This is a genomic window from uncultured Pseudokineococcus sp. (assembly GCF_947499845.1).
Lineage (GTDB): Bacteria > Actinomycetota > Actinomycetes > Actinomycetales > Quadrisphaeraceae > Pseudokineococcus.
In genome coordinates, this window is sequence record NZ_CANMPM010000004.1 from 173,015 (window position 1) to 230,685 (window position 57,671).

At 78.1% G+C, this 57,671-nt stretch carries 47 protein-coding genes (2 of these 47 running past the window's edge); 22 read left to right on the forward strand and 25 right to left on the reverse strand.

What is annotated here, in order from left to right; all coding sequences use genetic code 11:
- Together Q0789_RS05825 and Q0789_RS05830 are read left to right on the forward strand one after the other, a co-directional pair.
- Positions 1-699 carry the final stretch of a sigma 54-interacting transcriptional regulator gene (locus tag Q0789_RS05825; RefSeq protein ID WP_366917659.1) on the forward strand. It extends 756 nt beyond the left edge of the window, so 699 of the gene's 1,455 nt are visible here — the last part of the coding sequence; the start codon falls outside the window, past its left edge; the stop codon is at positions 697-699.
- A 95-nt stretch (positions 700-794) separates the two neighbouring features.
- Complete coding sequence (locus Q0789_RS05830; protein WP_298803056.1) at positions 795-2,816, forward strand: VWA domain-containing protein; 2,022 nt, start codon at positions 795-797, stop codon at positions 2,814-2,816.
- 194 nt (positions 2,817-3,010) lie between these two features.
- On the opposite strand, the gene Q0789_RS05835 is transcribed toward Q0789_RS05830, so the two are convergent.
- From Q0789_RS05835 to aspS, 4 genes are read right to left on the reverse strand one after another with little or no spacing between them, the layout of a single operon-like run.
- Complete coding sequence (locus tag Q0789_RS05835) at positions 3,011-3,820, reverse strand: LLM class F420-dependent oxidoreductase (protein WP_298803058.1); 810 nt, start codon at positions 3,818-3,820, stop codon at positions 3,011-3,013.
- 52 nt (positions 3,821-3,872) lie between these two features.
- Complete coding sequence (locus Q0789_RS05840) at positions 3,873-4,490, reverse strand: VTT domain-containing protein (protein WP_298803060.1); 618 nt, start codon at positions 4,488-4,490, stop codon at positions 3,873-3,875.
- 56 nt (positions 4,491-4,546) lie between these two features.
- Positions 4,547-5,071: a GNAT family N-acetyltransferase gene (locus Q0789_RS05845; protein WP_171202212.1), complete on the reverse strand. Its 525-nt coding sequence runs from the start codon at positions 5,069-5,071 to the stop codon at positions 4,547-4,549.
- Positions 5,068-6,927 (reverse strand): aspartate--tRNA ligase, encoded by a 1,860-nt coding sequence (gene aspS / locus Q0789_RS05850; RefSeq protein ID WP_298803066.1) that lies wholly within the window; start codon positions 6,925-6,927, stop codon positions 5,068-5,070. Before aspS ends, Q0789_RS05845 begins: the two co-directional genes overlap by 4 nt.
- A 203-nt stretch (positions 6,928-7,130) precedes the next feature.
- On the opposite strand from aspS, the gene Q0789_RS05855 reads away from it, so the two are divergent.
- Both Q0789_RS05855 and Q0789_RS05860 read left to right on the forward strand, forming a co-directional pair.
- Positions 7,131-7,691 carry a YbhB/YbcL family Raf kinase inhibitor-like protein gene (locus Q0789_RS05855; protein WP_298803067.1) on the forward strand — a complete coding sequence of 187 codons (561 nt, stop codon included), beginning with the start codon at positions 7,131-7,133 and terminating at the stop codon, positions 7,689-7,691.
- 78 nt (positions 7,692-7,769) lie between these two features.
- Positions 7,770-8,411: an alpha-ketoglutarate-dependent dioxygenase AlkB gene (locus Q0789_RS05860; RefSeq protein WP_298803069.1), complete on the forward strand. Its 642-nt coding sequence runs from the start codon at positions 7,770-7,772 to the stop codon at positions 8,409-8,411.
- 40 nt (positions 8,412-8,451) lie between these two features.
- On the opposite strand, the gene Q0789_RS05865 is transcribed toward Q0789_RS05860, so the two are convergent.
- The 3 genes from Q0789_RS05865 to Q0789_RS05875 form a co-directional block, all read right to left on the reverse strand.
- On the reverse strand, positions 8,452-9,540 hold the full coding sequence (locus tag Q0789_RS05865) for an Rv2578c family radical SAM protein (protein WP_298803071.1): 1,089 nt from the start codon (positions 9,538-9,540) through the stop codon (positions 8,452-8,454).
- A gap of 332 nt (positions 9,541-9,872) precedes the next feature.
- Positions 9,873-11,249, reverse strand: coding sequence for a histidine--tRNA ligase (gene hisS / locus Q0789_RS05870; RefSeq protein WP_298803073.1), 1,377 nt, complete (start codon positions 11,247-11,249; stop codon positions 9,873-9,875).
- Positions 11,249-12,016: an MBL fold metallo-hydrolase gene (locus Q0789_RS05875; protein WP_298803075.1), complete on the reverse strand. Its 768-nt coding sequence runs from the start codon at positions 12,014-12,016 to the stop codon at positions 11,249-11,251. The genes hisS and Q0789_RS05875 overlap by 1 nt, the downstream gene beginning before the upstream one ends.
- 133 nt (positions 12,017-12,149) lie before the next feature.
- Here Q0789_RS05875 and Q0789_RS05880 point away from each other — a divergent pair, with 133 nt between their 5' ends.
- The 3 genes from Q0789_RS05880 (at position 12,150) to Q0789_RS05890 (ending at position 15,724) form a co-directional block, all read left to right on the forward strand.
- Positions 12,150-12,965 carry a peptidylprolyl isomerase gene (locus Q0789_RS05880; RefSeq protein WP_298803077.1) on the forward strand — a complete coding sequence of 272 codons (816 nt, stop codon included), beginning with the start codon at positions 12,150-12,152 and terminating at the stop codon, positions 12,963-12,965.
- Positions 12,962-14,986: a DUF349 domain-containing protein gene (locus tag Q0789_RS05885; RefSeq protein ID WP_298803079.1), complete on the forward strand. Its 2,025-nt coding sequence runs from the start codon at positions 12,962-12,964 to the stop codon at positions 14,984-14,986. Before Q0789_RS05880 ends, Q0789_RS05885 begins: the two co-directional genes overlap by 4 nt.
- 96 nt (positions 14,987-15,082) lie before the next feature.
- Positions 15,083-15,724: a hypothetical protein gene (locus tag Q0789_RS05890; RefSeq protein WP_298803081.1), complete on the forward strand. Its 642-nt coding sequence runs from the start codon at positions 15,083-15,085 to the stop codon at positions 15,722-15,724.
- Here Q0789_RS05890 and Q0789_RS05895 read toward each other — a convergent pair.
- The 13 genes from Q0789_RS05895 to Q0789_RS05955 form a co-directional block, all read right to left on the reverse strand.
- A complete protein-coding gene (locus Q0789_RS05895; RefSeq protein ID WP_298803083.1) occupies positions 15,676-18,108 on the reverse strand; it encodes a bifunctional (p)ppGpp synthetase/guanosine-3',5'-bis(diphosphate) 3'-pyrophosphohydrolase in 2,433 nt (810 codons plus the stop codon). The two genes, Q0789_RS05890 and Q0789_RS05895, sit on opposite strands and share 49 nt — an antisense overlap.
- Before the next feature lie 134 nt (positions 18,109-18,242).
- On the reverse strand, positions 18,243-18,746 hold the full coding sequence (locus Q0789_RS05900; RefSeq protein WP_366917660.1) for an adenine phosphoribosyltransferase: 504 nt from the start codon (positions 18,744-18,746) through the stop codon (positions 18,243-18,245).
- Positions 18,747-18,792: 46 nt separating this feature from the next.
- Entirely contained in the window at positions 18,793-19,902 is a 1,110-nt protein-coding gene (gene secF / locus Q0789_RS05905) for a protein translocase subunit SecF (RefSeq protein ID WP_298803087.1), read from the reverse strand.
- Between the two features lie 3 nt (positions 19,903-19,905).
- Positions 19,906-22,092 carry a protein translocase subunit SecD gene (gene secD / locus Q0789_RS05910; protein ID WP_298803089.1) on the reverse strand — a complete coding sequence of 729 codons (2,187 nt, stop codon included), beginning with the start codon at positions 22,090-22,092 and terminating at the stop codon, positions 19,906-19,908.
- A gap of 69 nt (positions 22,093-22,161) precedes the next feature.
- A complete protein-coding gene (gene yajC / locus Q0789_RS05915; RefSeq protein WP_298803091.1) occupies positions 22,162-22,524 on the reverse strand; it encodes a preprotein translocase subunit YajC in 363 nt (120 codons plus the stop codon).
- Between the two features lie 160 nt (positions 22,525-22,684).
- Complete coding sequence (gene ruvB, locus Q0789_RS05920; RefSeq protein WP_298803093.1) at positions 22,685-23,902, reverse strand: Holliday junction branch migration DNA helicase RuvB; 1,218 nt, start codon at positions 23,900-23,902, stop codon at positions 22,685-22,687.
- The gene (gene ruvA, locus Q0789_RS05925; protein WP_298803095.1) at positions 23,899-24,528 is read right to left on the reverse strand and encodes a Holliday junction branch migration protein RuvA; all 630 of its coding nucleotides are present in this window, start codon (positions 24,526-24,528) and stop codon (positions 23,899-23,901) included. The genes ruvB and ruvA overlap by 4 nt, the downstream gene beginning before the upstream one ends.
- A gap of 69 nt (positions 24,529-24,597) precedes the next feature.
- Positions 24,598-25,281 (reverse strand): crossover junction endodeoxyribonuclease RuvC, encoded by a 684-nt coding sequence (locus Q0789_RS05930; protein ID WP_298803097.1) that lies wholly within the window; start codon positions 25,279-25,281, stop codon positions 24,598-24,600.
- Positions 25,282-25,355: 74 nt separating this feature from the next.
- Positions 25,356-26,105 (reverse strand): YebC/PmpR family DNA-binding transcriptional regulator, encoded by a 750-nt coding sequence (locus tag Q0789_RS05935; protein WP_171204229.1) that lies wholly within the window; start codon positions 26,103-26,105, stop codon positions 25,356-25,358.
- A gap of 81 nt (positions 26,106-26,186) precedes the next feature.
- Positions 26,187-26,837, reverse strand: coding sequence for a pyridoxal 5'-phosphate synthase glutaminase subunit PdxT (gene pdxT / locus Q0789_RS05940; RefSeq protein ID WP_298803100.1), 651 nt, complete (start codon positions 26,835-26,837; stop codon positions 26,187-26,189).
- 11 nt (positions 26,838-26,848) lie between these two features.
- On the reverse strand, positions 26,849-27,343 hold the full coding sequence (locus Q0789_RS05945; RefSeq protein ID WP_298803102.1) for a hypothetical protein: 495 nt from the start codon (positions 27,341-27,343) through the stop codon (positions 26,849-26,851).
- A 466-nt stretch (positions 27,344-27,809) separates the two neighbouring features.
- Positions 27,810-32,420 carry a glycoside hydrolase family 3 N-terminal domain-containing protein gene (locus Q0789_RS05950; protein WP_298803105.1) on the reverse strand — a complete coding sequence of 1,537 codons (4,611 nt, stop codon included), beginning with the start codon at positions 32,418-32,420 and terminating at the stop codon, positions 27,810-27,812.
- 239 nt (positions 32,421-32,659) lie between these two features.
- Positions 32,660-33,763: a hypothetical protein gene (locus Q0789_RS05955; protein WP_298803107.1), complete on the reverse strand. Its 1,104-nt coding sequence runs from the start codon at positions 33,761-33,763 to the stop codon at positions 32,660-32,662.
- 105 nt (positions 33,764-33,868) lie between these two features.
- Here Q0789_RS05955 and Q0789_RS05960 point away from each other — a divergent pair, with 105 nt between their 5' ends.
- From Q0789_RS05960 to Q0789_RS05975, 4 genes are read left to right on the forward strand one after another with little or no spacing between them, the layout of a single operon-like run.
- Positions 33,869-35,182, forward strand: a complete 1,314-nt coding sequence (locus tag Q0789_RS05960) for an aminotransferase class V-fold PLP-dependent enzyme (RefSeq protein ID WP_298803109.1) — start codon at positions 33,869-33,871, stop codon at positions 35,180-35,182.
- On the forward strand, positions 35,179-36,261 hold the full coding sequence (locus tag Q0789_RS05965; protein ID WP_298803111.1) for an SDR family NAD(P)-dependent oxidoreductase: 1,083 nt from the start codon (positions 35,179-35,181) through the stop codon (positions 36,259-36,261). The genes Q0789_RS05960 and Q0789_RS05965 overlap by 4 nt, the downstream gene beginning before the upstream one ends.
- A gap of 10 nt (positions 36,262-36,271) precedes the next feature.
- Entirely contained in the window at positions 36,272-37,366 is a 1,095-nt protein-coding gene (locus Q0789_RS05970) for a TIGR03557 family F420-dependent LLM class oxidoreductase (protein ID WP_298803114.1), read from the forward strand.
- Positions 37,363-37,944: a hypothetical protein gene (locus Q0789_RS05975; RefSeq protein WP_298803117.1), complete on the forward strand. Its 582-nt coding sequence runs from the start codon at positions 37,363-37,365 to the stop codon at positions 37,942-37,944. Before Q0789_RS05970 ends, Q0789_RS05975 begins: the two co-directional genes overlap by 4 nt.
- A gap of 42 nt (positions 37,945-37,986) precedes the next feature.
- Here the strand turns inward: Q0789_RS05975 and Q0789_RS05980 are convergent, their stop codons facing one another.
- The gene (locus tag Q0789_RS05980; RefSeq protein ID WP_298803119.1) at positions 37,987-39,429 is read right to left on the reverse strand and encodes a hypothetical protein; all 1,443 of its coding nucleotides are present in this window, start codon (positions 39,427-39,429) and stop codon (positions 37,987-37,989) included.
- 180 nt (positions 39,430-39,609) lie between these two features.
- The gene (locus Q0789_RS05985; RefSeq protein WP_298803120.1) at positions 39,610-39,798 is read right to left on the reverse strand and encodes a hypothetical protein; all 189 of its coding nucleotides are present in this window, start codon (positions 39,796-39,798) and stop codon (positions 39,610-39,612) included.
- A gap of 141 nt (positions 39,799-39,939) precedes the next feature.
- Between Q0789_RS05985 and map the strand changes: the two genes are divergently transcribed.
- Entirely contained in the window at positions 39,940-40,830 is an 891-nt protein-coding gene (gene map / locus Q0789_RS05990) for a type I methionyl aminopeptidase (protein WP_298803122.1), read from the forward strand.
- Entirely contained in the window at positions 40,827-41,636 is an 810-nt protein-coding gene (gene ppgK, locus Q0789_RS05995) for a polyphosphate--glucose phosphotransferase (protein ID WP_298803123.1), read from the forward strand. The genes map and ppgK overlap by 4 nt, the downstream gene beginning before the upstream one ends.
- Positions 41,637-41,750: 114 nt before the next feature.
- Here ppgK and Q0789_RS06000 read toward each other — a convergent pair whose 3' ends face one another.
- Positions 41,751-43,016, reverse strand: coding sequence for a hypothetical protein (locus tag Q0789_RS06000; protein ID WP_298803124.1), 1,266 nt, complete (start codon positions 43,014-43,016; stop codon positions 41,751-41,753).
- Positions 43,017-43,311: 295 nt separating this feature from the next.
- Positions 43,312-44,865 (reverse strand): aldehyde dehydrogenase family protein, encoded by a 1,554-nt coding sequence (locus tag Q0789_RS06005; protein ID WP_298803125.1) that lies wholly within the window; start codon positions 44,863-44,865, stop codon positions 43,312-43,314.
- Between the two features lie 146 nt (positions 44,866-45,011).
- Between Q0789_RS06005 and Q0789_RS06010 the strand changes: the two genes are divergently transcribed.
- The 9 genes from Q0789_RS06010 to Q0789_RS06050 all read left to right on the forward strand — a co-directional run bounded on the left by Q0789_RS06010 (position 45,012) and on the right by Q0789_RS06050 (position 57,144).
- On the forward strand, positions 45,012-46,655 hold the full coding sequence (locus Q0789_RS06010) for a carbamoyltransferase C-terminal domain-containing protein (protein ID WP_298803126.1): 1,644 nt from the start codon (positions 45,012-45,014) through the stop codon (positions 46,653-46,655).
- The gene (locus tag Q0789_RS06015) at positions 46,652-48,244 is read left to right on the forward strand and encodes an HAD-IIIA family hydrolase (RefSeq protein WP_298803127.1); all 1,593 of its coding nucleotides are present in this window, start codon (positions 46,652-46,654) and stop codon (positions 48,242-48,244) included. Before Q0789_RS06010 ends, Q0789_RS06015 begins: the two co-directional genes overlap by 4 nt.
- Entirely contained in the window at positions 48,241-49,551 is a 1,311-nt protein-coding gene (locus Q0789_RS06020) for a glycosyltransferase family 9 protein (RefSeq protein WP_298803128.1), read from the forward strand. Before Q0789_RS06015 ends, Q0789_RS06020 begins: the two co-directional genes overlap by 4 nt.
- Entirely contained in the window at positions 49,548-50,567 is a 1,020-nt protein-coding gene (locus Q0789_RS06025) for a glycosyltransferase (RefSeq protein WP_298803130.1), read from the forward strand. Before Q0789_RS06020 ends, Q0789_RS06025 begins: the two co-directional genes overlap by 4 nt.
- Complete coding sequence (locus Q0789_RS06030; RefSeq protein ID WP_298803132.1) at positions 50,564-51,787, forward strand: glycosyltransferase; 1,224 nt, start codon at positions 50,564-50,566, stop codon at positions 51,785-51,787. Before Q0789_RS06025 ends, Q0789_RS06030 begins: the two co-directional genes overlap by 4 nt.
- Positions 51,784-54,222 carry a PfkB family carbohydrate kinase gene (locus Q0789_RS06035; protein ID WP_298803134.1) on the forward strand — a complete coding sequence of 813 codons (2,439 nt, stop codon included), beginning with the start codon at positions 51,784-51,786 and terminating at the stop codon, positions 54,220-54,222. Before Q0789_RS06030 ends, Q0789_RS06035 begins: the two co-directional genes overlap by 4 nt.
- A gap of 107 nt (positions 54,223-54,329) precedes the next feature.
- Positions 54,330-55,025 carry an SDR family oxidoreductase gene (locus tag Q0789_RS06040; protein WP_366917661.1) on the forward strand — a complete coding sequence of 232 codons (696 nt, stop codon included), beginning with the start codon at positions 54,330-54,332 and terminating at the stop codon, positions 55,023-55,025.
- A gap of 155 nt (positions 55,026-55,180) precedes the next feature.
- Positions 55,181-56,212 carry a glycosyltransferase family 9 protein gene (locus tag Q0789_RS06045; RefSeq protein WP_298803138.1) on the forward strand — a complete coding sequence of 344 codons (1,032 nt, stop codon included), beginning with the start codon at positions 55,181-55,183 and terminating at the stop codon, positions 56,210-56,212.
- The gene (locus tag Q0789_RS06050) at positions 56,209-57,144 is read left to right on the forward strand and encodes a DNA-3-methyladenine glycosylase (protein WP_298803140.1); all 936 of its coding nucleotides are present in this window, start codon (positions 56,209-56,211) and stop codon (positions 57,142-57,144) included. Before Q0789_RS06045 ends, Q0789_RS06050 begins: the two co-directional genes overlap by 4 nt.
- Here Q0789_RS06050 and Q0789_RS06055 read toward each other — a convergent pair.
- Positions 57,119-57,671, reverse strand: the end of a protein-coding gene (locus Q0789_RS06055) for a cation:proton antiporter (protein WP_298803142.1). It continues 713 nt past the right edge of the window; the window shows 553 of its 1,266 coding nt (coding positions 714-1,266); its start codon lies off the right edge, out of view; it ends in the stop codon at positions 57,119-57,121. The genes Q0789_RS06050 and Q0789_RS06055 overlap by 26 nt on opposite strands.

A 57,671-nucleotide genomic window follows, 5' to 3' on the forward strand; every position in this document is an offset into this window, starting at 1 on the left:
ATCATCACGCCGCTGAAGGACCGCTTCGGGGCCGAGGTCCGCACCCACTACCCCCTCGACGTCGACGCCGAGGTCGCGCTGGTCCGGCAGGAGGCCGCGCTCGCGGCCGAGCTGCCCGACGTCCTGCTCGAGGTCCTCGTGCGCTTCACCCGGGCCGTGCGCGAGTCGCCGTCGGTGGACCAGCGCTCCGGCGTCTCGGCGCGCTTCGCCGTCGCCGCCGCCGAGACGACGGCCGCCGCCGCGCTGCGCCGCTCGGCCCTCGTCGGCGAGCAGCCCGCCGTGGCCCGCGTCGGCGACACCGCCTCGGTCGTGACGACGCTGCGCGGCAAGGTCGAGTTCGAGTCCGGCGAGGAGGGCCGCGAGCACGACGTCCTCGAGCACCTGCGGCGCACCGCCGTGGCCGAGGTGTTCCGGCGCCGCACGCGCGGGCTCGACCTGTCGGGCTTCACCTCCGTGGTCGCCGAAGGCGGGACCGTCGAGACGGGCGAGCTCGTGCCCGCCGCCGACGTCCTCGCCTCGCTCGGCGCGGTGCCGGGCCTCGCGCAGGTGCTCGACGCCTTCGGCTTCGGCGACGAGCCCAGCGCCCCGCAGGCCGCCTCGGCCGTCGAGCTCGTCCTCGAGGGGCTGCACCTGCTGCGGCGCCTCGGCAAGGAGGTCGTCGAGGCTCCCGGCGGGCCCCGCACGCTCTACGGCGGCTGACCGCCCCGCCCCGGCCCGCGCCCGGACAGGTCCGCCCAGGGCCGGTCCGGGCCGGCGCCCGTCCCGCACCGCACGCCCCTCCCCGGGAGGTCCTCATGGCCCGCTTCTCCTACGGCGCGTGGGCCGGCGGCCCCGACCCGCTGGCCGGCCCGCTCGACGTCCGCGCCGCCGTCGACGCCCTCGGGCGCGAGGTCATGGAGGGCCGCAGCGTGCGCGACGCGCTGCGCGACCTCCTCGAACGCGGCGAGGACGGGCGCCGCGGGCTGCGCGACCTCGCCGCCCGGGCGGCGCGGAGGCAGAAGGAGCTGCGACGCTCCGGCGACCTGGCGGGGCCGCTGCAGCGCGCCCGCGAGCAGCTCGCGCAGGCCCTCGACGCCGAGCGCGAGGCACTGGCCATGTCCGACGACGACGACGCTCGCGAGCGCGAGCAGCGCCTCGACGACCTCCCCCGCGACACGGCCGAGGCGGTGCGCGAGCTCGAGGACGACGAGTGGCGCAGCCCGGTGGCCGAGCAGCTCTACCGCCAGATCCGCGAGCAGCTGCGCGACGACGTCATGGGAGCCCAGTTCGCCGGGCTGCGCGACGCGCTGGCCGCGGCCCGGGAGGCCCGCCGGGCCGCCGAGGAGGGAGGCGACGCCGAGGGCGCCCGCGCCCAGCAGGCCGCCGCGATGGCGCAGATGAAGGACATGCTCGCCGACCTCAACGCCCTGCTGGCCGCTCACGCGCGCGGCGAGGACACGACCGAGCAGTTCGAGCAGTTCATGGAGCGCCACGGCGACGCCTTCGGCGACGACCGCCCGGAGAGCGTCGAGGAGCTCGTCGACGAGCTGGCGCGCCGGCAGGCGGCCATGGACCGGATGCTCTCGTCCCTGTCGCCCCAGCAGCGCGCCGAGCTCTCCGACCTCATGGCGGACGCCCTCGGCGACGCCGGCCTCGAGGCGGAGATGGCGGCGCTGGGCGACGCGCTGCGCGCCCTGCGGCCGGGCCTCGACCGGCGCTCGCGGGAGCGCTTCACCGGCTCCGACCCGATGGGCGTGGGCGAGGCGACCGACGCCCTCGCCGAGCTCTCCGACCTCGACTCCCTCTCGCAGGCCCTGGGGCAGGACTACCCGGGGGCGACGCTCGACGACGTCGACGTGGAGGCCGTCGAGCGCCAGCTCGGTGCCGGGGCGGCGGCCGACGTCCGGGCGCTGCAGGAGCTGGACGCCGAGCTCCGCCGCCAGGGCTGGCTCTCGCGCGACGGCGCCGACGCGCTGTCCCTCACCCCGAAGGCGATGCGACGGCTGGGGCAGACGGCGCTCGCGGCCGTCTTCTCGCGGCTGCGCGGCGGGCGGCGGGGCCAGCACGACGACCGGTCGGCGGGCGCCGCCGGCGAGGCGACGGGCAGCTGGCGCGCGTGGGAGTTCGGCGACGAGCAGCCCCTCGACGCCGTCCGCACCGTCCAGCGCGCGGTGCTGCGGACGGCGGGGACGCCCGGGCGCCGGGAAGGCGGGGCTGTGACGCTCGACGTCGAGGACTTCGCCGTCGTCGAGACCGAGCGCCGCACGGGCGCCGCCGTGGCGCTGTGCGTCGACCTGTCCTTCTCCATGGTGGCGGAGGGGCGCTGGGCGCCGATGAAGCAGACGGCGCTCGCTCTCTCCCACCTCATCGCGACCCGCTTCCCCGGCGACGAGCTGGAGATCATCGGCTTCGGGCGCACCGCCGAGGTCCTGACGGCGGCCGAGCTCGCCGCCGTCGAGCCGTCCGGCGTGCAGGGCACCAACCTCCAGCACGCCCTCGCGCTGGCGCGCCGCCACGTCGGCCGGCACCCCGGCCTGGACCCCGTCGTCCTCGTCGTCACCGACGGCGAGCCGACGGCGCACCTCGAGGACGGCGAGGCCGTGTTCTGGTGGCCGAGCCTGCCCGAGACGATCGAGGCGACCGTCCACGAGGTCGACGCGCTCACCCGGATGCGGACGCCGATCAGCACCTTCGTCCTCGGCGACGACCCGGGCCTGCGCCGCTTCGTGGACGCCCTCGCGCGCCGCAACGGCGGCCGGGTGCTCGCGCCGTCGACCGACCGGCTCGGCGAGTACGTCGTCAGCGACTACCTCGACGCCCGCGCCTTCCGAGGCTGACGGCGCTCCGGCGGAGGTGATGCCTCCACCGTCGAAGGGCACCTACGGGTGAAGGAGGCGTCACCTCCACCCCCGGAGGCCCCCACGACGTGAAGGAGGCGTCACCTTCACCCCCAGGAGCCTCTGAGACGTGAAGGAGGCGTCACCTCCACCTCAGGAGGCGCCCCACCTGGGAGGAGGCATCACCTCCACGGTCAGGCGTTGCGCTCGTCGCGCCAGGCGAGCCAGTCGCGCAGGGGGCCGAGGTCGTAGTCCGGGCCGCCGGTGCTCACGGTGAAGAGGGTGACGCCGGCGCCGAGCATCGCGTCGCCGACGGCGGACGGGTCGCCCTCGACGCCGGCGGAGCGCTCGACCTCCCGCGGGTCGCGGCCGAGGTCGCGGCAGTAGCCGTCGAGGATCGCGCCCTTGCGCTGGACCGTCTCGGCGTCGCCGAAGGCGTGCCAGATGTCGGCGTGCCGGGCGACGAGGGGCAGCGTCTTCCTCTCGCCGCTGCCGCCGACCATGACGGGGATGTCGCGGACGGGCGCCGGGTTGAGCTTCGCCCAGCGCGCCTCGATGCGCGGCAGGGCCTCGCCGAGGTCGCCGATGCGGGCGCCGGCGGTGCGGAAGTCGTAGCCGTACTCGTCGTAGTCGCGCTCGAACCAGCCGGCGCCGATGCCGAGGACGAGCCGTCCGTCGCTGACGTGGTCGACCGTGCGGGCCATGTCGGCCAGCAGGTCGGGGTTCCGGTAGGAGTTGCAGCTGACGAGCGCGCCGATCTCCACCCGCTCGGTGGCCTCGGCCCAGGCGCCGAGCATGGTCCAGCACTCGAAGTGCTTGCCGTCGGGCTCGCCGTACAGCGGGAAGAAGTGGTCCCAGTTCATCACCAGGTCGACGCCGGCCTCCTCGGCGGCGGCGACGGCACGACGGATCTGGGCGTAGTCGGCGTGCTGCGGCTGGATCTGCACCCCGACGCGCACGGGGCGGGCGGCGTCCGGGGTCTGGCCGGTCTCGGCGGTGGTCACGCCCGGAGACTACGAGCGCGGTGCCCCCAGCGGGGCGACCCGTCGAGAGCGGTCAGGAGGCGCTGCGGCGGCGGGCGCGCAGCAGCTCGACGGCGAAGGGCAGCAGCGACACGACCACCACGACGGCGATGATCGGCAGGAGGTAGGTGTCGATGCCAGGGATCCGCGCGCCGAGCTCGTGGCCGACGAAGATGAGGCCGAGCGACCAGACGAGCCCGCCCGCGGCCTGCCACAGCGTGAAGGAGCCGGCGCGCATGCCGACGGTGCCGGCGAGCGGGTTCATGAGGGTGCGCACCACGGGGATGAAGCGCGCCAGCACGACGGCCTTGCCGTAGCCGTAGCGCTCGAGGACGCCCTCGGCCCGGCGCACCCCGGCCTGCAGGCGCGGGCGGTCGGGACGGTCCAGCAGCGCCGGTCCCGCCCGCCGGCCGATGAGGTAGCCCACCTCGGCCCCGGCGAGCGCCCCGGCCGCGGCGGCCGCCATCGCCGCGCCCAGCGGCAGGTGGGCCGTGTCGCTCGCCGACGTCGCCGTGAGGATGCCCGCCGAGAACAGCAGCGAGTCACCCGGCAGGAAGAAGCCGACGAGCAGTCCCGTCTCGGCGAAGAGGACCGCGAAGAGCCCCACCAGCCCGAAGGTCGCGAGCAGGTGCTGGGGGTCGAGGAGGCTCACAGCGTCATCCTGGCCCACCTGTCACCGGGTCGCCCGTGAGCGGGCTGGGCGCAGCCCTAGAGCCGCCCCTGCTCCAGCCGCGTGAAGACCGGCGAGTAGACGGCCTCCCCCACGGGCGCGTCGGCGGCCAGCCGCCGCGCCATGAACTCCGGCCCGGCGTAGGGCCCGGTGATGCCGAGCTCCGAGGCCGGCTCGAAGCGGAAGCGCCCGTAGAACGCGGGGTCGCCGAGGACGAGCACGAGGGTCTCCCCCGCCACCGTGGCCTCGGCGAGGACCCGCTCGACGAGCTGGCGCCCGACACCGGAGCTCTGGTGGTCCGGGTGCACCGACACGGGCGCCAGCGCGAGGGCCGGCGCCTGCCCGACGTGGATGCGGCTGGCCAGCACGTGGCCGACGACGTCGCCGTCGTCGACCGCCACGAGGCTGTACCGGGCGAGGTAGGCGCCCGGCTCGAGCCGCAGCTCGTGCACGAAGGCCGCCTCGGGGCCCGGCTGCGCGCCCGCCCCCGTGAAGGCGGCGGTGACGACGGCGGCGACGGCGGTCTCGTCCTCGGGCCCCTCGGGGCGGACGACGACGGTCACGACGTGCCGCCGCGCTCGGGCGCCGTCGGCGGCTCGCCGGGGGCGGGCTGGGGCTTCGCGTCCACCCCGGCCTCCTTGCGCTGCTCGGCGGTGATGGGCGCCGGCGCCGCCGTGAGCGGGTCGTAGCCGCCGCCGCTCTTGGGGAAGGCGATGACCTCGCGGATGGAGTCGACGCCCGCGAGCAGCGCGCAGATGCGGTCCCAGCCGAGCGCGATGCCGCCGTGCGGCGGGGCGCCGTAGGCGAAGGCGTCGAGGAGGAAGCCGAACTTGGCCCGCGCGTCCTCCTCGGCCAGGCCCATGACGGCGAAGACCCGCTCCTGCACCGAGCGCGAGTGGATGCGGATGGACCCGCCGCCGATCTCGTTGCCGTTGCAGACGATGTCGTAGGCCTGCGAGAGCGCGGCGCCCGGGTCCTCCTCGAAGCGGTCGACCCACTCGGGGGTCGGCGCGGTGAAGGCGTGGTGCACCGCCGTCCACGCGCCCGATCCGACGGCGACGTCGCCGGACGCCGTGGCGTCGTCGGCGGGCTCGAACAGCGGCGCGTCGACGACCCACACGAAGGCCCACGCGCCCTCGTCGATCGCGCCCGTGCGGCGCCCGACCTCGAGGCGGGCGGCGCCGAGGAGCCCGCGGGCGGAGGACGCCGGCCCGGCGGCGAAGAAGACGCAGTCGCCGGGGCTCGCCCCGACGTGGGCCGCGAGCCCGGCGCGCTCGGCCTCGGAGAGGTTCTTGGCCACGGGGCCGCCGAGCTCGCCGTCCTCGCCGACGAGGACGTAGGCGAGGCCGCGGTGGCCGCGCTGCTTGGCCCACTCCTGCCAGGCGTCGAGCTGCTTGCGGGGCTGGCTCGCCCCGCCCGGCATGACGACGGCGCCGACGTAGGGCGCCTGGAAGACGCGGAAGGGCGTCTCGCGGAAGTAGTCGGTGCACTCGACGAGCTCGAGGCCGAAGCGCAGGTCGGGCTTGTCGCTGCCGTACCGCGCCATCGCCTCGGCGTACGTCATCCGCGGGATCGGGCCCTGGATCTCGTGCCCGGCCGTGCGCCACAGCGCGGTGAGCAGCTCCTCGGTGAGCGCGATGACGTCCTCGGCGTCCACGAAGCTCATCTCGACGTCGAGCTGGGTGAACTCCGGCTGACGGTCGGCGCGGAAGTCCTCGTCGCGGTAGCACCGGGCGAGCTGGTAGTAGCGCTCGACGCCGCCGACCATGAGCAGCTGCTTGAACAGCTGCGGGCTCTGCGGCAGGGCGTACCAGCTGCCGGGCTGCAGGCGCGCCGGCACGAGGAAGTCGCGGGCGCCCTCGGGGGTGGACCGGGTGAGCGTCGGGGTCTCGACCTCGGTGAAGCCGTGGCCGTCGAGGACGCCGCGGGCGGCCCGGTTGACGGCGCTGCGCAGCCGCAGCGCCGCGGCCGGGCCGGAGCGGCGCAGGTCGAGGTAGCGGTGCTTGAGGCGCACCTCCTCGCCGACCTCCCCCGAGCCGGAGGCCTCGACGGGGAAGGGCAGGGGGTCGGCCGTCGAGAGCACGACCAGCTCGGACGCCACGACCTCGACCTCGCCCGTGGGCAGGTCGGGGTTCTCGTTGCCCGCGGGACGCCGGCGCACCGCGCCCGTGACCTGGACGACGTACTCGCTGCGCAGGTCGTGGGCGCCGGAGGACTCGAGCAGCTCGTCGCGGACGACGACCTGGACGACGCCCGAGGCGTCGCGCAGGTCGAGGAAGGCCACCCCGCCGTGGTCGCGGCGCCGGGCCACCCAGCCCGCCAGCGTCACGGTCGCCGCGTCGGGCGCCGTCCCCTCGGCGGCGGGGGCGTCGGCGGCGTGGTCGGCGCGCAGGGTGCCGGCCTCGTGGGTGCGGAGCACGGTGGGTCCTCTCACGTGGTGTCCCCGGCGGTCGGGCGGCCGGGCTGGGTGCGGCGCCCGCGGCCGCCGGTGCCCCGGCGCCCGCCGACGGGCGCGGCGATCCTACGGGCGAGGTGCGACGGCGGCCCGCGCCGCCGAGCATGGCCCCCGACCGGCGGCGCCGCCCCGAGCGGCCGCCGCACGCCCTGCAGGAGGAGACCACCGTGAGCGACCCGACCACCGGCCGAGGCCCGATCGACCCGTACGAGCACCTCCCGCAGGTGCCGTCCTTCACCGTGAGCAGCGACGACGTCGCCGAGGGCGAGCGCCTCGCCGACCGCCACGCCAGCGGGGCCTTCGGTGTCGAGGGGGGCGAGGACGTCTCCCCGCAGCTGTCGTGGTCGGGCGCGCCGGAGGGCACGAAGAGCTTCGCGGTCACCGTCTACGACCCCGACGCGCCGACGGCGTCCGGCTTCTGGCACTGGGCCGTCGCCGACCTGCCCGCCTCCACGACGTCGCTGCCCCGCGGCGCCGCGACGAGCGGCCTGCCCGAGGGCGCCGTCCAGCTGCGCAACGACGGCGGCTTCGCCGGGTTCGTCGGCGCCGCGCCGCCGCCCGGGCACCGCACGCACCACTACTGGGTCGTCGTCCACGCCGTCGACGTCGAGAGCCTCGGCCTCGACGCCGACGCCCCGCCCGCGCAGCTGGGCTTCAACCTCTTCCCGCACACGCTCGCCCGGGCGACGCTCGTCGCGACGTACGACCTGCCGGCCCAGGACGGCTGACCGGCCTCCTCCACCACGGCCGGCCGCACCTACGCCATGGGTCGAACGCGTGTTCGACCCGTGGCGTAGGCTCGGCCCATGTCGCTGACGACGCAGCCGTCCCTCCTCGACGACGTCGCGGAGGACGCCGGGCCCCGCCTCGGCGAGCTGACCGAGGGGCTCGTGCGGCACGAGCTCTCCCGCGGCGCCTGGGTGGACGTCCGCCCGGGCTGGGTCGAGTCGTCGGGCGCCCTCTTCGAGCACCTGCTCACCGCGGTGCCGTGGCGCGCCGAGCGCCGCCAGATGTACGAGCGCGAGGTCGACGTGCCCCGCCTGCTCTGCTTCTACGGCGAGGAGGCGCTCCTCCCCCACCCGCTGCTCGCCCGTGCGCGCGACGCCCTCTCGGCGCACTACCTCCCCGAGCTCGGCGAGCCCCTGCGCACCGCTGGGCTGTGCCTGTACCGGGACGGGCGCGACGGCGTCGCGTGGCACGGCGACCGGCTGGGGCGCTCGAGCCGCGAGGACACGGTCGTCGCGATCCTCTCGCTGGGCGCCCCGCGCCCCCTCGTGCTGCGCCCGCGCGGCGGCGGCCCGACGGCGCTGCGCGTCCCCGTGGGCCACGGCGACCTGCTCGTCATGGGCGGCTCGTGCCAGCGCACGTGGGAGCACGCCGTCCCCAAGACGAGCCGGCCGGTCGGGCCCCGCGTCAGCGTCCAGCTGCGCCCGCACGGCGTCCGCTGACGACGCCGCGGCCCGGGTGGTCCCGGGACGACCGCCGCGCTCAGAGGGCGAGGGGCAGCTGCTCGGGCTCCGCGACGGCGGCCTGCGGGCGGCGACCCGCCCCCGTCGGCAGGCTGCCGGCGGGGAAGTCGCCCTCGTCGTCGCCGGGGACGCCGCGGGCGACCCCGCCGTGCTGGCGGTCGAGGCCGTGGCGGGCCAGCAGCGGCGCGAGCCGCTCCTGCAGCCACGACCGGTAGTGCGACGGGACGTAGGCGCCGCGGCCGTAGAGGCGGGCGTAGCGCGGCACGAGCCGCGGGTGCGTGCGCTCGAGCCACGCCCAGAACCACTCCCGCGCGCCGGGTCGCAGGTGCAGCGGGAGGACGGTGACGCCCGTCGCGCCCGCCTCCGCGACCCGCCCGAGGGCCTCGTCGAGGTGCTCGACGGTGTCGGTCAGCCACGGGAGCACCGGGGCGACGAAGACGCCGCACGGCAGCCCGGCGTCGCGGACGCGGCGCACGAGCTCGAGCCGGGCGCGGGGCGAGGGCGTCCCGGGCTCGAGCGCCTGGTGGAGGTCGTCGTCCCAGATGGCCAGGGACACGCCGATCCCGACGGGCACCTGCCCGGCGGCCCGGGCGAGCTGCGGCAGGTCGCGCGCGAGCAGCGTCCCCTTCGTCAGCACGGAGAAGGGCGTGCCGGACGACGCGAGCGCCTCGACGACGCCGGGCATGAGCCGGTAGCGCCCCTCCGCCCGCTGGTAGGGGTCGGTGTTCGTGCCCAGCGCCACGTGCTCGCGCTCCCACGACGCCCGGCCGAGCTCGCGGCGCAGCACCTCGGCGACGTTCGCCTTGACGACGACCTCGCGGTCGAAGCCCTCGCCGGTGTCGAGGTCGAGGTAGGCGTGGGTGCCGCGGGCGAAGCAGTAGACGCAGGCGTGGCTGCAGCCGCGGTACGGGTTGACCGTCCACCGGAACGGCATGGCCGACCCCGCCGGCACCGCGTTGAGGGCGCTGCGGGCGCGCACCTCGTGGAAGGTGACGCCCGCGAACTCCGGCGTCCGCACCGTGCGCTGGAGCCCCGGGATGCTCGCTGCCGCGAGCCCGGGCAGCGCGCCGTCGTCGACCGCCGCCAGCGTCTGCGTCTGCCACCTCACGACCGGAGTCGAACACCTGTCCGACGAGGCGTCAAGCGCCCGGCGTCGCCGCACGTCGCCGTCGCCGCGCTCGGGTGGTCCGGGAGCTCGGCGCTCAGGCGGGCGGCGACCGGGGCCACGAGCGCGGACTTCGAGGGCGACGAGGCGGCGCGCCGCCCCGCGAAGTCCGCGCTCGCGCCGCCGTCACGGCGCGTCGGCCCGCGAAGTCCGCGCTAGGGGCGTGGAGGGCGAACGGGCGACGACTCGCCCTCCCGAGCCCCTCCCCGAGGGCGAGCAGGCGACGACTCGCCCTCCCGAGGCCGTCCCCCAGGGCGGGCGGCGACGACTCGCCGTCAGGCGGTGGGCTCGTGCCAGGCGACGGTCGGGCGGGCGTCCTCGGCGGGCGGCGCCCACGTCGCCGGGTCGGCGGGCACCTGCTCGCCGGAGCGGATGTCCTTCACCTCGTGCGAGCCGTCCTCCTGCGGGAACCACACGAAGGGGACGGAGCGGCGGTCGGCGTAGCGGATCTGCTTGCCGAACCGCGCGGCCGACGGCGCCACCTCGGTGGCGACGCCGCGGGCCCGCAGCGCGGCGGCGACGGCGGCGGAGGCCGCGCGGTGCTCCTCGTCCGCGACGGCGACGAGCACGGCCGTCGGCGTCGGCCGCGAGGCGCGCAGCAGCCCCCGCTGCAGCAGCGGCACGAGGGTGCGCGTGACCCCGAGGGAGAGCCCGACGCCCGGGTAGGTCGTCCGGCCGTCGTCGGCGAGGGCGTCGTAGCGGCCGCCCGAGCAGATCGAGCCGAGGTGCTCGTAGCCCGTCATGCGGCTCTCGTAGACGGTCCCCGTGTAGTAGTCGAGACCGCGGGTGATGGACAGGTCGGCGACGACCCGGAAGGAGCCGCCCCCGACGGCCCCGGTGGCGGCGACGACGGCGGCCAGCTCGTCGAGGCCCTGGTCGAGCAGCTCGTCGCGCACGCCCAGCCCGCGGACCTCGTCGACGAAGCCGGTGCTGCCGGGCTCGGCGCGCAGCGTCGCCAGCGCCAGGCAGGCGTCGGCCTCCCGCTCCCCCAGGCCGACGCCGTCGACGAGCGAGGCGCGGACCCGCTCGGGCGAGGTCTTGTCGAGCTTGTCCACCTCGCGCATCACCGAGGCCGTGTCCGCGAGCCCGAGGCCGCGGTAGAAGCCCTCGACGAGGCGGCGGTTGTTGACCTGCATGACCACGGGCGGCAGCGGCAGGCGGGCGAAGGCGTCGGCCATGACGAGCGGCAGCTCGGCCTCGTGGTGCGGCGCGAGCGAGCCGGCGTCGACGACGTCGACGTCCGCCTGGCGGAACTCGCGGAAGCGGCCCTCCTGCGGCCGCTCCCCGCGCCAGACCTTCTGCACCTGGTACCGGCGGAAGGGGAAGGCCAGCTTCCCGGCGTTCTCCAGCACGTACCGGGCGAAGGGCACCGTGAGGTCGTAGTGCAGCGCGAGGACGTCGTCCCCGCCCGCCCCCGCGGCCGCGCCCTCCTCGGCGACCTCGGCGAGCCGGCGGACCGCGTAGACCTCCTTGTCGATCTCGCCCTTGCGCAGGAGCACCGACAGCGGCTCGACGGCCCGCGTCTCGACGCCGGCGAAGCCGTGCAGCTCGAACACCTCGCGCAGCACGTCGAGGACGTGGTCCTCGACGACCCGCTCCTCCGGGAGGAGCTCGGGGAAGCCCGACAGGGGTCGGGGGGTGCGCGCGGCCATCAGGGGCTCTCCAGGAGGTCGGGGTCGAGCAGGTAGGGGTTCGTGGCGCGCTCGCGCGCGAGGGTCGACGCCGGGCCGTGGCCGGGCACGACGAGCGCGTCGTGGGGCAGGGCCAGGACGACGTCGCGCAGCGTGGCGCGCATCGCGGCGCCGTCGCCGCCGGGCAGGTCGGTGCGGCCCACCGAGCCGGCGAAGAGGACGTCGCCGGTCATGACCGTGCTCCGCACCCGCCCGGCCACCGCCGGGGTGCCGGCGGGCAGGCCGTCGGCGGCGGACCAGGAGTCGCCGTCCGGCACGTCGTCGACGACCAGGAGGGTCGAGCCCTCCGTGTGCCCCGGAGCGGCCACCGCGCGGACGCGCAGCGCCCCCGCGACGACCTCGTCGCCGCCCGAGAGCCCGCGCACCGACGCCGGGCGCCGCCACGCGAAGCCGGGGACCTGCGCCAGGAGCGCCGCGCGCAGCTGCGGCCCGAGCCCCTCGAGCGGGTCCTCGAGGCGGTGGACGTCGGGGGCGCCGAGCAGCACCGGCGCGCCGGCGGGATCGGCGACGGCAGCGGCCTCCGCGACGTGGTCGAGGTGCCCGTGGGTCACGAGGACGGCGACGGGGCGCAGGTGCAGCCGCTCCAGCAGCGGCAGGAGGCGGTCGACGACGCCGAGGCCCGGGTCGACCACGAGGCACTCCCCCGGGGAGCCCGCCGTGCCGGCCCTGGCGGCCAGGACGGTGGTGTTGGTGCCCAGCACGCGGGCCGGGACGCTGCGCAGGAGCACCGGGGGAGCCTACCGACGGCCCGTCCGCGCATAGACTCGCCGCCGTCCGCCACGGGCCGCCGCCGCTCCCGTCCCGGGGAGGGCGCGCCACGGCGGCAGGCCCGGCGGGAGGTCGACGAGCGGAGGTCCATCGGTGGCGCCCAGCAAGCGCGAGCGCGACGACGCACGACGTCGCTACGCGGAGCACCTGCGACGCCAGGAGCAGCAGGCGGCCGCGCGCCGCCGGCGCAACCGGGTGCTCGTCGCGGTCGGGTCCGTGCTGGCCGTCGCCCTGGTCGGCGCCGCTGTCGTGACAGCCGTCACCGGTGGGGACGAGGACGGCACGACCGCCTCCCCCACCCCCTCGCCGATCGCCTCGCCGAGCGCGACACCGGTGGCCGACAACCCCTGCCCCGTGCCGGAGACCGGCGCCGTCGCCGACCCGCCGCAGTTCGACGCCGCCCCCGCGCCCGGCTCGAGCGACGCCACGTCGGCGGTCATCGCCACGACGTGCGGCGACATCACCGTCGAGCTCCTGCCCGACGCCGCCCCGCAGGCGGTCGCGAGCTTCGCCTTCCTCGCCGACGAGGGCTTCTTCGCCGGCACGCCGTGCCACCGGCTCGTGACGTCGGGCATCTTCGTGCTCCAGTGCGGCGACCCGACGGGCACCGGCACGGGCGGGCCCGGGTACAGCTTCGGTCCCGTGGAGAACGCCCCCGCCGACGACGTCTACCCCGCCGGCACGCTCGCCATGGCCCGCCAGGGCGGGGACGGCGACAGCAACGGCAGCCAGTTCTTCCTCGTCTACGAGGACTCGTCGATCCCCTCGGACGCCGGGGGCGGGTACACCGTCTTCGGCCGCGTGACCGAGGGGCTCGACGTCGTGCAGACCATCGCCGAGGGCGGCACCGCCGCCGACGGGGTCGCGCCCGCGCGCCCCATCAGCATCGAGGGAGTGACGACGCAGTGAGCGACCCCGTGAGCGCCCCGCGCGAGGACGAGGCCCGCCCGGAGACGGCGGCGCCCGAGACGACCACCCCGGAGGTCGCCGCCGAGGCGGCCCCCGACGCCGTCGCGGACGCGCCGGCGACGGACGGCCCGGCGAGCGACGAGCAGCCGGCGGACGGGGCGGACGCGGGCGCGGCGGTGGAGCCGACCTCCCCGGTGACGACGGCCGAGGACGTCGCCCGCGACGCGGCCGGGCTCGACCCGGAGGGCGCGGTGGACGCCCCCCGCGCCGAGGACGCCTCCTCGCCCGAGGACACCCCCTCGCCCGAGGACACCGCTTCGCCCGAGGACGCGGGCCCGGTCACGGAGGCGGCCGTGCCCTCGGACGACGCCGTGGCGGTGGGCAGCACGGCGGACGAGGTCGTCAGCGACCCCGTCGCCGACGCCGACCCCGGGACCACCTCCGACGACGCGGCCACGGTCGCCGACGCCGCCCCGGCCGCGACGGAGCCGGCGGTCGAGGCGGAGCCGGGGACGAGCCCCGCGGCGGAGGCCGCGCCGTCCCCCCGACCGGCGCCACGCCCCGGCCCCGGTCGACCGGGGCCGCGCCCCGGCGGGCCGCGCCCCGGCGCCGCCGGACCCGCCCCGTCGCCCGGTGCGTCGTCCCCGTCCGCGCCGTCCCACTCGGCGTCCTCGCGAGGCCCCCGCCCGGCGGGCCGTCCGGGCGGCCGCCGTCGTGACGAGGCCGCGGGGGCGCCCGCGGTGAGCGCCGAGCACGCGCCCGCCGACACGGCCGAGTGGGGCCGCGTCGACGACGAGGGCGTCGTCCACGTGCGCACGGCGGACGGCGAGCGGGTCGTCGGCTCGTACCCGGACGTCGCCGCGGACGAGGCGCTGGCCTACTTCGGCCGCCGCTTCGCCGACCTCGTGGCGCAGGTCGACCTCGTCGAGCAGCGCCTCGACGTGGCCGACGCGCCCGTCGGCGAGCTGCGCTCGGCCCTCGCGAAGGTGTCCCGCGCCCTGCAGGACGCGACCGCCGTCGGCGACCTCGCCGGCCTGGGCGAGCGCGTGGACGCCCTCGGCGCCCGCGTCACCGAGCGCGAGCGCGAGGCGAACATCGCCCGCGAGCAGGCCCGCGGCGTCGTCCGCGCGCAGCGCGTCGAGCTCGTCGAGGAGGCCGAGGCGCTCGCGGAGGCCGACCCCGCGCAGGTGCAGTGGAAGGCCTCCGGGGAGCGGCTGCGGGCGCTGTTCGACCTGTGGCGCGAGCAGCAGCGCGCCGCCGGCACGGCACGCCTGCCCAAGGGCGAGGAGGACGACCTCTGGCGCCGCCTCAAGCACGCGCGCAACCGCTTCGAGCGGCACCGCCGGCACCACTTCGCCGAGCTCGACGCGCGCCACGGCGAGGCCAAGGCCGTCAAGGAGGGCCTCATCGCCGAGGCGGAGGCGCTCTCCGGCTCGACCGAGTGGGGCCCGACGTCGACGGCCTACCGCCAGCTCATGGACCGCTGGAAGGCGGCCCCGCGGGCGGCGCGCAAGGAGGACGACGCCCTGTGGGCGCGCTTCCGCGCGGCGCAGGACGTCTTCTTCAGCGCCCGTGACGCCAAGGACGCCGAGCAGCTGGAGGGCGAGAAGGAGAACCTCGCCGTCAAGGAGGCCCTGCTCGTCGAGGCGGAGGCCATCCTCCCCGTCCGCGACGTGCGGGCCGCCACGGCCGCCCTGCGCGACGTGCAGGAGCGCTGGGACGCCGCCGGCCGGGTGCCGCGGGCCGACCTCGGTCGCATCGAGAAGCGGATGCGGGCGGTCGAGCAGGCCGTGCGCGACGCCGACTCCGAGCGCTGGCGGCGCACCAACCCCGAGGCGCGGGCCCGCGCCGAGGGGGCGCTGGGCCAGCTCCAGGACTCCATCGCCGGGCTCGAGGCCGAGCTCGAGCAGGCGGAGGGGGCCGGGGACGAGCGCGCCGTGCGCCGCGCCCGGGAGGCTCTCGACGCCCGCCGCGCCTGGCTGCAGCAGGTGGAGCGGGCGGCCGCCGACTTCAGCGGCTGAGCCCCCGCTGCCCCCACCGCCCGAGGGCCGGGCGCCCGTCCACAGGCGGGCGCCCGGCCCTCGGCGGCTCCCTCCGGTCGGCGCCACGATGCCGGGGTGACGACGGACGCCGCCCCCGCCGGACCGCCCACCGGCCCGGGCCTCCGCCGCGCCGTCGCCCCCGACGGCGTGTGGACCCCGGGCGCGGTGCCCGCGGCCGTCCTGCGGGCGATGGCGGCCGAGGGGCTGCTCGTGGAGCTGGTGCCGCACGTCTTCGCCGCGGCCGACCTGGCGGGTGACGCGGTGGTCCGCGCCGGCGCGCTCGCGGCGGCGGTGGAGGGGGCCACCGGGCCCGGCTCGCCCGTCGTCGCGCGGGCGCTGCTCGACCGCGGGGTCGTGGGCCTGGCGGCGGCCGCCTGGGTGCACGGGCGCTCGGTGCACGGGTCCGGGGGCCCGCCCGCGCGCGTCGACCTGCTCGTGCCCCTCGCCACCGGGTCCCGGCCCGTGCCGGCGCCCCTGCGGCTGCGCCGGGTCGCCGACCCGTGGGCTCGCAGCGCGTGGGTCGGCCCCCTGCGCGTCAGCGACCCCGACCGGGCGCGCGAGGACGCGGGCGCCGCGGACGACGACGTCCGGGACGCCGCGGCGCTGGCCCGGCTGCGCCGCGCGGCGGGGGCGGGGGCGCGCCCGGCCCGACCGGACGGGCGGCCCCGTCAGGGGGTGCTGTGGCCGGCCTCCTCGCGGCGCCCCGTCGAGCGGTAGACGTCGAAGACGCCGTCGACGCGCCGCACCGCGGCGAGGACGTGGTCGAGGTGGCTCGGGTCGCCCATCTCGAAGGTGAACTTGGAGATGGCCACGCGGTCCCGCGACGTCGTCACCGACGCCGAGAGGATGTTGACGTGGTTGTCCGAGAGGACGCGCGTGATGTCGGAGAGCAGCCGCGCGCGGTCGAGGGCCTCGACGGAGATCTGCACGAGGAAGACGCTGTCGGCGCCGACCGACCACTCCACCTCGACGATGCGCTCGGGCTGGCCCATGAGGCCGCTGACGTTGCCGCAGTCGCGGCGGTGCACCGACACGCCGTTGCCGCGCGTCACGAAGCCGATGACCGGGTCGCGCGGCACCGGCGTGCAGCAGCGGGCGACCTTCACCCACACGTCGTCGACGCCCTTGACGACGACGCCCGGGTCCCCGGAGCGCCGCCGCGTCGCCGTCCGCGGGGGCGGGAGGACCGCCTCGGCGAGGTCCTCCTCGGCGCCGCTCTCGCCGCCCAGCGCGGTGACGAGCTTCTGCACGACCGACGCGGCCGAGACGTGCCCCTCCCCCACGGCGGCGTACAGGGCCGAGACGTCGGCGTGGTGCAGGTCGCGCGCGACCCCGGCGAGGGAGTCGTGGGACATGAGGCGCTGGATGGGCAGGTGCTCCTTGCGCATCGCCTTGGCGATGGCGTCCTTGCCCTGCTCGATGGCCTCCTCGCGGCGCTCCTTGGAGAACCACTGCTTGATCTTGCTGCGCGCGCGGGGGCTCTTGACGAAGGTCATCCAGTCCCGGCTGGGGCCCGCGCCCTCGACCTTGGACGTGAAGACCTCGACGACGTCGCCGTTGTCGAGGGTGGACTCGAGCGGCACGAGGCGGCCGTTGACGCGGGCGCCCATCGTGCGGTGCCCGACGTCGGTGTGGACGGCGTAGGCGAAGTCGACCGGCGTCGACCCGGCGGGCAGCGCGATCGCGTCGCCCTTGGGGGTGAAGACGTAGACCTCGGCCGCGTTGATCTCGAAGCGCAGGGACTCGAGGAACTCCCCCGGGTCGGACGTCTCGCGCTGCCAGTCGAGCAGCTGGCGCAGCCAGGCCATGTCGCTGCCGCCCGTGCCGTGGCTGCCCGGGGCCCCGCGGTCGGCCGGGTCCGTCGTGCCGCGGCCCCCGGCGTCCTTGTACTTCCAGTGGGCCGCGACGCCGAGCTCGGCCCGGCGGTGCATGAGGTGGGTGCGGATCTGGATCTCGACGGGCTTGCCCTCGGGCCCGATGACCGTCGTGTGCAGCGACTGGTACATGTTGAACTTGGGCATCGCGATGTAGTCCTTGAAGCGGCCCGGGACCGGCGTCCAGCGCGCGTGGAGCGCGCCGAGGACGGCGTAGCAGTCCCGGACCGTGTCGACGAGGACCCGCACCCCGACGAGGTCGTAGATGTCGGCGAACTCGCGGCCGCGCACGATCATCTTCTGGTACACGGAGTAGTAGTGCTTGGGCCGGCCCGTGACGGTGGCGCGGACCTTGGCCTGCCGCAGGTCGGCCGCGACCTGGTCGCGGACGACCGCGAGGTACTCCTCGCGGGCGGGGGCCTGCTCGGCGACGAGCCGGACGATCTCCTCGTAGACGCCCGGGTAGAGCGTCGCGAACGACAGGTCCTCGAGCTCCCACTTGATGGTGTTCATGCCCAGCCGGTGGGCGAGCGGCGCGTAGATCTCGAGGGTCTCGCGGGCCTTGCGCTCGGCGGACGCCGCGGAGACGTACTTCCACGTGCGGGCGTTGTGGAGCCGGTCGGCGAGCTTGATGACGAGGACGCGGATGTCGCGGGCCATCGCCACGACCATCTTGCGGACGGTCTCGGCCTGCGCCGCGTCGCCGTACTGGACCTTGTCGAGCTTGGTGACGCCGTCGACGAGCATGGCGACCTCGTCGCCGAACTCCTCCCGCAGCTGGGCGAGGGAGTACGCGGTGTCCTCGACGGTGTCGTGCAGCAGCGCGGCCGCCAGCGTCGGCGCCGTCATGCCGAGGTCCGCGAGGATCGTCGTCACCGCGACGGGGTGGGTGATGTAGGCGTCGCCGCTCTTGCGCCGCTGCCCGCGGTGGGCCTTCTCCGCGACGACGTACGCCCGCTCCACCACGGCCGTGTCGGCCTTGGGGTGGTTGCTCCGCAGGCTGCGCAGGAGCGGCTCGAGGACGGGCGACGTCGTCGACGGCCGCGAGCCGAGGCGCGCGAGCCGGGCGCGGAAGCCGCTGCCGCCGGGCTCGTCGGCGCGGGGAGGCTCGCCGGCCGTGCTCGAGGGCGCGGGGACGGGGACGAGCGCGCCCGTCGTCGTGGGGACGGGCGCGCCGGCGCCGGTCTCCTGCTGCGCGGGACCCGTCTGGGCGACCTCGTCGGACACCGGCACCTCCCAGGCGCCCCGGGCGGTCCCGGCGGCGCGTCGTCGCAGGCCACCAGCCTACGTCCGCGCCCGGGCCCCGCGGCCGCGCCCCGCTCGACGGGCCCTCCGCCCGACGTCGCGGCCGCGCGGCCGGGTCAGAGCCGCAGCAGCGCGTCGACGCGCCGGCCCGGCAGGGCGGCCCGGCCGCCGAGGGCCTCGATCTCGGCGAGCACGAGCACGCCGTCGACCTCGCCGCCGGCCCGCTCGACGAGGCGGCACGCGGCCGCGGCGGTGCCGCCCGTGGCGAGCACGTCGTCGACGACGACGACGCGCGCACCCGGGCGCACCGCGTCGGCGTGGAGCTCGACCGTCGCCGAGCCGTACTCGAGGTCGTAGGTCTCGGCGAGGACCTCGCGCGGCAGCCGGCCCGCCTTGCGCACGGGCACGAAGCCGGCGCCCGCCGCCACGGCGACCGCGGCCCCGAGGACGAAGCCCCGGGCCTCGACGCCGGCGAGGGCGTCGACGTCGTCGGGGAGGAGGTCGGTGAGGCCCCGCACGGCGTCGGCCAGCGCCGCCGCGTCCGCGAGCAGCGGGGTGATGTCGCGGAAGACGACCCCGGGCCGGGGGTGGTCGGGCACCTCCCGCAGGAGGGGCAGCAGACGGTCGGCGAGGCCGTCCGCCGTCGCGGCGCCCGCGCGGCCGGGATCAGCCACGTCGGCGCCCGCGCCGCGGCTGCGGGCGCTGGCCCCGCGGACCCTCACCGGCGGCGCCGGCGCCGCCACCGGCGGTGGCGAGCGCGGCGGTGCCCTCCGCCGGGCCCTCGGCGGCGAGGCGCGCCTCCTCGCGGCGGTGGGCGCGGACCTGCTCGGTGTGCGCCCGCACCCGGTCGTCGCGGCTCTTGACCTCGGCGAGGATCGCCGGCGCCACGAAGATCGAGGAGTAGGTGCCCGCGAGCGTCCCGACGAAGAGGGCCAGGGACACGTCGCGCAGGGTGCCGGCCCCGAGGAGCAGGGCGCCGATGAAGAGGATCGAGGCGACCGGCAGGGCCGCCACGACGGAGGTGTTGATCGACCGCACGACCGTCTGGTTGACGGCGAGGTTGATCTGCTCGAGGTAGGTCCTCGACGACCCCTGCAGCACCCCCGCCGTCTGCTCGCGCACCTTGTCGAAGACGACGACGGTGTCGTACAGCGAGAAGCCCAGGATGGTGAGGAAGCCGATCACCGAGGCGGGCGTCACCTCGAACCCCACGAGGGCGTAGACGCCGGCCGTCACGACGAGGTCGTGGATCAGCGCGACGAGGGCGGCCGCCGCCATGGCGAGGTCCCGGAAGTACACGGCGATGACGCCCGTGACGAGCACGAGGAAGATGCCGATGCCGATGAGGGCCTGACGGGTGATGTCCGCGCCCCACACCGGGCCGACGAAGCTCGACGTCACCTGGCTCGGGTCGACGTCGTACGCCGCTGCCAGGGCGTCCACCACGTCGGCGGTCAGGTCCTCGGGGACGGCCTCGGTCTGGATGCGCACGGAGTCGCCGCCGACCACCGACACCGACGGCGGCTGGGCGTCCGGGAGCACCTCGGCGACGGCCTCGAGCGCCGGGTCCTCGGAGGCGTCCGCCACCTGGGAGACGCGGTACTCCGAGCCGCCGGTGAACTCGATGCCGGGGTTGAAGCCGCGCACGACGAGCACGAGGACGGCCAGCAGGACGACGACGCCCGTGATGGCGAGCAGCCGGCGCCGGCGCTCGACGAAGTCGAAGGACCGACGACCCGTGTACAGGTCGTTGCCGAAGGCGGCGAAGCTGGGCACGGGTCAGTCCTCCGTCGGGGTCGTGCGGCCGGCGCCGTGGTGGGCGGGGTCGCCGCCCCCGGCGCTGTCTCTGCTGCCGTCGGGGCTGCCGCCGTCGGAGCCGTCGCCGGACGGGCTGCCGCCGTCGGGGACGCCCTCCTCCTGCTCCTGCCGCTCGCGCGCCTCCGCGGCACGGCGCTCGGCGATGGTCATCCGGCGCGGCTGCGCCGCGGCGGCCGGGTCGAGGTCGCCCGGGGTGCGGTCGCGGCGGCGCCGCTCGCCCTCGCCGCCGCCGTCGTCGTCCGCGGGCGGACGGTCGTCGGCGCCGGCCGCGAGGTCGCGCCCGCTGGCGGGCTGGGCCACGCGGCCCCTCCCGGCGTAGACGGTGCGCCCGAGGTGCTCGGCGTCGAAGCCGGACAGCCGGTGGCCGCTCGCGAAGAAGCGCGTGCGGGCGAGCAGCGTGACGACCGGGTGCGTGAGCATGACGACGACGAGCAGGTCGATGAGCGTCGTCAGGCCGAGGGTGAAGGCGAAGCCCTGCACGCCGCCGACCGCGAGGACGTAGAGGACCACCGCGGCGAGCAGCTGCACGACGTCGCTGATGATGATCGTGCGCCGTGCGCGCGCCCAGCCGGTCTGCACCGCCGCGGCCACGGAGCGGCCCTCGCGGACCTCGTCGCGCACGCGCTCGAAGTAGACGATGAACGAGTCGGCCGTGACGCCGATGGCGATGATGAGGCCGGCGACGCCGGGCAGGCTCAGCCGGTAGCCCGACGTCCAGCTCAGCAGCGTGATGGCGCCGTAGGCCAGCAGGCCGGCCACCGCGAGGCTCGCGACGGTGACGAGGCCGAGGAGCCGGTACTGCAGCAGCGAGTAGACGACGACGAGCCCGAGGCCGATGAGCCCGGCCAGCACCCCGCGCTGGAGCTGCTCGGTGCCGAGGGTCGCGGAGATCTGCTCCTGCGTCTGCACCTCGAAGGACACCGGCAGGGAGCCGAAGCGCAGCTGGTTGGCCAGCGTCTGCGTCGACTCCTGCGTGAAGGTGCCCGAGCCGCCGTCGTCGATGCGGGCCTGGCCGCCGGGGATGGGCCCGTTGACGCTCGGCGCCGAGATGACGAGGCCGTCGAGGACGATGCCGAACTGGTTCTGCGGCGGCGGCAGCTGCGAGATGCGCGAGGTGATGTCCGCGAAGGCGTCGCCGCCCGCGCGGGTGAAGTCCATCGTGACGACCCAGCCGCCGGTGGAGAAGCCCTGGTCGTTCGTCGCCGGCTGCGAGGACGCGCCGGTGAGGTCGGAGCCCGTGAGCTCGACCGGCCCGAGGAGGTACTTGGCCGAGCCGGTCTGGTCGCACGTCGCGAGGGGCAGGACGTCGTCGGACTCCGTGCCGCCCGTGCGGTTGGCGGGGTCGGTGCAGTCCAGCGCCGCGAACTCGGCCGCCAGGTCGGGGGTGATCCACGCCAGGTCGCTGGCGCTCGTCGGCTCCGACGTCGGCGCGTCGGTCGGCTGCTCCCCCGGTGCTTCCGTCGCGGGGGCCTCCGTGGCGGGGGCGTCCGTGGCAGGGGCGCCCGTCGTGGGAGCGCCCGTGGTGGGCGCGGTGCGCAGCGCGGGCGGGATGACGCTGCCCTGCGTCGACCCGGGCGTCGGCTCCGCCGTGGCCGGAGCGTCGGTGGCTGGAGCGTCCGTGGCGGGCGCCTCCGTCGACGGGGTTTCCGTGGCGGGCGCCTCCGTGGAGGGGGCCGTGGCGCCCGCCGTCGGCGCGTCGGTGGGCGCGCCCTCGCCGGGCTGCGCGGTGGCGTCGATGGGCGTGGGGCCCGCGACGGCCAAGACGGGACGGAAGGTCATCCGGGCCGACTGGCGGATGAGCTCGAGCGTCGCCTGCTGAGTCTGCGGGTCGCCCGGCAGCTCGACGAGGATGTTCTGGCTGCCCTGGGCGCTGACGTTCGCCTCGCCGATGCCGCTGCCGTCGACGCGCTGGCGGATGATCTCGATGGCGTCGTCGATGGTGTCCTCGGTGACCTCGCCGCTCTGGCCCGGCTGGGCCACGGGCGTGAGGATGACCCGCGTCCCGCCCGCGAGGTCGAGGCCGAGGCCCGGCGTCCACGCGGCGGTGGACCACTGCGCGGCGGCGGCGATGCCGCCGTAGAGCAGCGCCAGGACGACGCCGAGGGCGCCGAGGGTGCGGATCGAGCGGGTGCGGGTCGTGGCTGCCACGGCTGCGTCGTCCTCCGAGCGGTCAGGGGCTCCGGGACGCGGCGCCGTCGCGGCGGTCCCCGGGGCGGGTCAGGCGGGGCGGCGCGAGCCGTCCGACGGGTCGTCGCGGGGGTCGTCCTCGACGACGTCGTCGTCGACCATCTGGTCCTCGGCGATGTCGTCCTCGTCGGCGACGGGGGCCGCGGGGTCGACCCGGCGGGCGATGGCCTGCCGCAGCCACCACGTGCGCACGCCCGGGGCGACCTCGATCTCGACGCGGTCGTCGCGGACGCCGGTGACCGTCCCGAACTGGCCGGACGCCGTCATGACCTCCGTGCCGGTCGCCAGCTCGCTCTGCATCTGCGCCACGGCCTTGCGCTGCCGGCTGCCCCGGACGCTGAGGAGCACGAGGGGGACGAGCAGGAGCAGGAGGACGAGGGAGAAGGGATCCATGGCGGGGCGGGGCCAGCCTTCGCAGTCGGCGTCAGGGTCGGTCGCGCGATCACTCGGTCGTGCGGCTGGTCACTCTACGGGAGCACGGCACCGGTCCCGGCGCGCTCAACGGCGGTGCGCCCGCGCCGTGCCGCGCGCGAGATGGCGCCCGGGCGGGCTCTCAGGACGGCGGCGCCGCCCGGTCGTCGTCCCGGTCCTGGCCCTCGCCGTCCCCGTCGCCCCCGTCGTCCTCGCCGTCCTCGCCGTCCCCCAGGGGGAGCGTCGCCTGCAGCGGCGCGCCCGGCGGCGGGCGCAGCCCGAGGTGGGCCCAGCCGTCCGCGGTCGCGACGCGCCCCCGCGGGGTCCGGCCGAGCAGGCCCTCGCGCACGAGGAAGGGCTCGGCCACCGTCTCGACGGTGTCGGGCTCCTCGCCGACCGCGACGGCGAGGGTCGAGAGCCCCACCGGTCCCCCGCCGAAGCGGCGGCACAGCGCGTCGAGGACCGAGCGGTCGAGGCGGTCCAGGCCGAGCTCGTCGACCTCGTAGACGCGCAGCGCGGCGCGGGCGGCGTCGGCGTCGACGACGCCCGTCCCCCGCACCTGCGACCAGTCGCGCACCCGCCGCAGGAGGCGGTTGGCGATGCGGGGCGTGCCCCGGGAGCGCCGGGCGATCTCGGCGCCCCCCGCGGCGGTGAGCTCGACGCCGAGGAGCTGCGCGGAGCGGCGCAGCACCTGCTCGAGCTCGTCGGGGGCGTAGAAGTCGAGGTGGCCGGTGAAGCCGAAGCGGTCGCGCAGCGGGGCGGGCAGGAGCCCGGAGCGGGTGGTCGCGCCGACGAGCGTGAACGGCGGCAGGTGCAGCGGGATGGCCGTGGCGCCCGCGCCCTTGCCGACGACGACGTCGACGCGGAAGTCCTCCATCGCCACGTAGAGCATCTCCTCGGCCGGGCGCGCCATCCGGTGCACCTCGTCGACGAAGAGCACCTCGCCCTCCTCGAGGGAGGACAGGACGGCGGCCAGGTCGCCGGCGTGCTGGATGGCGGGGCCGCTGCTGATGCGCAGCGACTGGCCGAGCTCGGCGGCGACGATCATGGCGAGCGTCGTCTTGCCGAGCCCGGGCGGGCCGGAGAGCAGGACGTGGTCGGGCGCCCGGCCGCGGCGGCGCGCCGCCTCGAGGACGAGGGACAGCTGCTCGCGCACGGCCCGCTGCCCGACGAAGTCGTCGAGGGAGCCGGGGCGCAGGGCCGCCTCGGCGGCGCGGTCGTCGAGGTCCTCGGCCGGCTCGACGAGGCGGCCGCCGCGCGCCGCGCGCTCCGCGAGCTCGGCCTCCTCCGCGGCGGACGGTCCGCCGGCGAGGCCGACCTCGGAGGAGCCGTCGCCGTGGCGGCCGGGGCCGGCGCTCACCGGCCCCGCCCGAGGTGGCGCAGCGCGTCGCGCAGGACGGCGGCGACGTCGCGGTCGTCCTCCTGGCCCTCGTCCGGGGCGACCGCCGCGACCGCCTCCGCGGCCGCCCGCGCCGTCCAGCCGAGACCCATGAGCGCCTCGACCACCGGGCCTCCCCCGTCGGCGACCGGCGCGGCCGCGGGCGCCGGGGCGGGAGCCGGACCGGCGCCGGCACCGCCCTCGCGCGCGGGACCGAGCCGGTCGCCCAGCTCGAGCACCAGCCGCTGCGCGCCCTTGCGCCCGATGCCCGGCACCCGGCACAGCGCGGTGAGGTCCTCGGCGGCCACGGCGGCCCGCAGGCCGTCGGGCGCGTGGACGGCGAGCATCGCGAGAGCGAGCCGCGGGCCCACCCCGCTGACGGTCTGGAGCATCTCGAAGACGGCGCGCTCGTCGTCGTCGGCGAAGCCGTAGAGGGTGAGCGAGTCCTCCCGCACGACCATGCTCGTGGCGAGCTCGGCCTCGGTGCCGACCCGCAGCGTGGCGAGGACGGCCGGCGTGGCGTGGACGAGGAGGCCGACGCCCCCGGTGACGACGACCGCCGCGTCGAGGCGGACGGACGCGACGGGGCCGCGGACGCTGGCGATCACGGTGTGCTCCTCGCTGCGGCGCGCCGTCGGCACGGGACGGGCGGACCGGACAGGTGTTCGACGACGACGCTAGCGCCCCGGCGCGGCGCCCGGGCGCACCCGTCCACCGCGGCGCGCCGTACCCCCGGGGGCCTTGCCCGCGGCGGCTCCCCACGCCCCGGGCCGCACGGCCCGCGCCGCGCGGTCGGCCTCCGCCCACGCGGCCTGCGCCGCCGTCGCCCGCCCTCCACCAGCGCCGCCACCGCCAGCGGCTCCGGAGCTCGCGGCCGCTCCCCCGGCGGGCGCCCCGCGCCACAGGTGGCACAGCGCGAGCGCGAGCGCGTCGGCGGCGTCGGCGGGCCGCGGCGCCTCGTCGAGGCCGAGGATGCGGGTCACCATCGCCGTGACCTGGGCCTTGCCGGCCCTCCCGGAGCCGGTGACGGCGGCCTTGACCTCGCTCGGCGTGTGCAGCCCCACCGGGACGCCGGCCCGCGCCGCGGCCAGCAGCGCCACGCCCGACGCCTGGGCCGTGCCCATGACCGTGCTGACGTCGTGGCGGCTGAAGACGCGCTCGACGGCGACGGCGTCCGGGCGGTGCCGGGCGACGGCGAGCTCGAGCGCCTCCGACACCGCGAGCAGCCGCTCGGCCAGCGGCGCGTCCACCGGGGTGCGGACCACCGCGACCTCGACGAGGAGCGCGCGCCGGCCCGGCAGCCCGTCGACGACGCCGACGCCGCAGCGGGTGAGCCCCGGGTCGACCGCCAGCACGCGCACCGGCCCACGGTCGCAGCCGCAGGACGCCTCGGCGCCGCGCGACGCGCCGGGACGGTCGACCCGCGGCGCCCGGGTCAGCCGACCTGCGCGAGCACCTCGTCGCTGGCGTCGAAGTTGGCGTAGACGTTCTGCACGTCGTCGCTGTCCTCGAGCGCGTCGATGAGGCGGAGCACCTTCTCGGCGCCCTCGGCGTCGAGCTCGACCTGCATCGACGGCACGAACTGCGCCTCGGCGGAGTCGTAGTCGATGCCCGCGTCCTGCAGGGCGGTGCGCACGGCGACGAGGTCGGTGGCCTCGCTGATGACCTCGTAGACGTCGCCGGCCGCGTTGACCTCCTCGGCGCCCGCGTCGAGGACGGCCGTGAGGACGTCGTCCTCGCCGAGGCCCTCGGCCGGCACCGTGACGACGCCCTTGCGGGTGAAGAGGTAGGAGACGCTGCCCGGGTCGGCCATCGTGCCGCCGTTGCGCGTGAAGGCCACGCGGACGTCGGACGCCGCCCGGTTGCGGTTGTCCGTGAGGCACTCGACGAGCACGGCGACGCCGTTGGGGCCGTACCCCTCGTACATGATCGTCTGGTAGTCGGCCCCGCCGCCCTCGGCGCCCGAGCCGCGCTTGACGGCGCGGTCGATGTTGTCGTTGGGGACCGAGCTCTTCTTCGCCTTCTGGATGGCGTCGAAGAGGGTGGGGTTGCCCGTCGGGTCCCCGCCGCCGGTGCGGGCCGCGACCTCGACGTTCTTGATGAGCTTCGCGAAGAGCTTGCTCCGCTTGGCGTCGACGACGGCCTTCTTGTGCTTGGTGGTTGCCCACTTGGAGTGGCCGGACATGGCGGATCGACCTCCTGCGCGTGCGGGCCCCGGCCCCCCGCCGGGACGTGCGCTGCGGGCCGGACCGACGGGCTCGTCGGGTCAGGCCGCGCGGACGATCTCGGCGAAGAGCCGGTGCACCCGGGTGTCCCCGGTGATCTCCGGGTGGAACGACGTCGCGAGCAGGTTCCCCGCTCGCACCGCGACGATGGTACCGGCGGCGGGCCCCGCGGGGACGACGCCGAGCGCCTCGACGCCGGGCCCCGCCTCCTCCACCCACGGCGCCCGGATGAAGACGGCGTGGAGGGGACCGGGCGCCACGGCCGCGGCGGCGCCGTCGGGGTCGGGCCACGCCCGGTCGCTGACGCCCGTGATCTCGAGGTCGGTCTCGAAGCTGTCGACCTGGCGGCCGAAGGCGTTGCGGCGGACGGTGACGTCGAGCCCGCCGAGCGTCTGCTGGTCGGGCGTGCCGTCGAGGAGGCGGTCGGCCAGCAGGATCATCCCGGCGCACGAGCCGTAGACGGGCAGGCCCTCGTGGATCCGGCGGACGAGCGGCTCCCGCAGCTCGAAGACGCGCAGCAGCTTGTCGATGACGGTGGACTCCCCGCCCGGCAGCACGAGCCCGTGGACGGCGGCCAGCTCCGCCGGGCGCCGGACGACGACCGCCTCGGCCCCGGCGGCCCGCAGCGCGGCCAGGTGCTCGCGGCTGTCGCCCTGCAGCCCGAGGACGCCGATGACGGGGGCAGCGCTCACGGCGGTCGACCCTACGGGGCGGCGCGGACGCCGCCGGCCACCCCCGACCCGCCCCCGGAGGGGGTGCTGGGCGCCGGGAGCGCAGCCAGGGGGGACGCGAGCCGGGCGCGCTCGACCTCCCGGGCGGCGCAGGCGTCCTCGAGCGCGCCCCGCGCACCCGGGTCGGCGGCCTCGAGCTCCACCAGCTCCAGCGCCCCCGCGGGCGGCCGCACGAGCAGCCACGGCGCGAGGGCGGGCGCGGGCTCGCAGCCGACGTCGACGGTGAGCACGACGTCGGTCGTCCCGCCGGCGCGGACGACGACGGGCGCGTCGGCGCGGGAGGCGAGCCAGCCGGCGCCGGTCAGGGCGACCCGGCCGGGGACGCGGCGTCCCGGCTCCCCGGACCCGCCGCCCAGGACGGCGACGTCGACGCCTCCGCGCCCCTCCACGGCGAGGCGGACGGCCAGCACCTCGGCGCGCGGGTCCGCGTCGGGGTCGGGGCGCGCCTCCACGACGACGAGGCGCACGGCCCCGGGTTCGTCTGCGGGCTCGTCCGAGGCGGCCGCCGCGGCAGGGACAGGGGCAGGGCCGGGGACGCCGGACCGCGGCACGAGGCCCGCGGCGCCGACCCCGGCCAGGACCAGGAGGGCGGCGAGGGCGAGCGGGGCCGGCGCGGCGGCCGGCCCGTCGTGCCGAGCCACCCCGGAGGGCGGTCCCGTCGCCGGGGGCCAGGGACCCAGTTCGTCGGGCGGGTCGGCCGGCGGCCCACCCCGGGTCGGCGTCGCTCCGTCGCTCGGCTCCGCAGCGGCGCGGCGGCCGAGGCCGTCGCGGCTCACGGCGCGCGCCGGTGCTGCTGCGGGACCTCGGCGTCCACGACGACCACGCTACGCCGGTGGCCTCCCGGTGGGACGGCCCAGCGCGACGGCCGGTGGACGACGACGGGCCCGCCGCCCCACGGGGTGGGGCGGCGGGCCCGTCGCGGCGGTGGCGCGCTCAGCGCTCGGCGACCACCTCCGCCATGAGCCGCGCCGCGGTCACCGCGTCGCCGCTGACGAGCGCGTGCTCGGCGTCCGCGACGAGGGCCGCCGCGCCCGGGGCCGCGTCGCCCGCGACGACGTCGGCCTGGGCGACGTCGCGGAGCACCTCGACCACGGCCGGGACGACGTCGGCGTCCTTCCCGCGGCCCCGCTGCGTCTGCTCGACGACGGCGAGCAGGCGCTGCCCGGCGGTCGCGCGGGCCGCGGAGGAGTCGCGCACGTCGCCGTCGGCCGTCCACACCGGCGCCCGCAGGGCCGAGCGGACCCGGGAGGCCACGGCCCCCGGCCCGAGATCGGCCGCGACCGCCTCGAGCCCGGCGCGCGGCGCCGTCGTCGACAGGCCCCAGCCGTAGGGGAAGGCGGGGTCGTAGACGCTGTCGCCCTGGTTGACCGGCACCTGGTCGGCCGACGCCGGCCAGGTCACGGGCAGGCGGCCCGAGAACGGCCGGTCGCCGAAGAGGACGTCGGCGACGCCGGCGCCCTCCGTGCCGGGCAGCCACGTGGCCACGACGGCGTCGGCGGAGTCCAGCACGTCACCGAGCACGAGCGGGCGCCCGGTGGCGAGCAGGACGACGCAGTCCTCCACCGAAGAGCACACCTTCGCCACCGTCGCCCGGTCGGCGTCCGTGAGCTGCAGGGTGAAGCCGTTGTTGCCGACGTCGCCCTGCCCCTCCGCGTACGGGCGCTCGCCGACCACGACGACGCCGACGTCGGCGCCCGTCATGTCCGCCGAGGCGTCGGGGCTCACGACGACGTCCGCGTCCGGCGCCACCTCGGCGATGCCGTCGGCGATCGTCGTGCCCTCGGTCGTCGCGCCCGAGCCGCCCTGCCAGGAGATCGACCAGCCGCCGAGCTGGCGGCCGAGGTCGTCGGCGCTCGAGCCGGCGACGTAGATCCGGCCCTCCTTCGCCAGCGGGAGGACGGGCTCGCCGACCGGGCCGTTGGCGAGGAGCACCTGCGAGGCGGCGGCGGCCTCGCGGGCGACGGCGCGGTGCTCGGGCGAGCCGACCTCGTCGACGCCGCTGCGGTCCGCGAAGGGCTGCTCGAAGAGCCCGGCGTCCATCTTCTCGGTGAGGATGCGCGTCACCGCGTCGTCCACCCGCGAGACCGGCAGGCGCCCGGCCTCGACGCCGTCGGTGGCCGCGGCGATGAAGGCGCCGAAGTTGTACGGCGCCATGACCATGTCCATGCCCGCCGTCAGCGACCGCTCGACCTTCTCGGCGTAGGTGCCGCCGGGCAGCTTGTCGACGGCCTCCCAGTCGCTGATGAGGAAGCCGTCGAAGCCCAGCTCGCCCTTCAGCAGGCCGACGTTGAGGTCCTCGTTCTCCGTCATCCGCACGACCGGGCCGTCGCCGACCTGGACGGCCGAGTACGACGGCATGATCGTCCCGACGCCCGCCTCGACCGCCGGCACGTACGGGTCGACGTGCAGGCGCCGCAGCTCCTCGAGGCTCTCCACCCGGGTGATGCCCTGGTCGATCGGGTAGCCGGACCCGGCGAGCGCCGGGTCGTAGTCGGTGCCGCCGTCGCCGACCCAGTGCTTGGCCGTGGCGAGCACCTCGTCGGACGCCGTGATGTCGCTCGGGTCGTCGCCCTGCAGGCCCTGCACCGCCGGGGCCGCGTAGGCCTCGACGAGCGCCGGGTCCTCGGAGAAGGACTCGTAGGAGCGGCCCCACCGCTCGTCGCGCGTCACGCACAGGCACGGCGCGAAGGTCCACGGGATGCCGGTGGCGCGCACCTCCGCGGCCGTCACCCGCCCCTCGGCGCGCACCAGCTCGGGGTCGCGCGCGGCGCCCATGCCGATGTTGTGCGGGAAGAGGGTCGCGCCGACCACGTTGTTGTGGCCGTGCACGGCGTCGACGCCGTAGACGATCGGCACCTGCAGCCGGGTGGACAGCGCCTCGCGCTGGAAGCCGTCGACCATGTCGGCCCAGCCGGCGGGCGTGTTGTCCTCCGGCACGGACCCGCCGCCGGAGAGCACCGAGCCCAGGCCCAGCTCGGCGATCTGCTGCGGCGAGGACAGGCCGAGGCGCTCGGCCTGGGCCATCTGGCCGACCTTCTCCGCCAGCGTCATACGACCGAGCAGGTCGGCGACCCGCTCGCTCGTCGGCCGTGCGGCGTCGAGGTAGGGGAAGCCGTAGGCGTCGAGGACGACGCGCGGCACCGAGGAGACCTGCACGCCGCTCGGAGCCGTGACCTCGAGGGCGACGGTGCGGGCGTGGTCCTCGTCGGCGTCGCCGCGAAGGGTCGGGACCTCGAACGTCGCGACGTCCCCGTCCACCGAGCCGGCCGGGAGGACGACCTGGCCGCTCGCCGCGGCCACGTGCTCGCCGACGACGGCGCCCGTCCCCGGGTCCTCCGGGTCGGTGACGGCCCAGTCGAGGACGAGGTCCTCGGCCAGCGGCTCGTCGCCCGACAGGTCCAGCCGCAGGCCCGCCGTCGCGGTCTCCCCCGGCGCGACGAGGACGACGTCCTGGGCCGCCTCGACCGAGGTCGTGACGACGGGGGCCGGCGAGCCGCTCACGGCGACGTCGTCGAACCGGTAGCGCACCGGCTCGGGCGTCCCCGGCGTGAAGGTGACGGCGTAGCCCCAGGCGCGGTCGAGGTCGAGCGTCCCGTTGCGGGTCGCCGCGTCACCGGGCTGGTAGCCGGAGAGCGCGAAGTCCTCGAAGGGGATGACGACGTGCTTCCAGCGGCTCTCCGCGCTCCCCCACCGGTCGAGGAAGCTCGCGCGCCACAGCTCGGAGTGCTCCCCGTCGGTGCCGCCGTCCTTGAGCTCGACGACGATCTCGTGGCCCGCGGTCGGCGAGGCCGGGTTGCTGTCCTGGCTCGCGTACCACCACATCTCGAAGGCGCCGTAGGAGCTCCAGTCCTGCGTCTCGGCGAGGTTGTGGGACAGCCCGCCGTACTGGCCCGACGGGATGGAGTACTCCCCGGCCAGCACGTGGTCGTCCGCCGGACCGCCCGGGCGCTCCATCGGCTGCACCTCGATGCTGGGGACGGCGTCGTCCGAGGCTCCCCAGCCGAAGACGCCCGTCGTGCTTCCGGGCGCGGCCAGCGGGACGTCGCCCTCGAAGTCGTCGACGACGGAGCGCTGGGTGAGGACGCCGACGTCGTCGAAGCGCCAGTCGCCCGCCCCGAGCGCCGACAGCGTGACGGCGTAGCCGAAGACGGTGCTCGGGTCGAAGCGCGCGTCCGAGTCCGGCGCGCCCTTCTCGCGCAGGTCCGAGAAGCGGACGGCCACGCGGCGCCAGCCCTCGGCGTCGTCGGCGAGCTGCACCTCGAACTTCGTCGCCGAGTCGGCGTTCGTGCCGCCGCTCTTCAGCTCGTAGGCGAGCGTGCGGCCGGTGCCGCGACCGAGGAACCAGAAGCCGAAGCCGTCGGCGGCGGACCAGTCCTGGGCGGTGCCGTAGTCGTGGGTGAAGCCGCCCCAGCCGCCGTCCGGCATCTCGGCGACCTGCGCGCGCAGCGCGCTGCCCTCCGTCCCCTCCCGCTCGGCGGGCACGAGGGACAGCTGCGGCGTCGTCGTCGCCCCCGAGCCCCAGGCGAAGACGGGCAGCGGCTCGGCGTCGAAGGCGTCGAGCACGGTGACGTCGCCCTCGGAGACGGGCGCGGGCGGGGCCGGCGGCGCCTCCGGGGCGGCGACGACGAGCGACGTCGTCGTGCGGGCGCCCAGGGCGATCGCGTCGGTCGGGTCGGAGAGCGCGAGCTCGGCCGTGCGCCCCGGCGTCGCGCCCTCGAGGACGGGCACCTCGACCGAGGCCTCGGTCTCGCCCGCGAGGAAGGCGACCTGCGCGTCGACGGCGGCGACGTCCTCGCCCACGACGGCGTCGCCGCCACCGGTCGACGTCACGCGGACGGTCGCGTCGCGGTCGGCCGGCTGGCCGAGGCGCACCGGCACCGTCGCGGTCGTGCCGGGCTCGGCCGCGGTCGTCACGGCCGGGAAGGCGGCGGCGGACACGTCCGTGGTGCCGAGCACGCGCAGGGCGAAGGCGCTGTATCCGTAGCGGTGCGGCACGCCCGGGTCCCAGTCCCACTGCGAGCGCCGCTCGAGCATCTGCAGGCGCACGACCCGGACGTCGTCGCCGGCGGCACCGAGGTCGAGGACGTCCTCGCCGCCGTCGCCGTCCTCGACGACCTCGACGGTCTCCCAGGTGGCCGCGTCGTCACCGGGCGCGGCGTCGGAGACCTGCACGGCGTACCGCGTGGCGTACGCCGCCTCCCAGTCGACCTCGACGGCGCGGACGTCGGCGGGCACGCCGAGGTCGGCCGTCACCTCCGCCTCGAAGGGCACGTCGGCGTCGGGGCCGTTGCCGCTGGCCCAGCGGGTGCCCGGGTCGCCGTCCGTGAGGGCCTCGACGGGGAAGGTGCCGTCGGCGTCGTCCTGCGACGCCGAGGCCGTCACGAGTGCGGTGAGCGCGAGGTCGCGCTCGGGCGCGGGGGCCGCCGCCGCGCCCGCGGCGCCGAGGCCGGTGAGCGCCAGCGAGGCCGCCGCCGCCGGGGCGACGGCGCGGCGCAGGGCGCGCCGTCGGGACCGGCCCGGGGTCGGAGCGGCTGGCGCTGGCACGGGAACGGCGGGTGGACCGCCGGGGAGGGTGGGGGGCATCGACAGCTCCGTCGTCAGGGCGGGCGCCGTCGCCCACCACGGGCGCACGGTAGGAGCCCAGACGAACGATGGACAAGACGAACGACGCACGAGGTGACCAGGCGGGCAGGAGGGACGCACCGGACGCCTCGGACGCCTCGGGCCGAGGCACCGCAGCGGTGGGGCGACCGAGCCGGGCGTCGGGGCCGGGCCCCCGGGGGTCAGGAGGAGGTCCGCGCAGCGCGCGACGGGTCGAGCGGCGGCGCGCACGCCCGCCCGACGGCGAGGGCGACCTCGGTCGCGGCGCTGCTGAGGTCGACCGGCACGAGGGGCGGGCCGTCGGCGTCGTCCCCGCCGGTCCGCTGCGCGAGGAGGCCGGCGTCGCTCGTCAGGTCCCCCACCCGCAGCGCCCCGGCGCACCGGGGCGGGTCGACGGCGAGGACGACGCTGGTCGTCACGCCCGGGCGGAGCTCGGCCTGGCCGTCGGGGAGCGCGACGCCGGAGATGCCCCCGCCCCCGAGGACCCGGAGGCGGTAGGCCACGTCCGAGGTGTTCTCGAGCGCGATGCCGACGGCGCGGCCCCCCTCCTCGAGGCCGTGGCCGACGACCCGCACGGGCTCCAGCGCCGTCCTCCGGCGGAGCTCGCAGGCGCTCGTCAGGACGTCCTGCGCCGAGCCCTCCGCCCCCTCGGGCGACTGCAGCGCGACGACCCGCGCGCCGCCGCCGTCGGTGCGCACCCGCAGCCACGGCCGCCAGTCGGGCGGCGCCTCGCAGGAAGCCTCGAGCCGCAGGACGAAGGCCCCGACGCCGCCGGCGGGCACGACGAGCGCCTCGCCCGCCCGGTCCGACGGGACCCGCGCGCGCCCGCCCACCTCGACCGATCCCGCGACGCCCTCTCCCGGCGGGCCGGTCCCGCCGCCGAGGACGACGGCGTCCTGCGCCCCCAGGCCGACGACCCGCAGGTCCAGCGCCAGCCCGTCGTCGCCCGTCCCGTCGAGGTCGGGGAAGGCCGAGACGAGCAGGAGCCGGACGTCGGCGGCCTCCTGCGCGCGCACGGCGAGGAGGGCGACGCCAGCGCCCAGCGCCGCGGCGACGAGGAGGGCCAGGGCGCCGCGCCACCCCGGACGCGGGCGCCGGCCCGCGGGAGCGCGGGCGGCGTCACCGCCCTCGCCGTCGCTCCCGCCCGCTGCGAGGTCGTCGAGCTCGGTCGCCGGCGCGGGCGCCCCGCCCGGCACCCCCGGCGACGCCCGACCCGTCATGTCCCGGCCACCCGCCATGTCCCGGCCACCCGTCGCGTCCCGGCCGCCCGTCGCGTCCCGGCTCATCGCCGGCTCCCGCCGCGCCGCCGTCGGATGAGCACCGCGCCACCCTAGGCAGGCCCGCCGGTGGCCGTCCGGCCCGCGGCGCCGCCCCGTGGCACAGTCGGCGCCGTGCTGGACGACGCCCCCTCGACCTCCCCTCCCGAGGTCCGGACGACGGCGGCGCCGTCGCCCGGCCGGCACGTCGACGCCGACGGCCTCCACCTGCGCGCCGCCGAGCTCGACGCGGTCGAGCCCCTGGCCCACCTCGTCGAGCGCTTCGTGCGGCCCGAGGGCCTCGTCTACCTCGACGGCAACTCCCTGGGCCCGCTGCCGCGGCACGTGCCCGACGCCGTCGCCGACGTCGTGCGCCGCCAGTGGGGCGCCGAGCTCGTGGCCGCCTGGAACAGCGAGGGCTGGTGGGAGGCGCCCCAGCGCGTCGGCGACCGCGTCGGCCGGCTCGTGGGCGCCGCGCCCGGCCAGGTGGTCGTCGGCGACTCCACCTCGGTGCACCTCTTCCAGTGCTACGTCGCCGCCGCCCGGCTGCGCCCGGGCCGCCGCGTCGTCGTCGCGGACCCCGACGCCTTCCCCACGGACCTGCACCTGCTCTCCTCGGCGGCCCGGCTGTGCGACCTCGAGGTCGCGCCGGCCCGGCCCGCCGACGTCCCGGCGCTCCTCGCGGCGCGGGGCGACGAGGTGGCCCTCGTCGCGCTCTCGGAGGTCGACTACCGCACCGGGGAGCGCTGCGACGTCGCCGCCCTCACCGCGGCCGCCCACCGCGCCGGCGCCCTCGCCCTGTGGGACCTCGCCCACTCGGTCGGCGCCACGGACGTCGACCTCGACGCGGCGGGCGCCGACCTGGCCGTCGGCTGCTCCTACAAGCACCTGTCCGGCGGGCCGGGCGCACCGGCGTGGGTCTACGTCGCCCGGCGGCACCAGGCCCTCGTCGACCCGCCGCTCACCGGCTGGCACGGGCACGCCGACCCCTTCGCCATGGACGGCCGCTACGCCCCCGCCGACGACGTCCGCCGGATGCGCATCGGCACGCCGCCGATGATCTCGCTGCTGGCCCTCGACGCGGCGCTCGACGTCCTCGACGACGTCACGCCCGCCCAGCTGCGCGCCCGCTCGACCTCGCTCGTCGGCTTCCTCGTCGAGGCGCTCGAGGCGCTCGTGCCCGAGCTGCCGCTCGCCGGGCCCCGCGACCCGGGCCGCCTCGGCGGCCACGTCGCCGTCCGCTCCCCCGACGCCTGGGGCGTCGTGCGCGCCCTCGCCGCCCGCGGCGTCGTCGGCGACTTCCGCGCCCCCGACCTCGTCCGCCTCGGCGTCGCCGCCCCCAGCACGACGCACGCGGACCTGGCGACGGCCGTCGTCGACCTGCGCGCCGTCCTCGACGCCGGCGAGCACCGCGACCCCGCGCACGCCGTGCGCCCCACCGTCACGTGAGCGTCCTGCCCGACGGCGCCCCCGGCGCCCCGCACGACGGCGCCCCCGGCGCCCCGCTCGACGGCGCCCCCGGCGCGGGAGCGGGCCGCACCGTCCTCGTCACCGGCGCGAGCTCGGGCATCGGGTGGCACGCCGCGCGCCGGCTCGCCGCGCTCGGCGCCCGCGTGCTCCTGGGGTCGCGCGACGCCGCCCGCGGCGAGAGGGCGGCCGCGGCGCTGCGGGCGCGCGTGCCGGGAGCCGACGTGGCGGTGGTCGCGCTCGACCTCGCCGACCTGCGGTCGGTGCGGGCCGCCGCCGCCGACGTGGTCGCCCGCGGCCCGCTCGACGCCCTCCTCGCCAACGCGGGTGTCACCGGGACCCCGGGGCGGCGCGCGAGCGCCCAGGGGCACGAGCTCATGCTCGCGACGAACCACCTCGGGCACGCCCTGCTCACCGCCGAGCTGCTGCCGGCCCTCGTCGCCGCGGGCGAGCGCTCGGGCGGGGCCCGCGTCGTCGCCGCCGGCAGCATCGCCCACCGCTTCGTGCACCCGCCCGCCGACGAGCGGGGCTGGCAGTCGGCCGACCGCTTCGCCTCCTTCCGGGCGTACAGCCGCTCCAAGCTCGCCGTGCTGCTGCACGCCGCCGAGCTCGACCGGCGCCTGCGGGCGGCGGGCCTGCCCGTCCGCAGCCTCGCGTTCCACCCGGGCTACGCCGTCGACCTCCTCGACGCCGAGCACCCGCAGGCCGACGGCGGCCGGCCGGCGCGGCCCTCCCCTGCCCGCCGCGCGGCCGCGCACGCCGCCGGGGTGCTGCTGCAGGGCAAGGACGGGGGCGCCCGCCCCGCCGTCGCCGCCGTCCTGGCCCCCGGCGCGCTGTCCCGGGGAGAGCGGACGGGCGGCAGGGCGGGGCGGACCGACGACGGCCTCGTCCACCTCGGCCCCGGCGGCCCGCTGGAGCTCGCGGGCCCGCCGCGACGGGTGCGCACGACCGCCGACGTCCACGACCGCGCCGCCGCGGCACGGCTGTGGGCGCTCACGGAGCAGCTCGTCGACGCCGACCTCGAGCCGCGCGCCGGCGACCGCCCGGGCCCGCGCCGGTAGCGTCGCCGGCATGAGCGAGGCCGCGACCCCCTCCCCCGCCGGTGCCCCCGCCGAGCCCGCCCCGGGCGCCGGTCCCGAGCCGTCGTCGTCCTCGGGGACGGCGTCGCCCTCGCTGACGGTCGGCTACGCCGCGATGCTCGAGCAGTTCACCCCCGCCGAGGCGGTCGAGCTGACGGCCCTCGCCGAGCAGCACGGCTTCTCGGGCTGCATGGCGGGGGACCACTTCGCCCCCTGGGTGCCGCAGCAGGGCCAGGCCGCGTCGATCTGGCCCGTGCTCAGCGCCGTCGGCGAGCGCACCCGCGGCGACTTCGGCTCCGGCGTCGTCGCCCCGGGCTGGCGGTGGCACCCCGCCGTCGTCGCGCAGGCCTCGGCGACGCTCGCGGCGATGTACCCCGGGCGCCACTGGCTCGGCGTCGGTGCGGGCGAGGCGCTCAACGAGCACGTCGTCGCGCCGTACTGGCCCGAGGGCGGCGAGCGCTCGGCGCGCATGTTCGAGGCCGTGGAGCTGATGAAGAAGCTCTTCGACGCCTCGCTCGCCGGGAAGGACAGCAAGTTCCAGGGCACGTGGTACCGGCACGAGACGACGCGGCTGTGGACCATGCCCGAGCAGCCGCCCGAGGTGCTCGTCGCCACGGCCGGGCCGCTCAACGCGAAGCGCGCCGGGCGGTCGGCGGACGGCCTCATCACCGTCGGCGCCCCGCTCGAGAAGATCTCCGGCCTCTTCGAGCGCTTCGACGCCGGCGCCCGCGAGGCCGGCAAGGACCCCTCGACGATGCCGAAGGTGCTGCAGCTGCACCTGTCCTGGGCCCCGACGGACGAGGAGGCCCTCCGCAACGCCCTCGTCGAGTGGCCCAACGGGGGGATGAAGTTCCCGAAGGCCGACATCCGCTCCCCGCACGACTTCGCGGCGATGGCGCAGATGGTGCGCGAGGAGGACTTCGAGGGCCGGATGGTCATCTCGAGCGACCCCGACGTGCACCGCGCCGCCATCCAGCGTCACGTCGACCTCGGCTTCGACCGCGTCTACCTGCACAACGTGGGCCGCAACCAGCGCGAGTGGGTCGAGGTCTTCGGCCGCGAGGTGCTGCCGGCGCTGCACCGGTGACGACGGGCGGCCCCGCGGACCCCGGCGGGTCCCGGCCCGGTGGTCGCGCCGGTCAGGCCGCCTCCCGCCTCGTCGTCGTCGCGGGCCCGCAGGCCTCGGGGAAGAGCGCGCTGGCGTCGGCGCTGGGGGCCGAGCTCCGCCGGCGCGGCGAGCGGGTCGCCGTCGTCGAGCTCGACGCGATCGCCGCGATGGCGCTGCCGACCCTCCCCGGCTGGGCCGAGGCGCACGCGGTCTTCGAGGAGGTCGTGCGGCTCTGGGCGCGCACCGACCTCACCTGCGTCGTCGCGGAGGGCTCCGGCACCGGGGCCGAGGTCGCGCGCCTCGTGCGCGTCGCGCCGCCCGGCGCCGCGGTGCTCACCGTGGCCGTGACCACGGACCTGGCCACCGCGCACGCCCGCGCGCAGGAGGACCCGACGCGGGGGGTGTCGAAGGACCGCGCCTTCCTGCGCGGCGTCTACGACCGCTGGCCGCAGGAGCGGTCGGCGATGGCGCCGGACGTCGTCCTCGACACGACGGCGACCGACGTCACCGCCGGCGTCGCCCGCGTCGTCGACGCCCTGGCGGCACGCCCCTCCTGAGGGGGACGGCGTGCGGCGACGCACGGGGGCCCGGCGGCCGGCCTACCGGTCGCCGCAGCCCCGGAGCTCCAGGTCGGTCTCCCCGGCGGGAGCGAGGGCGGCGCCCACGTCCCGGGCGTCGTCCACCCAGACCGCGAGGTCCTCGGCCAGGTCGTCCCGGCCCCGCGCGTCGTCGAGGCGGACGAGGACGGCCGTGCAGGCGCGCGCGTCGTCGGCCGGGTCCACCCAGGTCGTCCACGTGTCCCCCGCCCACGCCGTCGTGACGACGTCGTCGTCGAGGTAGTAGCCCTCGTCCTCGGCGACGGCCACGAGCGGCAGGAGCGACAGGGGGAACAGCCCGAGGGTGCCCGTGCCGAGGACCTCCGCGCCCTCGGGCGCCGCAGGGGCGGGGACGTCGACGCCGGGGGCCAGGCCGGGCGACGCGCCCGGGACGCCGCGGGCGGCGAGCACCTGCTCGGTGGTCGAGAGCGGCTCGCGCAGCAGCGTCGTGACGGCGCCCGGGCCCTGCGTGTCGGCGACGGCGTCGACGGCCACGTAGCCGTACTCGTAGGGGAAGAGCGCGAGCGCGTCGGCGAGCGCGTCGTAGGTGCGGTCGTCCGCATCCCCCTCGTCCGCATCTCCGTCCTCAGGGGCCTCCTCGTCCCACGACCGCTCCCACGCGTCGTCGTAGGCGTCGAGCTGGTCGTCGTCGAGGCCGTCGTACCAGGCCCAGGCGACCCGCTCGGCGTCCCCCTCGACGACGGCGGCGTGCGCGCTCACGGCCTCGGGCGGCAGGTCCGCGTCCAGGGCCGCGTCGAGGTCGACGTGCTGGGCGTCGAGGGCGTGCACGAGCTCGTGGACGAGCGTCTCCTCGACGAGGGGCGACCACCTCGTGCCGCGCAGGACCACCTCGTCGACCTCGGGGTCGTAGAAGCCGAGGACGTCGGCGTCCCCGGCGGACCAGGCCTCCTCGTAGGTCGCGGCCGACGGCGTGAGCCCCAGGGCGGCGTAGGTCTCCGCCCGTCCGTCGCCCGGGTCGTCGAGACCGGCGGGCCAGGCGTCCTCGAGGCCCTCGTCGGGGCGCGCGCCGCCGCTCGAGGGGGCGTCACCCGGTTCCTCGCCGTCGAGCGCCGCCGCGAAGGCGTCGGCGTCCAGGGCCCGCACGGGCACCTCGCGCTCCCACTCCAGACCGCGCTCGTCGGCGACGAACGCGCGCAGGCGGGGCAGCTCGTCGGGCAGCGCCTCGGCGACGGACCGCTCGCCCGCCCCTCCCGTGACGCGCTCGAGGACGTCGCCGAGGGACCCGCCTCCTCCTCCGGCACCGCCGGCGAGGAGGACGCCGCCGAGGGCGCCGGTGCCGAGCCCGGCGCAGCCGCCGAGGACGAGGCCGAGCGCCAGACCGCCGCCGCCCAGCGCCCACGCGGCGCGCGACGGGCCGCGACGCCGCGGCGGTGACGTGGGCGCGGCGTCGGGCGGGGCCTCGTCGGCCGGGCGGGGGGCGCTCACCTCGTCATCCTCGGCGGGCGCCCCGGCGCCACCGACGGGGCATCGCTGCCGGTCACCCGTTCGGGTGCAGCCCGGACGGTCCGACCCACCACGGTCCGATGCCGCACGGTGCAGCCCAGGACGGTGCGGCCCAGGACGGTGCGACGCAGCCCGGTGCGGCCCGGTGGGGCGTCCGCGGGGTCACAGGTCCTGCTCGCGCTCCTCGGCGTCCCAGGCCTCGGTGCGCTCGCGCGCCGTCGCCAGCGCCCGCGAGGCCTCCTCGCGGGAGTCGTAGGGGCCCATGAGGGTGCGGCCCAGGCTCTGCGGCCCGTGCTCCACCTCCCCCGTGGTGACGTTGTAGAACCACGCCGTCCGCTCGTCGTCCGCCATGGCGCCCATCGTGCCCGCGGCGGGGGCACCGGGCGAGCGCGTGGGAGCCGTGCCTGCGGTGGAGCCGTGCCCGTGGCGGGGCCGGCCGCGGGTCGAGGTCGCCGCGTGCGCCCCCCGGCGCCCCGGTGCTTGGATGCCGCCATGGCCCCGCCCGCTGCCACCGCCCCCGCCGGGGCGCTGCGACCCGGTCGGGTGTCCCCGCGCCGCCCCGTCCCCGCGGGCGTGCCCCGGCCGGAGTACGTCGACCGGCAGGCGCCCCGCCCCGACGGGGCGCCCGAGGTGAAGGACGCCGAGACCGTCGAGCGGATGCGGGTGGCCTGCCGGCTCGCCGCGCAGGCCCTCGCCGAGGTCGGCCGGCACGCCGTCCCGGGCGCCACCACCGACGACCTGGACCGCGTCGGCCACGAGTTCCTCCTCGACCACGGGGCCTACCCCTCGACGCTCGGGTACCGCGGCTTCCCGAAGTCCCTGTGCACCAGCGTCAACGAGGTGGTGTGCCACGGGATCCCCGACTCGACCGTCCTGGCCGACGGCGACATCTGCAACGTCGACGTCACGGCGTACGTGGTGCTCGACGGCGTCGGGGTCCACGGCGACACCAACGCCACCTTCTGCGTCGGTGACGTCGACGAGGAGTCGCGCCTCCTCGTCGAGCGCACGCGGGAGGCCACCGACCGCGGCATCCGCGCCGCGCTGCCCGGCCGCGAGCTCAACGTCGTGGGCCGGGTGGTCGAGCGGTACGCGCGGCGCTTCGGCTACGGCGTCGTGCGCGAGTACACCGGCCACGGCATCGGCACGTCCTTCCACTCCGGCCTCGTCGTCCCGCACTACGACGCGGCTCCCCTGCACGACGACGTCATCGAGGTGGGCATGACCTTCACCGTGGAGCCGATGCTGTGCCTGGGCACGGCCCGGCACGAGATGTGGGACGACGGCTGGACCGTCGTCACCGCCGACCGGCGCCGCAGCGCGCAGTTCGAGCACACGATCCTCGTGACCGGGTCCGGTCCCGAGGTCCTCACGCTGCCGTGAGCGCCGCGGAGCCGGCACCGGCGACCTCCCGCGGGCGCGCGGTCGGCATCGACATCGGCGGGTCCGGCATCAAGGGCGCCCCGGTCGACCTCGTGTCGGGGGCCTTCGCCGCGGACCGCGTGCGCGAGCCCACGCCGCAGCCGTCGACCCCGGACGCCGTCGCGGACGTCGTCGCGGCCCTCGCCGGCCGCTGGCCCGACGGCCCGCTCGGCGTGACCTTCCCGGCCGTCGTCAAGGACGGCGTCACCATGACCGCGGCCAACGTCGACAAGGCGTGGATCGGGACCGACGCCGCCGGGCTCCTGCGCGAGCGCACCGGCCGCCCGGTCCACGTCGTCAACGACGCCGACGCGGCCGGCGTCGCCGAGGCGCGCTACGGCGCGGCGAAGGACGTGCGCGGCGTCGTCGTCGTCGCGACGCTCGGCACCGGCATCGGCACCGCGCTGCTGCACGACGGCGTCCTCGTGCCCAACACCGAGCTCGGGCACCTGGAGGTCGACGGCCACGACGCCGAGACGCGGGCCTCCGACGCCGCCCGCGACCGCGAGGACCTCTCGTGGAAGGACTGGGCCAAGCGCCTCCAGCGGTACTTCTCGGCGCTCGAGGCGCTCCTGCAGCCGGACCTGCTCGTCATCGGCGGCGGGGTGAGCAAGAAGAGCGAGAAGTTCCTGCCGCACCTGGACCTGCGCGTCCCGGTCGTGCCCGCGCAGCTCCTCAACACCGCGGGCATCGTCGGCGCCGCGGCCCTGGCGGCCGAGGCCGACCTCGACCCCGGCACCGCGGACGCCACCGGCTCGCCCGGCTGACCGACGGGTCCGGGTCCAGGGCGCCGTCATCCGCACGAGCGAGAGGCGCCCGGACGTCCCGGGGGGGCGCTGCACCTCGGCAGCTCCCCGCCGGGCCGACTCCGGGCGCTCGGGCTAGGAGCGGTCGTCGGCCTCCACCGTGAGGACGACCTCGCGGCGGCGACGCAGCCACGGCGGCAGCAGGAGCAGGGACGCGAGCGCCACCAGGGGCTCCGACGGCTGGGCGGGGTCCGACGGCTGCGCCGGCTCCGACGGCTCGACCTCGACGGCCGGGACGTCGGGCAGCACGGGCTCGGCGGGCGCCTCCGGCTCGGACGGGGCCGGCTCGACCGACGGCTCGGACGGGGCCGGCTCGACCGACGGCTCGGACGGGGCCGGCTCGACCGACGGCTCGGGCTGCTCCGGCTCGGGCTCGGCGGGGGCGTCGACGACCGGCACCACCGGGAGGGCGGGCTCGGGGTCCGGCTCGGCCGGCTGGTCGAGGACGGGCTCCTGGACGTCGGGCGCCTGGGCGTCGGGTGCCTGGGCGTCCGGAGCTGCGGCGTCGGGGGCCTCGGCGTCCGGCGCCTGCGCGTCGGGGGCCTCGGTGTCCGGGGCTTGCGCGTCGGGGGCCTTCACGTCGGAGCCGCCGCCCATGGGGGGCGTGGTGTCGGGCTGCTCGGCGTCCGGGTCCTGCGGCCGGGGCGTCAGCGGCTCGCCGGTACCCGGCGTCGGGACGTCCGGCGTCGTGTCGGGCGTGGTGCCCGGGTCCGTGCCGGGGACGCCCGTGGAGGGCTGGTCCGTGACGGGCGGGTCCACCGGCGGGTCGGTGACCGGCGGCTCGTCCGGGTCCTCGACCAGCGGGGGCTGCGCCGGCCCCTCGACGCCGGGCCCCTCGACGCCCGGCGGCTCCTCGTCGACGGGCGGGTCGGCCGGCGCCGGCACCGCGGGCTCCGGCACCGCCGGCGCGGGATCCGCCGGAGCAGCGGGCTCGGGGGCCTCCGCCGGCGCCTCGGGCGCAGCGGTCGAGGAGGTCGTCGGGGACGCCGGCGTGGGGCGGGGCAGGCCGAGGACCTCGGGCGGGACGGGCGCGAGCCACCCCTCCGCCTCCTGCGGGTAGGGGCGGGCGTCGAGCAGCGACCGCGGGGCCCGGCCGGACGCCGACCCGCCCTCGCCGGCGGCCTCGACGAGGCCACCGTCGGAGGCGAGGCCGGCGGCGCCGGCGGCCTCGGGCGTCGGCGTCGGGCGGGGCACGGCGCCGTCGGCGGAGGCGGCGCGGACGCGGACGGTCTCGCCCGACGCCGAGGCGAGGGCGCTGTGGCCGGCGGCGACGAGCAGCACGATCCCGGCGCCCACGGTGACGACCTCGGCGGGGTTGCGGAGGGGGCGGCGAGCGGGCACGCGCTCCCCCTCCCTCGCGGCCGACCGGGGCGCGGGGCCGCCGGTCCTCGAGCCCGGCGCAGTTGCGCCAGGTCCCCCGAGAGTAGCCGTCGGCCCTCCGCCGGTCCGCCGATCCGAGGAGCGGACCGACGCGCCGAGGGGCGCCTCACCCGTTCGGCCCTCCCGGCGACCACCCGCCCCGCAGCCACCTCGGTCACCCGCTCGGGCGCCCGCCGCAGGGCCCTGGCGACGGTGCGCGACCGGCGCGTCGGCGAGCGTGCGCGACCGGCGCGTCGGCGTCGTCCGGGCCGCCCCGTCAGGCGGTGGGGGCCGCCTCCAGGTGGACCGCCTTCAGCGCGGTGAGCTCGCCCAGCAGGTCCGGGCCGAAGCCCCGGCCCTGCCCGCTGCCGCGACGGGGGTCGGCCGAGCCGCCCGGCGCGCCCCCGAAGACCGCGTTGACCTTGACGGTGCCGACCTCGAGCGCCTCGGCCGCCTCCAGGGCGTGCGCGGTGCTCGGGGTGAGGACGGTGGCGGCGAGCCCGTAGTCGCCCGCCGCCGCGAGCGCCAGGCCCTCGGCGAAGGAGGCGACCCGGGTGACCGCGGCGACGGGCCCGAAGGTCTCCTCCGTCATGAGCCGCATGCCGTCGGTGCAGCCGTCGAGCACCGTCGCCGGGTAGAAGGAGCCCGGCCGGTCGAGCCGGGCGCCCCCGGCGAGCACGCGCGCGCCCGCCTCGACGGCCTCGCGGACGTGCTCGTCGACGAGGGCGAGCTGGCGCTCGTCGACGAGCGGCCCGAGACCGGTCGCGGGGGCCGCCGGGTCGCCCGGGCGCAGGCCGTCGGCGAGGGCCACGAGCTCGGCCAGGACGGCGTCGGCCACGTCCTCGTGCAGGTACACCCGCTCGACCGCCGTGCACAGCTGGCCCGTGTTCGTGAAGGCGCCGACGGCGACCTGCTGGGCCGCCCACGCCGGGTCGACGCCGGCGTCGACGACGAGCGGGTCCTTGCCGCCGTTCTCGAGCAGGGCCCGCCCCCCGCGCGCGCCGACGGCCGCGGCGATGCGGCGGCCGGTCTCGGTGCTGCCGACGTGGGCCACGACGTGCACGCGCGGGTCGGCGGCCAGGGCGGCGCCCGTCGCGCCGTCGCCCGCCAGCACGTTCAGGACGCCGTCCGGCAGGGCCCCCGCGATGCGGCGCGCCAGCTCGTGGCCGGCGCGGGCCGAGCGCTCGGAGGGCTTGTGCACCACCGTGTTGCCCGTGACGAGGGCCGCCGCGAGCAGGCCCGCCGCCGCCGGGTACGGGTCGTTCCACGGCGTCAGGACGGCGACGACGCCGCGAGGCTCGCGGCGGACGACGTCGACGGCGTCGACGGACCCCCCGAGCGAGCGGCCCGTGTCGAGGACGCCGGTGACGGCGGCCTCCTCGAGCAGCTCGGCGGCCACCTCGGCGGAGGCCCGCGCCTGGCCCAGCAGCCGGCCCGTCGTGGATGTGAGCAGGGCCCCGAGCTCGTCGGCGTCGGCGCGCACGGCCGCGGCCGCGGCGCGCAGGGCGGCCGCGCGCTCCCCGGGAGGGGTGCGGCGCCAGGCGGTGCGCGCGGCGTCGGCCGCGGCCACGGCGCGCCCGACCTCCTCGTCCGTCGCGGGGACCACCTCGCCGACCCGCTCCCCCGTCGCCGGGTCGACGACCTCCAGCACCCGGTCGCCCTCGGCGGCGACGGCGCGACCTCCGACGAGGTGCTCGCCCAGCCGGTGCGGGGCGGCGCCCGCAGCGGTGCCGGCGGCCGCGCCCGGGCCCCGGGCGGGCTCGCCGGCGGGGACGTCGCGGCCCGGCACGAGGTGCGGGGTCGAGGGCTCGGGGGCGGAGGAGGAGGTCACGGGGCATGTCTACCGCCCGCCGCCGACGGCGCCGCTCCCCGCCCGCCGCCGCCGCCGGCGCCGCCGCCCCCGCGCCGCGCCGGGACGGCGACGCGCCTCGCACCCGGGGCACGGCGCTGTCGGTCCTCCGTAGTAGGAAGTGCCCCATGCGCGTCCTCGGCGTCAACGCCGTCTTCCACGACCCCGCTGCCGCCCTCGTCGTCGACGGCGAGGTCGTCGCCGCCGCCGAGGAGGAGCGCTTCAGCCGCCGCAAGCACGGCAAGCGGCCCGTCCCCTTCTCCGCGTGGGAGCTCCCCGAGCTCGCCATGCGCTGGTGCCTGTCCGAGGCCGGCCTCGAGCCGGGCGACCTCGACGCCGTCGCCTACTCCTACGACGCGTCCTGGTGCCGCCCGGCCGAGGAGATGGGCCTGCAGGACCCGTGGGACCACCTGCGCACCACCTACGCCGAGAAGGTCGCCGGCTTCCTCACCACCGCCCTGCCCGGCCTGGACCGTGACAAGGTCGTCCCGGTGCGCCACCACGTGGCCCACGCCGCGTCGGCGGGCCTCGCCGTGGCCGAGGACTCGAGCGTCCTCGTCCTCGACGGCCGCGGCGAGCGCGCCTCGCACCTCGCGGGCCGCTACGTCGACGGGAAGCTCGACGTCCTCACCACCACGGACCTGCCCGACTCGGTGGGCCTCGTCTACGAGTCGCTCACGGAGCACCTGGGCTTCCTGCGCAGCAGCGACGAGTTCAAGGTCATGGCGCTGGCGTCCTACGGCGAGCCGCGCTTCGCCGACGCGCTGCGCGAGCACCTGCACGCCACGGGCGACGGCCGCTACGTCGCGCGCGAGCCCGACTGGACGCGCTTCGCCCCGCGCCGGGTCGACGACGGCACGTGGGGCGGCGCGCACGCCGACCTGGCCGCGTCCGTCCAGCTCCTCGTCGAGGAGCTGCTCGTCGACCTCGCCACCTGGCTGCACGGGCAGACCGGCGACCGGCTGCTGACGATGGCTGGCGGCATCGCCCTCAACTGCGTGGCCAACAGCCGCGTGTGGCGCGAGTCTCCCTTCGAGGAGGTCTGGGTGCAGCCCGCCTCCGGCGACTCGGGCACGGCGCTCGGCGCGGCCCTGCAGGTCAGCGCCGACGCGGGCGTGCGGCCGCGGCCGATGCCGGGCGCCGACCTCGGCCGCTCCTGGTCCGACGACGAGCTGGCGGCGTGGCTGCGCACGGCGCGCGTGCCCTTCACGACGCCGGACGACCTCGCCGGCGAGGTGGCCGACGTCCTGGCCGCCGACGGCGTCGTCGCCTGGTTCGACGGGCGCGCCGAGTTCGGCCCCCGGGCCCTCGGCCGGCGCTCGCTCATGGCCCACCCCGGCCGCGCGGAGAACCTCGAGCGCCTCAACGACGTCAAGGGCCGCGAGCAGTTCCGCCCCGTCGCGCCCATGGTGCTGGCCGAGCGCGCCGAGGAGATCTTCGCCGACGGGCCCTTCCCGAGCCCCTACATGCTCTTCGTGCACACCGTCCGCCCCGAGTGGCGCGAGCGGATCCCCGCGGTCACGCACGTCGACGGCACGGCGCGCATCCAGACGGTCGACGCCGAGCGCACCCCGCACGTCGCGGCTCTGCTCGAGGCCTTCGCCGAGCGCACCGGCCTGCCCGTCGTCGTCAACACGAGCCTCAACACCGCGGGCCGGCCCATGGTGGACGACCCCCGCGACGCGCTCGAGCTCTTCGGGTCCGCGCCCGTCGACGTGCTCGTGCTCGGCCCCCACCTCGTGCGCCGCGCCGACGCCTTCGCCGCGGCGTGACGGCGGCCGTCCCCCCGGCCGACGCCCCGCGCGCGGCAGCGGCGAGCGAGGGCGCCGCGGGAGCCGGCGTCGCCCACGACGTCGTCGTCCCCAGCATCGGACGCCCCAGCCTGCTCGCGCTGCTGCGCAGCCTGGCGGGCCAGGACGGCCCGCCGCCCGCCGAGGTCGTCGTCGTCGACGACCGCCGCGAGCCCGACCCCGGGCTCGAGGCCGACCTCGTGCGCGCCCTCGGGGAGGACCCGGGGGCGCCGCCGTGGCGCCTGCGGGTCGTCCGCAGCCGCGGCCGGGGCCCCGCCGGGGCGCGCAACCTCGGCTGGCGGGTGACGTCCTCGCCCTGGGTGGCCTTCCTCGACGACGACGTCCTCCTGCCGGCCGGCTGGTCGCGCGGGCTGGCCGCGGACCTCGCCGCGGCGGGCGACGACCTCGGCGGCTCCCAGGGGCGCCTCGACGTCCCCCTGCCCGCGGGGCGCCGCCCCACCGACTGGGAGCGGGGCACGAAGGGCCTGGAGACGGCGGCGTGGGCCACGGCCGACATGGCCTACCGGCGCCGGGCCCTGGAGGACGTCGCCGGCTTCGACGAGCGCTTCCCCCGCGCCTACCGCGAGGACGCCGACCTGGCGCTGCGCGTGCGCCGCGCCGGGTGGCGCCTGGAGCGCGGGCGCCGCACGACGACGCACCCGGTGCGCCCCGCCGACGCCCTCGTGAGCCTGCGCGTGCAGGCCGGCAACCGGGACGACGCCACCATGCGCGCCCTCCACGGGCCGCGGTGGCGCGAGGTCGCCGACGTCCCGCGGGGGCGCCTGCGCTGGCACGCGGCCACGTGCGCCGCGGCGCTGCTCGGCGTCGGCGGGCTGCTGGCCGGCCGGCCGCGCGCGGCCGCCGTCGGGACGCTGGCCTGGACGGCGCTCACCGCCGACTTCGCCCGGCGCCGCATCGCCCCGGGCCCGCGCACCGGCGCGGAGGTCCGCGCCATGCTGCTGACGAGCGCCGCCATCCCGCCCGCCGCCGTGCGCCACCGCGTGGTCGGCGAGCGCGCGGCGCGCCGAGGGCTGCCCGCGTGGCCGCCACCGGTGCGGGCCGTGCTCTTCGACCGCGACGACACCCTCGTCCACGACGTGCCCTACAACGGCGACCCGGCCCGCGTGGAGCCGGTCGAGGGCGCGCGTCAGGTCGTCGCCGCCCTGCGGGACGCGGGCGTCGCCACCGGCGTCGTCAGCAACCAGTCCGGCGTCGCGCGCGGGCTCCTCTCCCCCGCCCAGGTCGAGGCGGTCAACGCCCGGGCCGACGAACTCGTCGGCCCGCTGGGCACCTGGCAGTGGTGCCCCCACGGCCCCGAGGACGGCTGCCGCTGCCGCAAGCCCGGCCCGGGCCTCGTCGAGCGGGCCGCCGCGGCCCTGGGCGTGCCGGTCGGCGCGTGCGCCGTCGTCGGCGACATCGGCGCCGACGTCGAGGCCGCCCGTGCAGCCGGGGCGCGCGGCGTGCTCGTGCCGACGGCGCGCACGCTGCGCCGCGAGGTCGAGGACGCGCCCCACGTCGCCGACGACCTCGCGGCCGCCGTGCGGATGCTCGTGCCGGGCGCGCTGGCGTGAGCGGGACCGCCGGCTCGGGGGCCGCCCGCTCCGGTGCCGCCGGCTCGGAGGACGCCGGTTCGGGGGCCGCCGGCTGGGAGCACGACCGGGGCGCGACCCGGCGGGTGCTCGCCGTCCGCCTCGACAGCGACGGCGACGTCCTGCTCACGGGCCCCGCCGTCCTCGCGCTGGGCACGGGGGCCGACGGCGCCCCCCGCGAGGTCGACCTGCTCGTCTCCCCGCAGGGCCGGGCGGCGGCCCACCTGCTGCCGGGGGTCGCGGAGGTCCGGGTCGAGCAGGTGCCGTGGAGCGGGTACGCGCCCGCCGCCGCCGACCCCGCGGCGCTGCAGGCCCTCGTGGCCTGGATGGCCGGGCGGGCGCACGAGGAGGTCGTCGTCTTCACCTCCTTCCACCAGAGCCCGCTGCCCATGGCGCTCCTGGCCCGGCTGGCCGGGGCGCCGCGCGTCGTCGGCACGAGCGAGGACTACCCGGGCTCCCTGCTCGACGTCCGCCACCGCCGCCCGGGCGGTGCCGACGGCAGCGGAGGCGGCCACGAGGTCCTCGCCGCCCTCGACCTCGTGGCGGCCACGGGCCGCGCCGTGCCGAGCCGCCCCCGCCTCGCCGTGCGGACCGACCTCGTCGACGCCGCCGAGCGCGCCCTGCCCGCGCCGCCCAGCGGGGCGCGCGGCCTCGTGGTGCTGCACCCGGGGGCGTCCGTGCCCGCCCGCGCGCCCTCGCCCGCCGTCGCCGCGGACGCCGCGGCCGCGCTCGTCGACGACGGGTGGGCGGTCGCGCTCACCGGCTCCCCCGCCGAGGCCCCGCTCGTCGAGGACGTGCGCGAGCGCGCGTCCCGGGCGGCGGACCCAGGGGCGGGCGGCCGGGCAGAAGGCACAGGGGCGGGCGGCCGGGCAGAAGGCACAGAGGCGGGCGGCCTGCTGGTCGACCTCGCCGGCGCCACGGACCTCGCCGGCCTGGCCGCCCTCCTGCGGCGCGCCGACGCCGTCGTCGTCGGCAACACCGGGCCGGCCCACCTCGCGGCGGCCGTGGGCACGCCGGTCGTCTCGCTCTTCTCCCCCGTCGTGCCCGCCGAGCGCTGGGCGCCGTGGGGGGTGCCCACCGTCCTGCTGGGCGACCAGGGGGCGCCGTGCGCCCTCTCCCGGGCCCGCGAGTGCCCAGTCCCGGGGCACCCGTGCCTGCAGCTGGACGGCCGCAACGTCGTGGAGGCCGTACGGTCGGTCGTCGGCGTCCAGCCCGGTGGCGCCGCAGGATCGGTCGAGCGGGTCGCGGGGTCGAGCGCCGCCGGGACGCGAGGAGGAGCACGCCCGTGAGGGTCCTGCTGTGGCACGTGCACGGCTCGTGGACGACGTCGTTCGTCCAGGGGCGGCACACGTACCTGCTGCCGGTGCTGCCCGGGCGCGGCCCCGACGGGCGCGGCCGCGCCCGCACGTGGCAGTGGCCCGCGTCGGCCGTCGAGGTGACGCCCGAGGAGCTGGCCGCCGCCCCGCCGGACGTCGTCGTCCTCCAGCGCGCCCACGAGGGCGAGCTGCTGCGCCGCTGGACCGGCCTCGTGCCGGGCGTCGACGTCCCCGTCGTCCACCTCGAGCACGACGCCCCCACCGACCACGCCGCGCGCAGCCGCCAGCGGGCGGCCGACGGGCGCGACCTCGTCGTGCACGTGACCGCCTACAACGCGCTCATGTGGGACAACGGCGCGGCGCCGACGACGGTCGTCGAGCACGGCGTCGTCGACCCCGGCGCGCTCGCCACCGGCGAGCGGGCCTCCCTCGGCGTCGTCGTCAACGAGCCGGTGCGGCGCGAGCGCGTGGCCGGCACCGACGTCGTCCTCGACCTCGCGCGGGCCCTGCCCGTCGAGGTGTACGGCATGGGCATGACGGCGCTGGGCGAGCTCGCCGACGCCCGCGGCGTCCCCGCCCTCGGCAGCGCCTCCGGGGCGCTGCACGACGACCTGCCCCAGCACCGCATGCACGCCGAGCTCGGCGCCCACCGCGCCTACCTGCACCCCTACCGGTGGACGAGCCTCGGCATGGCGCTCGTGGAGGCCATGACGATCGGCATGCCCGTGCTCGCCGTCGCCAGCACGGCCGCCGCCGACGCCGTGCCGGCGGCCGGCGGCGTCGTCAGCGCCGACCCGCGGGTCCTCGCCCGGGCGGCCCGCGCGTGGCTCGACGACCCGGCCCGGGCCCGGGAGGCCGGCGCCGCCGCGCGCGAGCACGCCCTCGCCCGCTTCGGGCTCGACCGCTTCCTCGCCGACTGGGACGAGGTCCTCGACGCCGTCGTCGCCGGCGGGCTGCCCGCGGCCGCACGCCGGGAGGTCCTCGCGTGAGGGTCGCGATGGTGTCCGAGCACGCCAGCCCGCTCGCGGCGCTGGGCGGCGTCGACGCCGGCGGGCAGAACGTCCACGTCGCCCACCTGGCCGCGGCGCTGGCGGCGCGCGGGCACGCGGTCGACGTCTACACGCGCCGCGACGCCGTCGACCTGCCCGAGCAGGTCGAGCTCGTCGACGGCGTCACGGTGGTCCACGTCGACGCGGGCCCCCCGGCCGAGGTGCCGAAGGACGCGCTGCTGCCGCACATGGAGGCCTTCGGCCGGCGCCTCGCCGAGCACCTGCTCGAGCAGCCCGCCGACCTCCTGCACGCCCACTTCTGGATGAGCGGGGTGGCCACGCGCGAGGCCGCCCGCTCGGTGGGGCTGCCGTGGGTGCAGACCTTCCACGCCCTCGGGTCGGTGAAGCGGCGCCACCAGGGCGGGGAGGACACGAGCCCGCCCTCGCGCGTGGCCACGGAGACCGAGCTCGCGGCCGAGGCGGACGCCGTCCTCGCCACCTGCCGCGACGAGGTCTCCGAGCTGGCCGACCTGGGCGCCCCGCACGACCGCGTGCGCGTCGTCCCCTGCGGCGTCGACGTCGACCTCTTCACCCCCGAGGGGCCCGTCGGCGGGCCGGAGCGGCGCGAGCCGCACCGCGTCGTCGTCGTGGGCCGGCTCGTGGAGCGCAAGGGCGTCGAGGAGGTCGTGCGGGCGCTGGCCCTCGGGCTGACCTCGGCGCTGGCGCGGACCGAGCTGCTCGTCCTCGGCGGCCCGCCCGCCGACCACCTCGGGATCGACGCGGAGGCCCAGCGGCTGCGGGGCCTGGCCGAGGAGCTCGGCGTCGCGGACCGCACGCACCTCCTGGGGCGCGTGGACCACTCCGACCTCCCCGCGCTCCTGCGCGGGGCGGACGTCGTCGTCGCCACCCCCTGGTACGAGCCCTTCGGCATCGTGCCGCTCGAGGCGATGGCCTGCGGCCGCCCCGTCGTGGGCAGCGCCGTCGGGGGCCTGCTCGACACCGTGGCCGACGGCGTGACCGGCGCCCTCGTGCCCCCGCGAGACGCCGTGGCGCTGGCCGCGGCCCTCGGGCCCCTGCTCGAGGACGCCCCCCGGCGCGAGGCGTGGGGCCGGGCGGCGCGCGAGCGCGCCGTCGCCGGCTTCAGCTGGCGCGAGGTGGCCGCCCGCACCGAGGACGCCTACGAGGGCGTGCTCGCCCGCACCCGCCTGGAGGCCCTGTGAGCGACGAGCCGACCCCCCGCGAGACGACCGGCCGCGAGACGAGCGGCCGCGAGACCAGCGGCCCGGGGCCCGAGCCGGGCCGGGAGGCGGTCGCGCCCGCCGGGCCGCACGAGCACGTGGAGGGCGGCCCGTGGCTGTCCGAGCACGTCGACGAGCTCGTGGCCGCGCTCGGGCGGCTGCGCGCCAGCGCCGACCGCGTGCACCGGTGGGGCGCCGAGCTCGCGGGCGTCCTCGCCGGGGGCGGGCGCCTGCTCGCGGCCGGCAACGGCGGCAGCGCGGCGGAGGCCCAGCACCTGACGGCCGAGCTCGTCGGGCGCTTCGTGGGCGAGCGCCGGCCGCTGTCGGCCATCGCGCTGCACGCCGACTCCTCGAGCACGACGGCCATCGGCAACGACTACGGCGAGCGCGAGGTCTTCGCCCGCCAGGTGCAGGCGCACGGCCGCCCCGGCGACGTCGTCGTCCTGCTGTCGACGTCCGGGCGCAGCCCCAACGTCCTGGAGGCGGCGGCCCGGGCGCGGGCCGGCGGCCTGCGGGTGTGGGCGCTCACCGGCCCCGCCCCGAACCCGCTGGCCGAGCTGGCCGACGAGGTCGTCGCCGTCGACGCCCCCTCGACCTCGGGCGTGCAGGAGGGGCACCTCGTGCTCGTCCACGCGCTGTGCGCCGGCGTCGACGCGGCGCTCGCGGCAGCCGACGCCGGCGCCCAGCGGCCGGTGGCCGTCCCGGGCGCGGCTCCCGCGGCCGTCGACGCCGCCGCGGACCTCGCGGGGTCCGAGGCGTCCGCGGGCCTCGGGTCCGCCCCGGGCCGGGACGCCCTCCCGCACGAGACCCTCGGTGCTGTCGTGGTTGAGCCGGTCGACCAGGAGCCGGTCGACCAGGGCGCCGAGGACGACGTCGAGCCGCCTCGTCGACGCCGCCGGCGGGTCGTCGTCGTCGGCGACGTCGTCCTCGACCGCGACCTCGACGGCGTCGTCGAGCGGGTCGCCCCGGACGCGCCCGTGCCGGTCGTCGACCTGCGGGCGACGACGGAGAGCCCCGGCGGCGCCGGCCTCACCGCCCTGCTCGTGGCCGCCGGGCGCGGCGACGGGCGAACCCCGGCCGGAGCGCCGCGCGGCGCGGAGGACGCAGGCGTGGACGTCGTCCTCGTCGCCCCCGTCGGCGACGACGAGGACGGCGAGCGGCTGAGGGCGGCGCTGGCCGCCGCCGACGGCTCGCTGGAGCTCGTCGCGCTCCCCCACACCGGCGCCACGAGGACGAAGACGCGCGTGCGCGCCGCGGGGCAGTCGCTCGTGCGCGTCGACTCCGGCGGCCCGGGCACGCCCTCGGCGCCCGACCTCGACGAGCTGCGCGCCGTCCTCGCGCGCGCGGACGTCGTCCTCGTGTCGGACTACGGCGCCGGCACGACGCACGACCCCGGCGTGCGCGCGGTGCTCGGCGCGGCCGCCGCGGCGGTCCCGGTGGTCTGGGACCCGCACCCCCGCGGCGGGGAGCCCGTCCACGGCTGCGCGCTCGTGACGCCCAACCTCTCCGAGGCGGCGCGCGTCCTGGGCGGCGCCCCGCGCGCCGACGACGCGGCCGGCGCGCTGGCGCGGCGGTGGGCCGCGCGGGGCGTCGTCGTCACCGCGGGCGAGCGCGGGGCCTTCCTCGGCCTCCCGGGCAGCGAGCCCGTCTACGTGCCGGCACCCCTCGTCGCCGGCGGCGACCCGTGCGGCGCGGGCGACCGCTTCGCCGCCACGGCCGCCCTGGCCCTCGCCGACGGCGCCGTCCTGCCCGAGGCCGTCGTCGACGCCGTCGCCGACGCCTCGGCGTGGGTGGCGGGTGGCGGCGCCTCCGGGTGGCGGGCGCACCGCGCCGCGGCCCCGACGCGCGCCGCGGCGCCCTCCGGCGGGAGCGGGGCGCTCGCGCGGGTGGAGGGCCCGACGGCCGTCGGCGTCCCCGCCGGCAGCGCGTCCGCGGCGGACGCGCGCGCCCTCGTCGCGGGGGTCCGCGCCGCCGGCGGTGTCGTCGTCGCCACGGGCGGGTGCTTCGACGTGCTCCACGCCGGGCACGTGGGCTGCCTCGAGGCGGCGCGCCGGCTCGGCGACGCCCTCGTCGTCCTCGTGAACTCCGACGCGTCCGTGCGCCGCCTCAAGGGCGAGGGCCGTCCGGTCCAGAGCCAGGCCGACCGCGTCCGCGTCCTCGAGGCGCTGGAGGCGGTCGACGCCGTCGCCGTCTTCGACGAGGACGACCCCCGCGAGGCCCTGCGCGTCCTGCAGCCGGACGTGTGGGCCAAGGGCGGGGACTACGGCGCCGCGGGCGCCGACATGCCCGAGGCGCCGCTCGTGCGGGGCTGGGGCGGGCGGGTCGTCCTGCTCCCCTACCTCGACGGGCGCTCGACCACCGAGATCCTCCGCCGCGGGGCCCCCGCGGCGGTCGTCGCAGAGCAGGAGAACCCGTGACCGAGAGCTCCACCCCGACCGACCCGACGACGCCGGCCGACCCGGGCGCCGGGACCGGCCGCACGATCGCCCCGGCCACCGGCCCCGCCGTGGGCCCCGAGGGCGGCATGGCCGGTCAGCGCGAGCTGGGCGTCGTCTACGTCACGGGCGGCTCGTCCGGCCTCGGCGCGGCCGTCGTCGAGGTCGTCACCGCCCTCGGCGGCACCGCCGCCGTCGTCGACCGCGACGCGCCCGCCTCGGGCGCCCCGCACGCCGTCGCCGACGTCTCCGACGCGGCCTCGGTCGAGCGCGCCGTCGCCGAGCTCGTCGAGCAGGTGGGCCCGCCGACGGCCGTCGTCACCGCCGCGGGCACCGACGCCGTCGGCCGCCTCGAGGACGTGCCCGCCGAGCGCTGGGCGCAGGTCGTCGGCGTCAACCTCGTCGGCACGGCCGCCGCGGTGCGCGCGTGCCTGCCCCACCTCAAGGCCTCCCGCGGCGTCGTCGTCACCGTGTCGAGCTCGCTCGGGCTGCGCGCGGCGAGCGACGCGACCGCCTACTGCGCCAGCAAGTTCGGCGTCGTCGGCCTCACCCGCGCCCTCCAGCTCGAGCTGGCCGGCGAGGTCGGCGTGACGATGCTCGTGCCCGCCGGGATGCGCACGAAGTTCTTCGACGGCCGCACCGAGCAGTACAAGCCCGGCCCGGACGCCGACCTCATGGACCCGCGCGTCGTCGCCCACTCCGTGGTCCACGCGCTGCGCCAGCCCGTCGGCACCGAGGTGCGCGAGATGGTCGTCACCGTCTCGACGGAGCCGTCCTGGCCCTGACGCCCGGCCCCGCGCCCGCCGCCCCGACGGCGCCGCCGTCCGGGGCGGCCGGGCCGCGGGTCGTCCTGGCGCTGCGCGCGCTGGGCCTCGGGGACGCCCTCGCGGGCGTCCCCGCCCTGCGCGGGCTGCGGCGGGCGCGTCCCGACCACCTGCTCGTGCTGGCGGGCCCGCCGGGGCCCGGTGAGCTGCTGCGGCGCCGGGGCGTCGTGGACCGAGTGCTGCCCGTGGAGGGCGTGCGCGCCCTCGACGAGGCCGCGGTCGCCGGTGCGCTGCGTGCCTCCCCCGACGTCCTGCCCCCGGGGCGCTGCGTCGACCTCGCCGCCAACCTCCACGGCCGAGGGCCGCAGAGCGCCCGCGCCCTGCGCACCGTGCTCGACGAGCGGGGCACCGCCGGAGCGCTCCTCGTCGGGCACCGCTGCGCTGCAGCCGGTCTCGAGGACGGTCCGGAGTGGGACGGCGACGCGGCGGAGGTCGACCGGTGGGTGCGCCTCGTCGTCGCCGCCGGCGGGCCGTGCTCGGCGGACGACCTCGTGCTGCCCCCCGCGGGCCCCGGGGTCGGCACGGGCGCGGGTCCGCGGGCGGGCGCCGGCGAGGTCTCGGGCGCGGACGGGACCGGGGTGGGCGACGACCTCCGCCGTCTCGCGGGGGCGGTCGTCCTGCACCCGGGCGCCGCGTCGGGCTCACGCCGGTGGCCGGTCGACCGGTGGGCGGCGCTGGCCGCCCGGCTCCTGGCGGACGGCCACCGGGTCGTGCTCACGGGCGCGGGCGCCGAGACGGAGCTCACGGGGGAGGTCGTCCGTCGGACGCGGGCGGCGAGCGCCGGAGCCGCCCGCACCGGAGGGCCCGACGACGACGCGGGACCCCTCGTCGACCTGGCGGGCCGCTGCGACCTCGAGCAGCTGGCCGACCTGGTGGCGCGCGCCCGCGCGCTCGTCTGCGGGGACACGGGCGTGGCGCACCTGGCGACCGCCCTGCGCACGCCCTCGGTGCTCCTGTTCGGGCCGACGTCACCGGCCGCGTGGGGGCCGGCGGTGGACCGGGACCGGCACGCCGTCCTCTGGCCGGCGCCGGACGCGGGCTACCGCGGCGACCCGCACGCCGACGCCGTCGACCCGGTGCTCGCGCGCACCGGGGTGGACGACGTCCTCGCCGCCCTGCGGGCGCTGCCGTCCCGGCCGGCCGCGTGAGCGAGGCGACCGCGGCGCAGCCCCTCGCCGCGGCGAGGGTCGCCTTCACGCCGCCGCTGCACGCGCCGCAGCTGTTCGGCCACCTCGCGGCGACGGCCGTCCCCGGGGTCGAGGCGTGGACCGACGGGGCGCTCGTCCGCAGCCTCGCGCTGCCCGGTGGACCGGGCGTCGTCCGCGTCGCCCCGCCGGGGCCGGACGAGGACGCCGTCGTCGTGGCGCTCCTGAGCGGATCCCCGGCCGACCTGCCCGCGGCGGTGGCCGCCGTCCGCTGGTGGCTCGACCTCGACGTCGACCCGGCCGCCGTCGACCCCGTCCTCGTGCGCGACGCGGCGCTGGCCCCGCTCGTCGCGGCGGGCCCCGGGAGGCGGGTGCCCCGCTCGGCCGGAGCGGCGGAGACGGCCGTGCGGGCCGTGCTCGGCCAGCAGGTGAGCACGGCGGCGGCGCGCACCCACACCGGTCGGCTCGTCGCCGCCCACGGCACGCCGCTCCCGGAGCCGGTGGCGGGCGTCACGCACCTCTTCCCGACGCCGGAGCAGCTCACCGCGGTGGCGGCCGCCGAGCTGGCGCTGCCCCGGACGCGGCAGCGGACCCTCCTCGGCCTCGTCGCCGCCCTGGCCGAGGGGCTGCTCGCGCTGCCGCCCGGCCGACCCGCCGCGCCGGTGCGCGAGGAGCACCTCGCCGCCCTGCGGGCGCTGCCCGGCGTGGGCCCGTGGACGGCCTCGACCGTCGCCCTGCGCGGGCTCGGCGACGACGACGCCTTCCTGCCGGGCGACCTCGGCGCGCTCGCCGCCGCGCGCGACCTCGGCCTGGCCGACGACGCCCGGGCCCTCGAGCGCCGGTCGAGCGCCTGGTCCCCCGTGCGCGGCTACGCCCTGCAGCACCTGTGGGGCGCGCTGCCGCACCCGATCAACGCGCTGCCGGTCGGTCGCTGACCTCGCCCCGGGCCTCCCCGCTCCCGCTGCCGCCGCTCTCCCCCTCGCCGCTCCCCCCGTCACTGCTGCCCCTAACACTGCTGCCGCCCTCGAACCAGCGCGCGACGAGGACGTCGGTCGAGGAGTGGGCGAGGACCGACAGCACGATCGTCAGCGCCACGAGGTGGAAGAGCTCCTGGCTCGCCGGGATGCCCGAGCCGAGCACGAGGAGCCCGTAGACGACGGACGCGAAGCCCTTGGGCCCGAACCAGGCGGCCGCGACCTGCTCGCGCACCGGCAGGCCGGTGCCGAGGAAGGAGGGGAAGAGGGCTACGGGGCGGGCGACGACGATGACCGCCACGGCGAGCACCCAGCCGAGCACGGGGATCTCGCCGAGGAACTGCGGGGAGACGAGCGCCCCGAAGACGAGCAGCGCCGCCAGCTTGAGCAGCTCGGAGACGAGCTCGCCGAACTCCTCGAAGGCCTCGTGGTGGCGCGGCGAGACGGTCGCCGTCGTCACGCCGGCGGCGAAGGCGGCGAGGAAGAGG

Bases quoted from the DNA above. Each gene is read 5' to 3' on its own strand.
- Q0789_RS05955 (WP_298803107.1), bottom strand. From the start codon at position 33,763: ATGAGCCGGGACGCGACGGGCGGCCGGGACGCGACGGGTGGCCGGGAC.
- Q0789_RS05935 (WP_171204229.1), bottom strand. From the start codon at position 26,105: ATGTCCGGCCACTCCAAGTGGGCAACCACCAAGCACAAGAAGGCCGTC.
- hisS (WP_298803073.1), bottom strand. From the start codon at position 11,249: ATGGCCGCGCGCACCCCCCGACCCCTGTCGGGCTTCCCCGAGCTCCTC.
- Q0789_RS05830 (WP_298803056.1), top strand. From the start codon at position 795: ATGGCCCGCTTCTCCTACGGCGCGTGGGCCGGCGGCCCCGACCCGCTG.
- Q0789_RS05860 (WP_298803069.1), top strand. From the start codon at position 7,770: ATGTCGCTGACGACGCAGCCGTCCCTCCTCGACGACGTCGCGGAGGAC.
- Q0789_RS06040 (WP_366917661.1), top strand. From the start codon at position 54,330: ATGGCCGGTCAGCGCGAGCTGGGCGTCGTCTACGTCACGGGCGGCTCG.
- Q0789_RS05970 (WP_298803114.1), top strand. From the start codon at position 36,272: ATGAGCGAGGCCGCGACCCCCTCCCCCGCCGGTGCCCCCGCCGAGCCC.
- map (WP_298803122.1), top strand. From the start codon at position 39,940: ATGGCCCCGCCCGCTGCCACCGCCCCCGCCGGGGCGCTGCGACCCGGT.
- Q0789_RS05985 (WP_298803120.1), bottom strand. From the start codon at position 39,798: ATGGCGGACGACGAGCGGACGGCGTGGTTCTACAACGTCACCACGGGG.
- yajC (WP_298803091.1), bottom strand. From the start codon at position 22,524: ATGGATCCCTTCTCCCTCGTCCTCCTGCTCCTGCTCGTCCCCCTCGTG.
- Q0789_RS06010 (WP_298803126.1), top strand. From the start codon at position 45,012: ATGCGCGTCCTCGGCGTCAACGCCGTCTTCCACGACCCCGCTGCCGCC.